The following is a 56,657-nucleotide window of genomic DNA, read 5'->3' on the forward strand; positions in this document are numbered from 1 at the left end:
AGCAGGGCTTCCAGCAGCTGTTGCCGGCCCTCGCCGGCCTTCCCTTCCACCAGTTGCCGCCGGGCCTGGCGCGCCAGCGCCCGCACCCGGGCCGCGTCGGGCTGCAGGACCACGCGCAGCTCGGAGTCGTCGAGCAGGACGGACAGCCAGGTGGTCTCCAGGTCGAGGACCACCAGACGCCCCTCGTCGGCACCCAGGTCCCGCTGGAGCTCGGCCACGGTGGGGGTCAGCGCCCCTTGCTCGGAGCCCGGGACCTGCTCCAGGAGCTGGCGCCCCCGGTAGCTCTGGATGGCGGCGAGCAGGGCGCCGCCCTGCCCCCCCTGCGCCCGCTGCAGCCGGGCCCGCACCCGGATGCGGCCCAGGTAGGCGGGCTTGGCGTAGCCCTGGAAGAAGTACAGGCGCTGTTCCGGCTCCAGCGACTCCCGGACCCGCTCCGACCAGGCGACCACCTCCTCGTAGCCCGCCAGGGCCTGCTCATATTCGCCCGCCAGCTCCGCTTCCCGGGCCTTCGCCAGCCTGAAGCGGTGGCGGGCGCGGATCAGGCCGTCGGCGGCGGCCCGGCGCTCCCCTGCCTCCTGGTAATGGACGTTCAGGCGCGCCAGGCGCTTTTTCGCCCGCTCGTAGCTCGTCCGCCGGTCCTCGGCCCGCCCCAGGTGCAGGGCCGCCTTCCACTGGGCCAGGGCCGCGCGGAACAGGGGCCAGTGCGGAACCGGCTGCTTCTCTCTCTTGGACCAGGACCTGGCTGGGCTAAATTTGGTCCAGCCCGTGCGACCACCCTCGTATTCTTCGTCCAGGAGTTCGTCAACTCCGTAAAGGAAACCACTGGTCCCCAGACTCCTAACGTGATCACCCTGAAACAATGAACCGGGGAGAGGATTTTGGAAGTCAAGCTTGTCTTTTACGCTCAGGACAGCCTCCCGGGCTTCCGCGATTTGGGTGCCAATCCGGCTGTAAAGTTCAGCATCGCCGGCTTTTGCTGTCGCGCGCTGTAATGGGGGCAGCATTTTCAAGGCCGGGACCCAGCAGCATTTGTAGGGCAGGCGGAACTGCCGATCCTGTTGCACCGTCTTCAGGACGAAGCGGGCATCCCGCAGGACCATTTGGCGGGAGCGCCCCTGAGCCGACCCATAGGCGTAGCGCAGCGCCAGTAGATAGGCGGTCCAGGCACGGTCGTCAGGGCTCAGCCCCCCTTCTGGCGAAGCCGGGACGCGGTAGCGTGCATGAATCCGGTCCAGGGCGGCGAGTGCCCGGGGACCGTTGCCCACCCGGGCCGCCTCCGCGGCGAGGCGGAGCTGGTAGTCTCGCCAATACCCGAGAGAACCGGAGCGCATGGCATCCTGGGCCCCATCCTCCAGGACCTTGAACAGGCGCCCGGTCTGCCCAATGCCACCAAAGTAGGCGGACGCCGCGACATACAACGGCTGCGGTGGGAAGACCCTTGAGAGGGACTGATCCTCCTGGGCACGCCAGCGTTCCCTACTAGCCTGATAATGCGCCCACACCTTGTCCGCCAGGCGCGGATGTTCGGGAGGGAGCGAGGAATCCCGGATCAGGAGCTGGAGCTCGAAGGCGTCCTCCGCCACCTCACCCCCAGCCGCGCCAGAATAAAGCTCTGCCCTTTGGCGCACCTCTTTTTTGTCCCGCTTTTTCTCCCATTTTCCCCACTGTCCGTCCCCGGCGGCGCATCCGCTCAATAGGACGGCCAGAAGCGCACCCCCTCCGAACATCCATTTGCCCAACATGAAACTGCTCCTTTATGCCGGAAATGGGCACCGGCCCTTCTTTAACCTTAGGGAGCCTGAACCCCCCGCCCTATAACACCCCATTTACTGTCACCTTCAAATCCTTCTTATTATTTTTGTAGTCAAACGTAACACCATAAAAATCGGTTTTTCTTGGGTCGGAAGGATCAGTACTCCAATTATATCCACCATGAATATAACTATAACCACTTTCTTTCAATTTTTTGTTATGCATTTCCTCTGCAATTCGCAACCGTTCTTTCATCTTATTCTGCCATTTATTATTACCTTCACTACCTCTTATCGATTCCTTAATAGTATTAATCCCTTTTTTCGCCTGTTCTATATGATCTTTTCTTGTTTTCCACTTCCAGCCTCTAGATTCTGGCATGACCGAACTCTCCAGCTTTCTATATAAATCACGAGCTAGACCCCGGGCCGCTTGTGGGCTACCGGTATTTATGGTGAAGGACAAACGCACCCTTTTTTGGAAGCCTCCAGCCCTCACTCCCCTTATCAACATATCCGATCCCACTCCCATACCGGTTCCTTTAAAAATCCCATCTATATTAGCCTGGTGGTAATCTGCGCGCCTATATGATTCCACTGCTTTAATAACATGATCCCGGCTTGTTCCTGGCCTCGCCTTCCATTTCTCCTCTATCTGAGCCAAGTGCTGCCTTTTTTCCTCTGCTGGCAAAGGATCTCCCCGAAGGGTTTCAAAATCCTTCTCGCTAGCTTTTACCACCTCATAGACGGCCTCCGTTACCGGGTCCAACCCCGGAGACGCCGGGAACTGGTAAGGCTTTCCCCCGGAAAGGTGTGCACCCGGAGAGGCACACCCGGAAAAAACCATTACCCCGGATACCACCAAACAACCAGCCAAATTTCGCATTTCCCGCTCCCGCACCTTGATTTTCGTGGTTTTTCGATAAGAACCGAATCACCTATCCACCTGGACGGTTGCCGTCCCAGGCTGTCTTGTATGGGGACAATAGCGGGGGGGGACATTCGGCTTCATCACCCAAATGGGGTACGCGCCGGAAATTGATAAGAGTTTTGGAGACTGAGTCCAGACGGGAGCAGGCGTACATAACAACCGAGGGAAGAAGCCCATCCATGCTGGAATGGGGCATCAAAAGTACATGCTCCACGAACTATCTAGTTTTGGTAGGGGGACGCGGGCACCTAGAATTAACTAATTTAGCCTTGCTATCTAACTGATCGAGTGGATAACGGCTAGCTGTGCATTATCAGGGGATCGGGTTTGTCAGGAAGGAATACGAAAAGTAAGGATTTATGTGGGTCCCACGGGAGGCAGATTACCTGGCACAGGATCCGGGGATGCCATGAGCCCCGTCCGACCTTTCTCTAAGGTTCGATCTTGGTGCTCAAACGTTCCAGGAAGCGGCCCAGCCATTCGGAATGCCCGGGCCAGACGGGCGAGGTAACCAGGTTGCCGTCCACCACAGCCTTTTCGGGGGTAATGTCCACCCACTCCCCGCGGGCGGTCTGTATGTCCGGACCGATGTCGGGATATGCGGTCAGCTTCCGTCCCTGCAGAATCCCGGCGGTTACCAGAATCTGGATACCATGGCATATGGCGGCCACGGGGTTGTCGGCCTCGAAGAAATGGCGGGTAAGATCCAACACCTCGCCATTGAGGCGCAGGTATTCAGTGGCCCGACCACCGGAGACCACCAAGGCATCGTGGTCCTCCCCTCGCACCTCTTTGAAGGCGCGTTCAAGGCGAAATTGTGACCGGACTTCTCGCTGTGGGTCTGGCCGCCTTCGAAATCGTGCACTGCGACGCAAACGGCCTCACCGAATTTCTTTCCCGGGCAGACGGCATGGATCGTATGGCCGACCATGCTCAAGGCCTGGAAGGGCACCATGATCTCGTAGTTCTCACCGTAGTCACCCCCAGCTGCAGGTTCCGCTTGGCCACCATGATCACCCTCCTGGCTTGCCAAAAGGTCTTCCTTCCCTGCTAGCCAGAGGGGAAGGGGATGGCCAATTGAATGTTCCACCCACCCGGAGCGGAAAGAAAAGGCCCCGGCCTTGGGGCCGGGGCCTTAAAAACGAACAGAGCCGAAGAGAATTATCCCTTCTTTGCGTCCAGCTTCTCCTTGACGATCTGGTTCACCTGCTGGGGGTTGGCCTTGCCGCCGGTCTTCTTCATCACCTGGCCGACGAAGAAGCCGAGCACCTTGTCCTTGCCGTCGAGGTACTGCTGGACCTGGCCCTCGTTCTCGCCGATCACCTCGTCCACCACCCCTTCGATGGCGGAGGTGTCGGTGATCTGCTTGAGACCCTCGCGCTCGATGATGGTGTCGGGATCGGCGCCTTCCGCGTACATGGGCTCGAAGACCTGCTTGGCGATCTTGCCGGAGATGGTCTCGTCCTCGATGCGCTGGATCAGCAGCCCCAGGTTCTCGGCGGAAATGGGGGACTCGGTGATCTCCGTGCCGTCCTTGTTCAGCGCGCCGAGCAGCTCAACCATGGTCCAGTTGGCGGCCAGCTTGGCATCCGCCCCGGTGGCCACCACCCGCTCGTAGTAGCTGGCGAGCTCGCGGCTGGTGGTGAGCACCGAGGCATCGTAGTCCTTCAAGCCGAACTCGCTCATGAAGCGCTCGCGCTTGGCGTCGGGCAGCTCGGGCAGGGCCTCGCGCGCCTCGCTCACCAGGGTCTCCGGAACGTCGAGGGGCAGCAGATCCGGACACGGGAAGTACCGGTAGTCGTTGGCCTCTTCCTTGGTCCGCATGGAGCGGGTCTCGCCCTTGTCGGCGTCCCACAGCCGCGTCTCCTGGACGATATGGCCGCCGTCCTCAAGGACCTCCTGCTGGCGGCCCATCTCGTAGAGGATGGCGCGCTCCACGTTGCGGAAGGAGTTGAGGTTCTTCAGCTCGGCGCGGGTGCCGAACTCCTCGGCACCCTTGGGCCGGATGGAGACATTGGCGTCGCAGCGGAAGGAGCCTTCCTGCATGTTGCCGTCGCAGATCTCCAGATAGCGCACGATGGAGTGCAGCTTCTTGAGGTAAGCCACGGCCTCCTGCGGCGAGCGCATGTCCGGTTCAGAAACGATCTCGATGAGCGGGGTGCCGGTGCGGTTGAGGTCGATGGCGGTGACGCCCTCGCCGAAGCCCTCGTGCAGGGACTTTCCCGCGTCCTCCTCCATGTGGATGCGGGTAATGCCCACCATCTTGGGCTCGCCGTCCTCGGGCTCGGTGCGCAGCCGGCCATGCTCGATGATGGGCAGCTCGTACTGCGAGGTCTGGTAGCCCTTGGGAAGGTCCGGGTAGAAGTAGTTCTTTCGCGCGAACACGGACCGCGGCCGCACCTCGGCCTCCACCGCCAGACCCATCATCACCGCCATGCGCACCGCCTCGCGGTTGAGCACGGGCAGGGTGCCCGGCATCCCGAGGCAGACGGGACAGGTCTGGGTGTTGGCCTCCGCCCCGTATTGGGTCGAGCAGCCGCAGAACAGCTTGGACTTGGTTGAAAGCTGCGCGTGGACCTCGAGTCCGATGACCGGTTCGAATTCCATGTTTGGTGCCTGCTCCGATTTCGGGGCCAGTGTTCTGTCCCGGAGATGCTGGGTTAAAGGAGCCGGGTTGGCCGAGGGGCGGGCAAGGCCTCCAGGCTCCAAGGGGTCCCTGGCCTTCGGCCATCCCTTCAGTCGCCCTCCGGCCTAGCCCGCCCCTCGGCTTAGTGCCCTATCACCCGGTTTTCCGCAACAGGACGCTAGAAGCCCTCGGGGATCCGGGTGTGCCAGTCGGTGGCCTGCTGGTACTGGTGCGCGGCGTTCAGCAGCAGGTCCTCCCGGAAGAAGTTCGCCATCATGTGCATGCCCACCGGCAGCCCGCCCTCAGAGAATCCGCACGGGAAAGAGATCCCGGGCACCCCGGCCAGGTTGGCGGCGGTGGTGTAGAGGTCCGAGAGGTACATGGCGATGGGATCGGTGGCCTTCTCGCCGATGCCGAAGGCGGCCGTGGGGCTGGTGGGCCCGGCGATCAGGTCCACCTCCTCGAAGGCCTTGGCGAAATCGTCTCGGATGCGCGTGCGCACCTTCTGGGCCTTGAGGTAGTAGGCGTCGTAGTAGCCCGCCGAGAGCACGAAGGTGCCCACCATGATGCGCCGCTGCACCTCGGCGCCGAAGCCCTCGGCGCGGGTGGACTGGTACATGTCGATGAGGTTCTCCGGCTCCGCGGTGCGGTGGGTGTAGCGCACCCCGTCGAACCGCGCCAGGTTGGAGCTGGCCTCCGCGGCGGAGATCACCTGGTAGGTGGGGATGGAGTACGGATAGTGCGGCAGGTGGATCTCGCGGACCTCGGCGCCGAGCGCCCGATACTGGTCCAGCGCCGCCTTCACCGCACGCTCCACGTCCGGGGCCAAGCCCTCGGTGAAGAACTCCGCCGGTACGCCGATGACCTTTCCCGAAAAATCGGCTTCCAGACCACCCACGTAGTCGTTCACGGGCCGGTCCACGCTGGTGGAATCGCGCTCGTCGAAGCCCGCCATGGCGGTGAGCATGTGCGCGCAGTCCTCGGCGGTGAGCGCCATGGGACCGGGCTGGTCGAGGCTGGAGGCGAAGGCCACCAGGCCGTAGCGGGAGCAGCGGCCATAGGTGGGCTTCAGGCCGGTGATGCCGCACAGCCCCGCCGGCTGGCGGATGGAGCCGCCGGTATCGGTACCGGTGGCACCGGCGCACAGCCGCGCCGCCACGGAGGCCCCGGAGCCGCCGGAAGAACCGCCGGGCACCGCATCCGTGCTCCACGGGTTGCGCACGGGACCGAAATAGCTGGTCTCGTTGGACGAGCCCATGGCGAGCTCGTCCAGGTTGGTCTTGCCCAGCACCACGGCGCCGGCCTCGCCGAGGCGCTCCACCACCGTGGCGTCGAAGGGCGACTGGTAGCTCTCCAGCATCCGCGACGCGCAGGTGGTGCGGCCCTCGACGGTGGCCAGCAGGTCCTTGTGGGCGATAGGCACCCCTTCCAGGGGTCGCGCCTCGCCGGCGGCAATGCGCCGGTCGGCGGCATCGGCGGCGGCCAGGGCGGCATCCCGGAAGGACTGCGTAAAGCTGTTCAGGCGCGGGTCCAGCTCCTCGATGCGATCGAGATAGGCCTGGGTGACCTCGCGGGAGGAGAATTCCTTGTTCCGCAGGCCCTGCCGGATCCGGCTCAGGGTCAGTTCGCGAACCACGACAACCCCTTCAAGTAATTGTTCTGCGTGCGGCCGCGCCCGAAACGGCGCGGCATACGGCGGGAGGCGGCGCAGCTATTCCACCGAGCGCGGGACCCGGTAGTAGCCTTCCACCACGTCGGGAGCGCTCTTCTGCAGCTCGCCCCGATCCCAGTCACTGGTGACCTCGTCGCCGCGCAGCGGCTGGGAGAGGTCCAGCGGGTGGGCGAGCGGGGTCACATCCGCGGTGTCCACCTGCTCGATCTGGTCGATCAGGTCCAGGACACGGGAGAGGTCCTCGGCCACGTCCGCGGCCTGCTCAGGGTCTAGGCGGAGCCGGGCGAGGTGGGCGACTTGTTCGGCGGTATCCCGATCCAGGGCCATCCGTGCGTCTCCTGCATTGAAAGCAGCGAAGCTACCATACCCCCTACCAGCCCTCAAGTTAGGGGCGCGGGCTCCGCAAAAAGTTTCATTCCCGCGCTCAAGTCCCGCCCTCCCGCCACGATAAGTGCTTCAGAGCCTTCGGCAAATTGCGCGCATCCGAGCGGAAAATCCGGCGCCATGCCTCGAAGGGGTGTCGTAAGGGTGGTAGCATGAGCGCCACTTCGGTGCCGGGAAATCCAAATTGCCGATGTCCCCGGGCGCTGCTAACCTACGTCGCCACGTTAGTCAGTATTTACTTATGCTACCGACCGGTTACCCGCTCCGAGGAACCGAACGGAGGATGGAACGCGGATGATTGTCGATCGCCTCATGGGGGCCTTCTCCAGTGACCTCGCCGTGGATTTGGGCACGGCCAACACTCTGATCTTTGTCCGTGGTAAAGGAATCGCGCTTTCCGAACCTTCCGTGGTGGCCATCCGCGAAGGCGAGCGTGGCATGAAGCGGATTCAGGCCGTGGGCAACGAGGCCAAGGAAATGCTCGGCCGCACCCCGGGCAACATCACGGCCATCCGGCCCATGCGGGACGGAGTCATCGCCGACTTCCAGGTCACAGAGGCGATGCTCAAGCACTTCATCCGCAAGGCCCACAACAACCGCATCATGCGGCCCAGTCCCCGCATCATCGTTTCCGTTCCCTATGGTTCCACGCCCGTGGAGCGACGCGCCATCCGGGAATCCGCCGAGAGCGCCGGCGCCCGCCAGGTCTTCCTCATCGAGGAGCCCATGGCGGCGGCGATCGGCGCCGGTCTGCCCATCGGAGAAGCGCGGGGCTCCATGGTGGTGGACATCGGCGGTGGCACCACCGAAGTAGCCATCATCTCCCTCGGCGGCATCGTCTATTCGCAGAGCGTGCGCATGGGCGGCGACAAGATGGATGACGCCATCGTCGGCTACATCCGACGCAAGTACAACGTCATCATCGGCGAGAGCACCGCGGAGCGGATCAAGATCGAGATCGGCAGCGCGGCCCGGGTGGCGGAGTCGGACAACCGTGAGATGAGCATCAAGGGACGCGACCTAGCCCGGGGCATACCCACCACCTTGAACCTGACCACCAACGAGATCCTCGAGGCCCTCGAAGAACCGCTCAACAGCATCGTCGAGGGCGTGAAGGTGGCCCTTGAGCAGGCGCCTCCCGAGCTAGCCGGCGACATCGCCGAGCGTGGCCTGGTGCTCACCGGCGGCGGCGCCCTGATTCACGCCATGGACAAGCGGCTCATGGACGAGTCGGACCTGCCCGTGGTCGTGGCGGAGAACCCGCTGAACTGCGTGGCGCTCGGCGGCGGCAGAGCCCTGGAAGAGATCGACACGTTCCGGGACGTCTTCGCCCGCGAATAGCAGGATGCTGAAAAACACCGTCCGGAGGGCTGCCCGAGCGTACTCCGGTGCCCGCACCGCAGCCAGCCGTCGCGTGGGTTTTCAACAGCCTGATCAGGTCTCCGGTCCGTCCGGGACGCGCCAGTCCGGTCTCGGCTTTGCCTGGCCCGGTAACACAGGTCGCAGATGGGATTTCATACCGCAACCCGTCAATCCAAACCTGGAGTGGCCGCCATCATCCTGGCGGCCCTATCGATCCTCCTCATGGGCGCCGACAGCCGGTTCGCCTGGACCGAGAACATCCGCAGCGCCCTGCTTTCGACCATATATCCCGTCCAGCGGGTGGTGAGCGCACCCATCCTGCTCTCCCAGGCTTTCTCCGAGGAGGTGCGGAGCCACTTCCGGGTACACCATCAGAATGAGCGCCTGCAGGACCGGCTGCGCCACCTCCGGGTGGAGAACCAGGAGCTGGAGGCCCTTCGCCGCGAGAACGACCGCCTTCGGCAGCTCCTCAACGAGGCGCAGCGCCTGGAGCGCTCCGTGAGTGCGGTGCAGATCGTCGCCGAGAGCCCCGACCCCTTCCACCATACCCTGACCATCAGCCGGGGGGAGCTGAACGGGGTCTACTCGGGACAGCCGGTCATCAGCGCCGAGGGTGTGGTGGGCCAGATCAGCGCGCTGGCACCCATTACCGCCCAGGTCATCCTGTTGACGGATCCCAACAGCGGCATCCCGGTTCTCGTCCGGGATTCCCGGGTGCGGGGCATCCTGGCGGGCACGGGCAGCAAGGACCGCCTGGAGCTGCGCTACGTCCCCACCAGCGCACAGGTGGAGGCCGGTGACGAGCTGGTCACCTCGGGCCTGGGGGGCGTATTCCCCAAGGGGCTGCAGGCGGCGCGTGTGGTGGAGGTGGTGCGCGATCCCCATTCGCCGTTCGCGGAGATAACCGCCCGTCCGGCGGTCCCCGTGTCCCGGCTGGAGGATGTGCTGCTGCTCGAGGAGGGCAAACCGGGGCCCGAGAAACAGGAAGAGGAACAGGTACAGGCGAAGGCACAGGAAAGGGCGGCGCCTTGAACCTAGGCGGACATTTGGTCGTAGCCACTAGTATCGCCGTGGCGCTGGGCCTGGGCGGACTCCCGCTCGCCCAGCCCATCACGTACCTCTGGCCGGACTGGGTGCTGCTCACCATCAGCTACTGGGGGCTGGCCGCCCCCCACCGTTACGGCCTGGGGATGGCCTTCATTGCAGGCCTGTTCCAGGACGTATCCACCGCCACCCTGCTGGGCCTGCACGCCCTGATCTACGTCTTCTCCCTGTACCTGATCATCGAGAACCACCTCCGGATCCGGCTGCTGCACCTCTGGGGGCAGACCCTGGTGGTCTTTTTTCTCGCCCTGTTCAGCGTACTGCTCCAGCTCTGGGTGGAGGGCACCACCCGGGATCTGGGGGCCAACCTGTGGTCGCTGGTCTCCGCGGTGACCACCGGCCTGTTCTGGTCCCCGGTGTTCCTCTTCCTGCGCAGCCTCCGGCAGCGCTTCTCCATCGCCTGACCGCCCATGCGCCGCTCTTCCTCTCCCTTCGGTCGCCGCGGATCAGGCGGTTCCCAGCTTTCTTCGCGCATGGGCCAGTTCGCCCACTTCGAGCGCCGCACTCGCTTGGTGGGCCTGGGACTGCTCGGCCTCGGCCTCATCCTCATGGGCCGACTGTTCTACCTCCAGATCGAGCAGTTCTTCCACTACCGGACCCTGGCCGACGAGAACCGCATCACCGTGCGCCCGGTTCCCCCGCCGCGCGGGCTCATCTACGACCGCCGCGGACGCCTGCTGGTGGAGAACGAGCCCGCCTTTGCCCTGGAACTGTACCCCGAGCACGTGGACGACACCTCCAAGGTGCTCGACCGTCTGGTGGAGGTGCTGCCCTCGGCTGCGGTCCAGCGGGACCGCATGGCGCAGCGCCTGAAGGAGAGCCCACCCTATCTGCCCGCCATCCTGATCGAGGGGCTGAATACGGAGCAGGTGGCCAAGTTCGCCTCGCACCAGCACCGATTCCCGAGCATCCGCATCCGCGCCCGCTCCCAGCGCAATTACCTGAGGGGCCCCCTCACCGCCCATGTCCTTGGCTACCTGGCGCAGCCCGACAAGAGCGACTTCCGCAAGTTCGACGCCGACCTGTATCCCCCGGGTACCCGGGTGGGAAAGATGGGGCTGGAGCGCGAATACGAAGAGATCCTGCACGGCGCCCCGGGATTCCGCGAGGTGGAGACGGACGCCTTCGGCCGGGTGGTCCGGGAGATTTCCACGGAGCGCCCCGAGCCCGGCAAAAACCTGATCCTCACCCTGGACGAGGACCTGCAGAAGGCGACCCATGAGGCCCTGGCCCCCCACCCCGAGGCCTCGGCGGTGGCCCTGAATCCGGAGACTGGGGGCATCCTGGCCATGGCCAGCCGCCCCACCTTCAATCCTAACGAGTTCATTGGCGGGCTCAGCGACAACACGTGGCAACAGCTCCGACAGGATCCCAACGAGCCCCTGGTGAACCGCGTCACGCAGGGCCTTTACCCCCCCGCGTCCACCATCAAGCCGGTGCTGGCCATGGCGGGACTGGTCGACGGCGCCATCAAGACCTCCACGGAGTTCTCCTGCAACGGGACATTCAATGTAGGCCAGGACGAGCACACCTTCCACTGTTGGAAGAGCTGGGGACACGGCCCAATGACCGTGGACCAGGCGGTGGTGGAATCCTGCGACGTGTACTTCTACAAGCTCGCCCACCGCATGGGCATCGAGCCCATCCACAAGGCGCTCAAGGCCTTCGGCCTGGGCAACCGGACCGGCATCGACCTCCCCAGCGAGCGCAAGGGCCTCAATCCGGGCCCGGTCTGGAAGCGACGCATGCAGGGGGAGATCTGGTACCCCGGTGAGACGGTGATGACCGCCATCGGGCAGGGCTACATGGAGGCCACGCCGCTTCAGCTCGGCGTAATGGCGGCGGCCGTGGCCAATGGCGGCTTTCGGGTCGAGCCGCACCTGGTGCACGGCGTCCAGGACCCGGTCTCCGGCAAGGTGGACTACCGGGAGCACGATCGGGCCGCCATCGGGCTGGTGAAAGAGGAGTCCCTGGCGGTGATCCGCGACGCCATGCGGCGGGTGGTAGGCTCCGTTCACGGCACCGCCCATTCCATCGCCGGCGGCTGGATCCCGGTGGCCGGAAAGACCGGAACCGCCCAGGTGGTCCGGATCGACCGCGACAAGGAGGAGCAGCTCGACCCGAAGGAGAAGGAGCGCCGGCTCCGGGACCACGCGCTGTTCGTGGCCTTCGCCCCCGTGGAGGATCCGCAGATCGCCGTGGCCGTGGTGGTGGAGCACGGCATCAGCGGCGGCAAGACGGCGGGCAAGGTGGCACGCAAGATGATCGACAGCTACTTCGGCAAGGGATCCTGATGGCCTTCCTCAGTCCGGACAGCATCTGGCGCCGCTTCGACTGGCCCTATTTCCTGCCCATCCTGGGGCTGGCCACCGTCAGCCTGATCGTCCTCTACAGCGCCGGCGAGCAGGATCCGGGGCTGGTGATCGGCCAGGCGCTGCGGTTCGGCGTCGCCTTCCTGGTCTTCTTCCTGGTGGCCGCCATTCCGCCGCGTCTGCTTTCCCTGCTGGCCCCCTATTTCTACGTGGGCGTCCTCCTCCTGCTGGTGCTGGTGCCCTTCGTCGGCACCACGGGTATGGGCGCGCAGCGGTGGATCGTGGTGGGGCCGCTCACTCTGCAGCCCTCGGAGCTGGCCAAGCTCGTCCTGCCCATGACCCTGGCGGCCTTCCTGAGCCACCAGGACTACCCGCCCAGCCCCGGGGTTCTGATCAGCAGCCTGGTGCTCATCGCCCTCCCCACGGGCCTGATCATGATCCAGCCCGATCTGGGCACCTCCGTGCTCATCGCCGCCTCGGGCCTGGTAATCCTCTTCCTGGCGGGCACGCCATGGTGGTTCTTCGCCAGCCTGGGGACCCTCGCGCTGGCGGCCATGGTTCCCGCCTGGCACATGCTCCACGATTACCAGCGCCAGCGGCTCCTGGGCTTCCTCAACCCCGAAGCCGACCCCTACGGGGCGGGCTACCACATAACCCAGAGCAAGATTGCCATCGGCTCCGGCGGGCTCACGGGCAAGGGATGGCTGAACGGCACTCAGGCGCAGCTGGACTTTCTCCCCGAGCGGCATACCGATTTCATCTTCGCCGTACTGTCCGAGGAATTCGGACTGATCGGCGGACTGGTCCTCCTGACCCTGTATCTGGTCCTCACGCTGCGGGGACTGGTGATCGCCTTCCGCAGCCGGGAGATGTACAACCGGCTGGTGGCGGCCGGCATTTCCACCATGTTTTTCTTCTACGTCGTCATCAACATCGGCATGACCAGCGGCCTGCTCCCGGTGGTGGGGGTGCCCCTGCCGCTGGTGAGCTACGGGGGCTCCTCCCTGGTGGCCCTGCTGGCGGGCCTTGGACTGGTGATGGGCATCAGCATGCGGCGCGGACGATGATGACCGTGCACGGGCGTGGTACCATTCCGGCCGACACGAGGAATGTCGCCACTTGTCCACGACCCGGATACGGACCGCTCGCGCCCCGAACATGGCCGCATTTTCTACGACGCCTGTCCCTGCTGACTCGCGCACCTGCGACCGTCACGGCCTGGGTACCCCCCTCCTGGGAGCGGTTCTCGCCTTTCTGGTCACCGGGTGCGCCACCCATTCCGGAGGAAAAGGTCCGGACATGGACGCCGGCGTCCCCGCCGACCGAAGCGGCAGCCACAAGACGACGCCCTACAAGGTGGGCGGCACTTGGTACCACCCGCTCAAGACCGCCCGGGGATACAACGAGGTGGGCCTGGCGTCCTGGTACGGCAGCAAATTCCACGGACGCCCTACCGCCAACGGCGAGGTCTTCAACATGCACCTCCCCACGGCGGCTCACCGCAGGCTTCCGCTGCCCACTATCGCCCGGGTCACCAATCTGGAGAACGGCCGCTCCACACAGGTCCGGATCAACGACCGCGGTCCCTTCGTGGATACGCACGAGCGGATCATCGACCTCTCCTACGGCGCGGCCCAGCGTCTGGGCATGGACGAAAAGGGCCTGGCGCGTGTCCGGATCGAGGCCCTGCGGGGCCCCGACGTTTCCGGACAGGCGAAACGCCAGGACCGGCCTTCAGCGAAGCCCGGCGCCCGGGACCTCTACCTGCAGGTGGGAGCCTTCCGGAAGGAGCAGAACGCCTCCCAGCTCAAGCAGCGCCTGCGCGACCTGGACCTGGACCGGGTGGTCATCACCACGGGGCACAGCGAGGGCAGCCGGATCTTCCGGGTCCGCATGGGGCCCTTGTCCGGGGTGGCCCGCGCCGACCAGCTGGCCCAGGAGCTCCGGAGCGCGGGATTTCCCACCGGACAGCTGGTTCATGAATAGGCGGCGCCTCGCCTCCTCCACTCGTCGGATACCTGCACCAGGACGGGACGCAACGTGCGCATGAAGAATCCTCCATTCCTCCTCCTCCGGCCCATGATCCTGCTTCTTGCCCTCCTCCTGGCGGCGCCGGTCTCCGGCGCCCCGGTTCCCAGCCCTCCGGAGGTGGATGGCCATTCCGCCTTCCTGATGGATTACCATTCCGGCCGGGTGCTGGCCGACCAGGAGGGGGACAAGCCCTGGCCGCCGGCGAGCCTCGCCAAGCTCATGACCCTCTACACCGCCTTCACGGCGCTGGAGGAAGGCAGCGTCGCCCTCGACGACACGGTCCGGGTCAGCGAAAAGGCCTGGCGCACCAAGGGCTCCCGCATGTTCCTCGAGGTAGGCGACGAGGTGCCGCTGAAGCGGATCCTCAAGGGGATCATCGTGGAGAGCGGCAACGATGCGTGCGTGGCCCTCGCGGAGCATGTAGCCGGCTCGGAGGAAGCATTCGTCCAGCTCATGAATATGCATGGCCGGGAGCTGGGCATGGAGAACACCCAGTTCGCCAACGCCACCGGTCTGCCGGCGGAGGGGATGAAGACCACGGCCCGCGACATGGCCCACCTGGCCGCGGCCCTGATCCGGGAATTCTCCGGACACTACGACCTGTTCTCCATCCGCAAGATGACCTACAACGAGATCACCCAGTACAACCGCAACCGCCTCATGTGGTGGGACGACTCGGTGGACGGCATGAAGACCGGGCACACCGAGGACGCCGGCTACGCGCTGGTGGCCTCCGCCAAGCGGGAGGGCATGCGGCTGATATCGGTGGTGATGGGCACCGGCAGCGAGCGGGCGCGGGCGGAGGAATCCCAGACCCTGCTGAATTACGGCTTCCGGTTCTACCGCACCTATAAGCTGTACAATGCCGGCGAGTCCTTGCACGAAGTCCGGGTCTGGAAGGGCGCCGCGGATCACGTGGGGGTCAGCCTGCCGAAGGACCTCTACCTCACCCTGCCGCGCGGGCAGCGGGACCGTCTGGAGGTCACCCTGAACTTCGGCGGCCCCCTAATGGCGCCGGTGCCCGAGGGCACGGAGGTGGGGCAGCTAGTGGCCAAGCTGGAGGACCGCACCGTAACCACGCGCCCCCTGACCACCCTGCAGGAGATCCCGGAGGGAGGATTCTTCGGGCGGCTCATCGACTCCTTCCGGGTCTGGCTCACGGAGTAAGCGCTTTGCCCGATTCCACGTCCATCGCCTATGTCAATGGGGCGTTCCTGCCCCTCGGGGAGGCCCGGGTCTCCATTCTGGACCGCGGCTTCCAGTTCGCCGACGGGGTCTACGAAGTGATCCCGGTGTACGGTGGCAGGCCGTTCCGGCTGGACGCCCATCTGCGCCGCCTCGAGCGATCCCTGAACGAAATCCGCATGTCCCCCCCCATGGACCGGGAAGCCCTGGGGGAACGGATACGGGAGCTCATCACCCGCAACGGCGGCAGCGACTGCCAGCAGGTCTACCTCCAGGTGACCCGCGGGGAGGCGCCGCGGAACCATCCCTTTCCGCGGGAGGTCCATCCTACCGTGGTGATGACTTGCTCCCCGGTGCCCCCCGTTCCCGCGGAGTGGGTGCAGGACGGGGTCTCGGTCATCACCGCCGAGGACATCCGTTGGGCGCGCTGCGACATCAAATCCATCGCCCTGCTGCCCAACGTCATGATGCGCCAGAAGGCGGCCGACGCGGGCGCCTACGAGGCCCTCTGGGTCCACGAGGGGGCGGTGCAGGAGGGAGCGGCCTCCAACGTTTTCGCCGTGTACGGCGGCCAGGCGGTCACCCCGCCCGATGGCCCCCGGGTCCTCCCCGGCATCACCCGCGACGTGGTCCTGGAGCTCGCCGAGGAGCGGGGCCTTCCCGTGAGCACTGGATCCATCGCCGCCTCCGACCTGGCCCGCGCGGAGGAGATCTGGCTCACTTCCAGTACCAAGGAAGTGCTGCCGGTAACCCGCCTGGACGGCGAGCCCGTGGGCGACGGCCGCCCCGGTCCCCTGTTCCGGTCCGTGCTCGACGCCTATCGAGCCCGGATCGGGGAGCTGCGCGCCCGCGCCGAGGAGGAACAGCCATGAGCGACCAATGCCCCCTGGGGGATGCCAGGGTAGAATATCCCATTCCCTATACGGTCAAGGCCTTCGGACCGAACCAGAACGGATTCCCGGAGCGCGTACGAATGCTGGTGGAGCAGCACACGCCCCTAAACGAGCACGCGCTGCACACCCGCGAGAGCCGCAATGGCCGGTACATCAGCGTTTCCTGCGCCTTCGAGGCCGAGAGCCGGGAGCAGCTGGATGCCATCTATGCCGATCTCCAGTCCGATCCCGACGTCCTCGCCGCCCTCTGAGACCGAAGGCAGCCCCCGGGTCCACGAGCTCGGTCTGCGGGACTACTCGTCCGTCTGGGCGGCCATGCAGGCCTTCACCGCCGAGCGGGATGCGGCGACGCCCGACGAGCTGTGGCTCGTCGAGCATCCCCCGGTGTTCACCCAGGGACGCAACGGGAAGCCGGAGCACCTGCTCCACGTCACCGGCATTCCGGTGGTGGAAACCGACCGCGGCGGCCAGGTCACCTACCACGGGCCGGGGCAGTGCGTGGCCTATCCCCTTCTGGACCTTCGCCGCCGCGGCTGGGGAATCCGCACTTACGTGGCGGCCCTGGAGCAGGCGGTGATCGATTTCCTCGCCGGGTTCGGGCTGGCGGGCACACGCCGGGAAGGCGCCCCGGGCATCTACCTGGACCGGCCCGGTCAGCCCAAGATCGCCTCCATCGGGCTCCGGGTGCGGGGCGGCTGCACCTATCACGGCGTGAGCCTGAACCTGACCAATGACCTCGGCCCCTTCGCTATGATCAATCCGTGCGGCTACGCCGGAATGGCCGTCACCCGGCTGGCCGATCATGTACCCGATCTGGACGCCGACGCCGCCCGGCAGGCCTTCACGGCGGCGTTGCAGCACACTTTCCGTCTTTCCCAGGAGCCCCTTCATGGCTGATACCCGCCGGGATCCCGCAGCCGCCCGCGAAGAGGAGGAGGTCCGCCAGCCTCATCCCGGCAAGGGCGAATACAAGATGCGCAAGGCGCGCTTCGATCGGGACCAGCCGGACCTGGGGCGCAAGCCCGGATGGCTCCGGGTGCGCTCCCCTTCCGACCCGCGCGTGCACGAGATCAAGCAGATCCTCCGCAGCCACGAGCTGCATACGGTCTGCGAGGAGGCCTCCTGCCCGAACCTCGGTGAATGCTTCGGGGGCGGAACCGCCACCTTCATGATCCTGGGCGAGGTCTGTACCCGGCGCTGCTCCTTCTGCGACGTGGCCACCGGCCGCCCGGCGCCGCCGGACCCGCTGGAGCCGGCCCACCTGGCCTCCGCGGTGGCGGACATGGGACTGGAGTTCGCCGTGATCACCTCGGTGGATCGCGACGATCTGACCGACGGCGGCGCCGGCCAGTTCGCCGAGGTCATCCGCCTGCTGCGGGAGCAGTGCCCGGATACCGGCGTCGAGATCCTCACCCCCGACTTCCGGGGCTGCGAGGAGGAGGCTCTCACCCGCCTGGCCGACCACCCGCCCAACGTCTTCAACCACAACGTGGAAACGGTCCCGGAGCTGTATTATACGGTGCGGCCCAGCGCCGACTATCAGCGCTCCCTGCGCCTGCTTCGCCGCTTCCGCGACGTGGTTCCCGACGTACCCACCAAATCCGGGCTCATGCTGGGCCTCGGCGAGGAGCTCGACCAGGTGCGCCGCGTCATGGCCGATCTGCGCGCCCACGGCGTGGATATCCTCACCCTGGGGCAGTACCTGGCGCCGAGCGGCCACCACCATCCGGTGCGGGCCTACATCCATCCCGATACTTTCGCCCAGTTGAAGGAAGAAGCCCTGGGCCTGGGCTTTCTCAGCGTCAACGCCGGACCCCTGGTCCGATCCTCCTACCACGCCGGGGATTATATTCCCCCGCGCCCCTCGCCGATTCCAGATTGACAGGCAGCGGTCGCCGGCTGATAGGCTAAAGTTTTTATCTATTTAACCGCCCAACGGGGGCCAGCCCGCCCGCGGGCCGAATCGCGCGAAGGAAAGGTTCATGAAAAACCCTAAGTCCGTGCCTGCTCATCGAACTAGCCTCCGGGCGGTGCTGATTGTGCTGTTGACCGGCGCCCTGTTCGTGGGCTCCGCCGCCGCCCAGACGGGGCAATCCGGTGGCGGCGCCGGCGGGTCCGGCATGAACGAAGAGCTGAAAAAGGAAATCCGTCAGGCCCAGCAGCGGGTCCAGGAGCTGCGCCAACGGATCGGCAAGATCCAGCAGCAGGCCCTCCAGAACAATCCCGAGCTGCAGGAGCAGCGGCAGGACCTCAAGGGCCTGCTCAAGGAGAAGATGCAGGCCAAGGGCACCACCCCGGACAAGGATCTCGATCGGATGAAGGAGATCCGTAAGAAGCTGAGCGGCAACAAGGATATGCCCCAGGGTGAGCGCCAGCAGCTCATGCAGGAGTTCCAGAAGAAGGCGCAGGGCTTCCAGAAGGCGCAGAAAGCCGCCATGAAGGACCCCGAGGTCCAGGAAGCGCGCAAGGAATTCCGCGATAACCTCATGACGGCCATGAAGGAAGAAGAGCCCAAGGTGGATCAGCTGCTCCAGGACCTGCAGCAGGCACGCAAGGAATTCCAGCAGATCCTTTCCGACCGCTTCTCCGGACAAGGCACAGGCATGGGCTCCGGACAGGGCATGGGCTCCGGCCCGGCCAAGCAGGGAGAATAGTCCCGCTTCACGGGTCGCGACCCGGTAACGACCGCCCCCGGGCCTTCCCGGGGGCGGTTCTTTGTGCAATCCTCGGGCAGGCCGAACAGCCCGGGAGGCGGAATGCCCCCTCCCGATCCCTTCCCCCCTCTGCGAGCTCCGATGAAGAGGTCTCCGCACCGGTTTCTTTTGGCTCTCCTCTCCTTGTCGGTCCTTCCCGGACAGGCCCTGGCCCAGGAGGCTTCCCGGGAGTCCGTCACCATGGAAGCGGATCGTATTTTTTTGCGTGGGGACCAAGTGGATGCCTGCGGCGACGTCCAGGCGCGCCGGGCCGGTGCCCGCATGGCCGCCGAGCGGATCACCTATCAACAGGACAGCGGCTGGATCGAGCTGGCCGGCGGCATCCGCCTCGAGGAGGACGGGTACGTGGCCACCGCGCCCTCGGCCCGCCTCAACCAGGAAACCGAGCTCGGAGAGATCGAGTCGCCCCGGCTGCACCTGCTCGACAGCGACGCCTGGATTCTGGGGGAGCATCTGGAGCGCTACGCCCCCGATCGATTCCGGCTGGACAGCGCCCTGTACACGGCCTGCTCCCCGGATAGTCCCCCATGGGCCCTGCAGTCCGGCACCATCTACGTGAACCAGGAAACCAGCTTCGCCCATCACTGGAACAGCCGCTTCGAGGTTTGGGGCCTGCCGGTCTTCTATACACCCTATTTCGGCCACTACACGGACGACGAGCGCCATACCGGCTTCCTGTTCCCCGCCATCGAGCTCTCCGGGGAGCGCGGAACCGACATCACCGTCCCCTTCTACTGGAATATCGCCCCGCAGCTGGACGCCACCATCGGCGCCCGCAACATGACCGCCCACGGCTTCATGCCCCAGCTCGAGATCCGGCACCTCGGCCCGCGGGTGGAGACGCGGTTCTACGGGGAGTACCTCGCCGATGACGAGGAGACCGGGAACGACCGCTATTACTTCACGGCCGAGCAGGCGGGGCTCCTGCCCGGCCGGATCAACTACCTGCTGGATGCGGAGCGGGTCAGCGACCCCGAGTACATCTCCCTGTTCGGGAAAAACCTGGAGCGCGGCTCCAGCCGCTATCTGACCTCGGTGCTATCCCTATCCCGCAGCTGGGGGGGCTATCGCGCCAACGCCGATTTCACCTATCTGCAGAACCTCCAGGACTTCAACGCTGCGGATACCCTGCAGGAGCTGCCCCGCCTGACCTTCGAGGGGGACCAGCCGCTTTTCCCCCGAAGCCCCGGCTACCTGGAGCTGGACGGGGAATACGTCCATTTCTATCGACAGGAAGGCGAGAAGTACCACCGGACCTTCGTGGACCCCACGCTCAGCTACCAGATGGAATCGCGGTTCGGCAGCCTGGAGCCGAGGGCGGGGGTCCACTTCACGGGCTATCGGCGGGTGCCCGACTCGGAATCCGCGGAGACCCGCAATCTGACCCGCACCCTCCCCCATTTCAGCCTCAAGGCGGACAGCCAGGTCTACCGCATCTGGCAGCAGGAGGGCTGGGCGCTGCGGCACGCCATCGAGCCGGAGCTGTTCTACCTCTATATCCCCTACGAGAACCAGGACGACCTCCCGGTCCTGGACACGAAGGATACGGCGCTGCGGTTCGGCGACCTGTTCGAGATGAACCGCTTCTCGGGCATCGACCGCATCAACGACGCCAACCGGCTCACCACCGCGCTGACCAACAGCCTGGACGCGAAATGGGACCAGGAGCGCTGGGAGGCGGCCGTGCTGCGGCTCGGACAGATCCACTACTTCGGGGACCGCCGGGTCACGATCAGTCCCGACGTGGAGCCGGAGACCCGGAGCTATTCCAACTACTTCGCCGAGATCGGGATCCAGCCCATCCCGGAAATCTCCCTGGATGGAGCACTGGAGTACAATCCCGAGCGTCCGGCCTTCGCCCTGAACCAATTGGACTATTTCCAGTCTCAATTGACAGCGAGGCACCCGGCCGGTCATCGGTTCAGCGCTCGCTATCTGCTCCGCACCTCCTTCGAGGACGGCGCCTCGGTTCCTTCGACGGAGGAATACCGGGCCTCCGCCCGGGTGAATCTCGGGCCCGCCTGGGACGCCTTCGGTAGATACCGGTATTCCGTGCGCTTCCAAGAACCATTGGTACAGGAATTGGGGGTGGACTATCATGCAGGGTGCTGGGGGATACGGCTTGCCTACCAGGACCGTCTCCTGCGCCGCGGCGGCCCGAGCAACTATGACACCACCATCTACATGACTTTCCGGTTGCGGACCCTTGGGGCCTTCGAGTTCGGCACCGACCCGGATGATTTCTAGCGATCGCCTCGCGGAGCACGAGGATTCCGCCGCGGGTTCGGGACCATGCCGCGCCGGCTGGCCGGAGCGATGCCCCTTTCACACCCGAGCCGATGGCCGAAAGCGCCGATTCGCCGAAAGCCCGCTGCAATACGTCCAGGAGCGAAACCCGTTGTTAGCCAATTCAGCCCCCCCCCATTTCGGACTCCCCCGGCGTACCAGATTCTTGCTCCTGATCCTCCTCCTGGGAACGGTGTCCGCCCTTCCCCTGCCGGCCTCCGCCGCCCAGCTGGTGGACCGGATCGTGGCGGTGGTCAACGACGACGTGATTACCGCCACGGAGCTGGACCAAGCCCTGCAGCAGTCCATTCAGCGGCTCCGCCAGCGCATGGGCCGCGAGAATCTGCCGTCGCGCGACGTGCTGCGGCGCCAGCTACTGGACCGCATGATCATCGACCGCATCCAGCTGCAGCGCGCCCGGGAGCGGGGCTTCCAGGTCTCTCCCCAGGAAGTGGATGACGCCATTTCCCGGATCGCCGGCCAGAACAACCTGTCCCCGTCCCGCTTCCGCCAGGCACTGCGCCAGCGCGGCGTGGATTACGGGGAATACCGGGAGCGCATCAAGGAGCAGATCCTGCGCAGCCGGCTGCGGGACCAAGCGGTACGCTCCAAGGTGCATGTCACCAAGGAGGAGGTGCGCAGCTACCTGGCCAGACAGGGCAAGGGCGGCGAGGGAAGCTACGAGTACAAGCTCCAGCACATCCTGGTGACGGTGCCCGAAGAGGCCTCCCCGCAGAAGACCGACCGGCTGCAGAACAAAACCGAAAAGCTGTTGGAGCGGATCAACGCTGGCGAGCAGTTCGGCAAGGTGGCCGCCGCCGAGTCGGACGGACAGAACGCCCTGGAAGGCGGGGAGCTGGGCTGGTTCAAGCCCGGCGAGCTGCCCGCGCCGGTGCTGGCCGAGCTGGAGGCGGTTGATCCCGGTCACCTCTCCCGGGTGGTCCGCACTCCGAGCGGCTTCCACATCTTCAAGGTCACCGACCGCCGTCCCATGAAATCCGCCCAGGAAACCCAGGTAAAGGCGCGCCATATCCTGCTGCGCACCGACTCCGGGCGCAGCGAATCCGAGGCGCGAAGCCTGGCCAACGAGCTGCTTCGGCAGGTCCGCAGTGGCGCCGCATCGTTCCCGGAGCTGGCCAGCCAGTTCTCGGACGGCCCCTCGGCCAAGCAGGGCGGCTCCCTCGGCTGGATCAGCCACGGCGAGATGGTGCAGCCCTTCGAGGAGCTCGTGTTCTCCCTGGACCCGGGCAGCTACGGCGGCCCCGTCCAGACCCAGTTCGGCATCCATATCGTCCAGGTGGTCGAGGAGCGCCAGAAGGCCATCGACCCCGAGGACAGCAAGAAATCGGCCCGCAACGCCCTGCGCACCCGCAAGACCCGTGAGCGCACGGACCAATGGCTCCGCCAGCTCCGGGCCCAGGCCTACGTAGACATCCGGCTGGATGAACAACAGGCCAAAACGGCCAACTAAACAGAAACGGAGAAGAAGGCTCGCCGCCAGGAAAGCCAAGCACGCAAAGGGAAACGGCAAAAGCATTATCGAGTGTGGGGAATGCGGCCTATGATGCGGTTTTCATGGGCACCAGACCGCACAATCCGCGGACACCCTAATTTCTTGTCTTCTTTTCCTTCGCGGTCTCGGCGTCCTTGGCGGTTCAATAACACCTATGCGACTAGACCTCTTCCTCAAGACCACCCGTCTGATCAAGCGCCGTCCCCTGGCGAAGGAGGCCGCAGAGGCCGGCTGCATCACGCGCAACGGCCGCGTCGCCAAGGCCGGCGACGAGATCAAGGCCGGTGACCGCCTCGTCATCGACCTCGCCAACCGGCACGTTGAGGTGGAAGTCCTCGACGAGCCGCCCAAGCAGGTCCGCAAGGACGAGGTGGACCGGTATATCCGCATTCTTTCCGCCGGAGAGGGGGAATCCGCGACATGACTAGCCTTCCTTTGGCTGTAACCCCCGGCGAGCCCGCCGGAATCGGGCCCGACCTGGTCCTGCAGACCGCCGCCGACGCCGCCTGGCCCGGCGGGCTCGTGGCGTTCGCCGACCCCGAGGCGCTGGCCCGCCGGGCAAGGGAGCTGGGGGTGATGGTCACCCTGCATGAATGGGCGCCCGGGGCGCCCCTACCCAGCTCGGGCCTGCCGGTGTATCCAGTCCCCCTCGCGCAGCCAGCAGAGGCGGGCCGGCCCGACGGGGCCAATGCCGCCGCCACTCTGGCGGCCCTGGACCGTGCGGTGGAGGCCGTCCTGGCGGGCCACTGCATGGGCCTGGTAACCGGCCCCCTGAGCAAGGCCGTGATCAGCGACGGGACTTCCCGGCCCTTCTCCGGTCACACGGAGTATCTGGCCGAGCGCGCCGGCGCCACGGGGCATCCGGTCATGATGCTCATCGGCGGCAACCTGCGGGTGGCCCTGGTCACCACCCATCTTCCGCTGCGCGCCGTTCCCGACGCCATCACGGGCGACAAGGTAATCCGGGTGGTGCGCACCACCGCGGAGGCGCTGATCGAGGACTTCGCCATCCCGGAGCCGCGGATCCTGGTCACCGGGCTGAACCCCCACGCCGGCGAGGGAGGCCACCTCGGCCATGAGGAACAGCAGATCATCGAGCCGGCCCTGGAGCGCATCCGCCAGGAGCTCGGCGACCGGGCGCACGTGGAGGGTCCGGTGCCCGGGGATACCGCCTTCACCCCGCGCTGCCTGCGCGAGGCTGACACGGTGATCTGCATGTACCATGACCAGGGCCTGGCGCCCCTGAAGCAGCAGGCCTTCGGTGGCGCGGTGAACGTCTCCCTGGGCCTGCCCTTCGTCCGCACCTCCGTGGATCACGGCACGGCCTTCGATCTGGCGGCCAGCGGCAACGCGGGCGGAGGCAGCTTCCGCGAGGCCATCGCCCTGGCGCGCACCCTGGCGGCCAACCGCGCCCGGGCCACGGTCTGAAACGGCAAGACACCGAAGCGCCAAGGGCACCAAGAACGACAAAACGGCCTTTTCGCGGATATCCTGGCGATAAGGAAATTCCACAAAAGGCCTTCCAACCGCCGACCCGCATTACCCCTGGATCGGACTTTGTGCCTTTTGTTTTTTCTTGGCGCCCTTGGCGGCCAAAGACCTTTCGCCCCGGACCTGGCATGCAAAAGCACCGCCCCCGCAAGCGCTTCGGCCAGAATTTCCTGCATGACGGGAACATCGCCGGAAAGATAGTCGCAGCCCTGGACCCGGGCGCGGACGACCGCGTGGTGGAGATCGGCCCCGGCCAGGGCGCCCTCACCCGGCTGCTGCTGGCGCAGCTGGACCGCCTGGACGCCATCGAGCTGGATCGGGACCTCATCCCGGGCCTGGCAGGGCTCCCCGGAGCGGAGCGCCTCCATGTCCACGAGGCCGACGCCCTGGACTTCGACTTCGCCGGCCTGGCGGCGGAGCGCGGCGGGCCCTTGCGCGTGGCGGGCAACCTCCCGTACAACATATCCACGCCGCTGCTTTTCCACCTCCTGGCCCATCCGGACGCCATCCGGGACATGTTCTTCATGCTGCAGAGGGAGGTTGTCGACCGTCTGGCGGCGGCGCCGGGAACGAAAACCTACGGGCGCCTCTCCGTCATGGCCCAGGTGGACTGCGCGGTTACCCCTTTATTTCGGGTGCCACCGGGTGCATTCTATCCCGTACCGCAGGTGGAATCGGCGGTTGTGCACCTCCGCCTGCGGCCGGGGAACGCCCCTCGGGATCGAGCCCGGTTTGAGGAAGTGGTGGCTCGCGCCTTCCAGGCCCGGCGCAAGACCCTGCGTAACGCGCTCCGCGGCCTGTGCGACCCCTCCTGCCTTGAAGCAGCGGCCATTGATCCCCATATACGGGCGGAAATGCTGACGGTGGATGACTTCATTCGCCTGGCCGACCAGGCCGCCGGCGCGGGTGGCCCGGAAGCGACAGCGGAATCTTGAACCGACCCCATGGTCCAAACGAAGGGCTCCTTGATGCAGGTAGGGAGTTAAGCGATGAGCACCGAGGACCCCTTGACCCATAACCCGGTCGAGCCCGAGGAAGAGGTAGAGGTCCGCCGACCCTCCCTTTACAAGGTGCTCCTCCTCAATGACGATTTCACCCCGATGGAATTCGTGGTGGAAGTGCTGCAACGATTCTTCGGCAAGGACCGCGAGACGGCCACCCGGATCATGTTGCAGGTGCACCATCACGGGAAGGGTGTCTGCGGGGTTTACCCCTACGACATCGCCGAGACCAAAGTGAATCAGGTGGTGGATTACGCCCGCAGTAACGAGCATCCCCTCCAGTGCACGATGGAAAAGGAATAGGCTGCGATGATAAGCGACGAGCTCGAATTTACGCTCAACCGAGCTTTCCAGGAGGCACACAAACGCGGCCACGAGCTAATGACCGTGGAGCATCTCCTGTATGCGCTGCTGGAGAACCCCTCCGCGGCGGAGCTTCTGCGTGCCTGTGCCGTAGAGATCCCGGCACTGGAGCGCAAGCTCGACCAGTTCCTGGATGAGTCCGTCCCCTCGGGGAGCGGCAATCCGGCGGAAACCCGGCCCACCAACGGCTTCCAGCGGGTGATTCAGCGCGCTGTGCACCACGCCCAGAGCGCCGGCCTCCGCGAGGTCACCGGCAACCGGGTACTGGTAGCCATCTTCTCCGAAAAGGACAGCTTCGCGGCCTATTTTCTGCAGCAGGCCGGGCTCACGCGGATGGACGCCGTGAACTACATCAGCCACGGCATTACCAAGACCAAGAGCAGCGAGTCCGAGTCCGAGGAGAGCCAGAGCAGCGAGGAGGGCGACGAGAAGTCCCGCGGCGGCAGCCCGCTGGAGCGCTTCGCCACCAACCTCAACGAGAAGGCGAGCGCCGGCAAGATCGACCCCGTCATCGGCCGCGAATCGGAAATCGCCCGCACCAGCCAGATCCTATGCCGCCGGCGCAAGAACAACCCGCTGTTCGTGGGCGAGCCCGGCGTGGGCAAGACCGCCATCGCCGAGGGCCTGGCCCTCAAGATCACCGAGGGCGAGGTGCCGGTGCTGCTCGAGGACGCGGTGGTCTACGCCCTTGACATCGGCGCCCTGCTGGCCGGCACCAAGTACCGCGGCGACTTCGAGGAGCGGCTCAAGGCGGTGCTCAAGGCGCTCAAGAAGCAGCCTCACGCCATCCTGTTCATCGACGAGATCCACACCGTGATCGGCGCGGGCGCGGCGAGCGGGGGCACCATGGATGCCTCCAACCTGCTCAAGCCGGCACTGGCCTCCGGTGAGCTCAAGTGCATCGGCTCCACCACCTACGAGGAATACCGCAACTACTTCGAGAAGGACCGGGCCCTGTCCCGACGCTTCCAGAAGATCGACGTGGAGGAGCCCTCCGTCGACGAGACCATCTCCATCCTGGAGGGACTCAAGGGGCGGTACGAGAAGCACCACCAGGTGCGCTACACCAAGCCGGCCCTGCACGAGGCCGCCGAGCTGTCGCACCGCTACCTGCACGGCCGGTACCTCCCCGACAAGGCCATCGACCTTATCGACGAGGTGGGGGCGGCCATGCGGCTGCGGCCCAAGACCAAGCAGCGCAAGACCGTGGGTCCCAAGGACGTGGAGGAGGTGCTTGCCAAGATGGCCCGGATCCCCTCCAAGAGCGTCTCCCGGGACGATCGCGAGGCCCTGAAGAACCTGGACCGCGACCTCAAGCTGGCGGTGTTCGGCCAGGACGAGGCCATCAGCCAGGTCTCCACGGCAATCAAGCTTTCCCGGTCCGGGCTGCGCGAGCCCGAGAAGCCCATCGGCTCCTTCCTGTTCGCCGGTCCCACCGGCGTGGGCAAGACCGAGGTGAGTCGCCAGCTCGCGGCCACCATGGGTCTGGAGCTGATCCGCTTCGACATGAGCGAGTACATGGAGGCGCATACCGTCTCCCGGCTCATCGGCGCGCCTCCGGGCTACGTGGGCTTCGACCAGGGCGGGCTGCTCACCGAGGCGGTGAACCGCAACCCGCACTCCGTGGTGCTGCTCGACGAGATCGAGAAGGCCCATCCGGACCTGTACAACGTCCTGCTGCAGATCATGGACTACGGCAAGCTCACCGATAACAACGGCCGCCAAGCGGACTTCCGCAACGTGGTGCTGATCATGACCACCAATGCGGGCGCCGAGGCCATGAGCAAGAAGTCCGTGGGCTTCATCGAGTCCTCCACCGAGAGCGCCGGCTCGGATGCCATCCACCGCACCTTCTCGCCGGAGTTCCGCAACCGGCTCGACGCCACGGTGTTCTTCCAGCCGCTCGCCCGCGAGGTCATCGCCCAGGTGGTGGACAAGTTCGTCAGCCAGCTCGAGCAGCAGCTGTCCGAGCAGGGCGTGGAGATCGAGGTGGACGAGGCGGCCCGCGACTGGCTGGCCGAGCGGGGCTACGATCCCTCCATGGGTGCCCGCCCCATGGGCCGGGTCATCCAGGAGCAGATCAAGAAGCCCCTGGCCGACGAGCTGCTGTTCGGCAAGCTGGCCAACGGCGGCAAGGTCACCGTCGGCCTGGAAGGGGACACGCTTACCTTCTCCTTCCCCGAAACGCACGAGCCCACCGAGCCGATCGAGGCTTAAGGCAGCCAACGTTACTGGGGCGGGTCCGGGAATTCCGGGCCCGCCTTTTTTCCGTCCGGCAACCCCTGTTTCCAGAGGGAGGGACCCGTGTACCTCCTGGATGCCAACGATCCCTTCCCAACCTTCCCCGATCCCCAATACGCGGCGAGTCCCGAAGGCATCGTGGCCATCGGGGGGGACCTGGGCGTAGCGCGTCTCCTCCAGGCCTACCGCCAGGGCATCTTTCCCTGGTACAACGAATACGAGCCGATCCTCTGGTGGAGCCCCGATCCCCGTCTCGTGCTCTACCCGGAATGGCTGCACGTGGGTCGCAGCCTCCGCAAGTCCATGCGCCGGAGTCCACTCACCCTGACCTTCGACCAGGATTTCGCGGGGGTACTACAAGGGTGCGCGGAACCGCGGGGAACCACCCCGGAGACGGCGGGGACCTGGCTGAGCCCGGAGATGATCGCGGCCTACGAGCGGCTATACGCCCACGGGCTGGCCCACTCGACCGAGGCGTGGGACCCGGAAGGGCGGCTGGTGGGGGGGCTCTACGGTGTTGCGCTGGGGCGGGCCTTCTTCGGCGAATCCATGTTCACCCGGGTCAGCGACGCCTCCAAGGTCGCCTTCGTCCATACCATTCGCGCCCTGGGGGAGGCCGGCTACCGGCTCATCGACTGCCAAGTCTATTCCGACCATCTGGCGCAATTCGGCGCCCGCGAGGTGGCGCGCTCCCGCTTTCTCGCCGAGCTCGACCGCGCCCTGGCAGGCCCGGAGCCCGCGGGGCCCTGGCCGGAGCCCCGGCGAAAGGCCCCGATTTCCTCCGCGCGGCCCTGAAACGGCACGGGGCGGAGCGGCTTCCGCGCAAGCTCAGCGACAGGCCCCCGGCTTGTCCTGACCGGCCGCCCGGTGCAGTGCGGTTAGACGGGCGGTTACCGAGCCGATGGCGATCTCCGACTCCATGCGCACGGGGATATGACGCCGGTCGTCGGTGAACCAGACCCAGAGCTTGCCCTTCCGGGAGAAGACCCCATCCGTCTTGAGGCGGGGCCGCACCTTGACGGTGGGCGTGTCCTCTCCGAAAACCGTATCCAGACGCTCCCGGCCCACCACGTCCACCACCAGGTCATAGCTTTGCTCGTCGTCGAACACGGGAATGCGGATCTTCTGACCGTCCTCCAGGGCCCGCCTACGGGTGGCGTACAGGGCCGTTAGCACGTCGACGGTAGCGGACTCCACCGGGAAATAGTCGGTCTTTCCGGTGCGCAGGTCCTTGGTATGCACGAGCCCACCGTCGCCGAAGCGGAGGGCCTTCTTTTCCCGGTCATCGCCCTCCCGGCGAATGATCCGATAGGAATGGGCCCGCAGTCCGTCCCCCGTGAGCCGCGTACGGGCCAGGATCTTGTCCCGAACCTTGTGGAATACGTCCAGAGCCTGATTCGTGCAGGCCTTGATCTTGAACCGGGCCCGATCCGGCTCCGGCTGGCGGGCCTGTATGACGGCCCGCCCCGCGGGCACCACGGTCCAGGCCACCTTGAAGTGCAGGCGCTCGAAGCGGCCGTTCCAGCCGTAATTGGACTCGTCGGCCACCATCCCGCAACCGGGATAGACAATGGCACCCAGCAGGAAGGCGGCTGTGCAAAGGGGTCGAGAAAAAACCGTATATATTTTATGGTTGATTGGCCACGGCTTCCCGCCTACCCCGCGCCTCAGGTCTGGGATCGCGCCCATGGAAAATATCCCCCCTCCGTTGAAAGAACCCTATATGCCCCATACGTCCGTTCAAGACCGCACCTCCCGAATCCCCGATCTGATCCGGAACTTTCGGCTGGAGGACCTGCTGACCACCCGGCATCACTCCCGCGATTTCACCTTCTACCGCTCGGATTACCTGCTGGTGCGCGTCAAGCTGCTGGCACTGCTGTTCGGCATCGCCACCCCCCTGTGGCTGCCCGTGGATATGTGGCTGCTGCCCGCGCAAAATCTCACGGAGATGACCTGGCTGCGCGCCATCACGGGCATCCTGTTCCTGCTCCTGGCCTTCCTCGGCACCCCACGCCGCAGCCTGGGCCGGGCCCGGGGGGCCCTGTTCGCCCTGATCGCGATTCCTGCCGTCTTCTATCTGGGCTCCCGGATCATACTGGGTCCCGAGGAAATGCAGGGTGCCCTGGTAGGGTATACGTTCCTGCCCTTTGTCCTCATCGGCGGGGGGGCGCTGTTTCCCCTGACATTCGCCGAAAGCGCCGTCATGATGGCGGTGGTCTACCTGGCGGTATTCACCACCGGCTGGTTCTTCGAGACCTGGATGACCCTCCCCTTCCTGGGGACCGTGTGGCTCATGGCGCTGCTCTCGGGAATCGCCCTGTGGGCACAATCGGCACAGCTGCACATGCTCCTGGGGCTATACCGCCAAGCCACCCGGGATCCCCTCACCGGCATGTTCAATCGGCGGGCCCTGTTCCAGCAGGCGCGGGCGGAGCTTGCGCGCGCCCGCCGGCACGACCGGCCGGTTTCCATGCTGCTCCTGGACATCGACCGGTTCAAACGCATCAATGACCAGCAGGGCCACCCGGTTGGAGACGCCGTACTGCGCCACCTGGCAGGCATCCTGCAGCGGGAGACGCGAACCGAGGACCTGCTCGGGCGTTACGGCGGCGAAGAGTTCATGGTACTCGCCACGGATTCGGATGCTGCGGGAGCGGCGGCCCTAGCCGAACGGATACGCGCCGCCGTGGCCCGGGATCCGGCGCCGGCGCCGGAAGGTCCGCTGACCTACACGGTCAGCATCGGGGTGGGCACGGGCCTCGCGGGAGACTCCCTGGAGGACTTACTGAAACGGGCCGACGAGGCGCTGCTGGAGGCCAAGGAGTGCGGCCGGGACCGGGTGGTCTCCCAAGCCACCCCGGGGAGCATGCTCGAAACGGCCTCCCTTTGAGCCGGCAGGCTTTCCCCGCCCGCGGGGAACGGTTAGCCTAGACCATTCACGGATTTGCGGAATCTTCGGAGCGGGAGCGTGGCAAGCGGAGCGGAACAGGCCCCCCTGAATTTCTCACAGCGGGCTGCAGCCCTGATCAGCCTGGGCGCCCTGCTGGTGGGGGCGTACTGGGTTCTGCGGCCTTTCATCGTTCCCATCCTGTGGGCGGCCATCCTGGTCTACGCCACCTCCCCCCTCTATCGGCAGCTGGCGAAGCGTTTCCCCAACCGGCCGATCATCAACAGTCTGGTGATGACCCTGGGCATGATCCTGCTGCTGTTCGGTCCGGTGGTGCTCATCAGCCTTTCCCTGGCCGCCGAGTCCGCCACCGCCATGCAGGCCCTGAAGAACTTCTCCGAGCAGAACCACACGCCCCTGCTGGAATTCCTCGTGGGCATCCCCCTGGTGGGGCCGACGGTGGCCGCCAAGCTCCAGACCCTGATCCATAACCCCGAAGTCCTCCAGGAGAACCTGCTCCAATGGGCCCAGCGGTCCACGGGCATGATCCGGGAATGGGCCGGCGAGATCGCCAAGAACATCGTAAAGCTGGGCATAGCCCTGCTCACGGTGTTCTTCCTCTATCTGCACGGCGACGCGCTGGTGGAGCAGACCCGCCGCGCCGGGGTGCGCATCGGCTTCGACCGGCTCTGGGGCTACCTGCCGGCGGTGACGCAGACCCTCAACGCGGTGCTTTTCGGCCTCATCCTCACCGCCCTGGCACAAGGACTCCTGGCGGGGATCGCCTACGCGGTGGTGGGCCTGCCGGTCCCCGCCTTGCTGGGAACCGCCACCGCCCTGCTGGCGCTGATTCCCTTCGGCGCCCCTATTGTCTGGGTTCCGGCGAGCGTTCTCCTGGTCGGGCAGGGCCACTGGGTGGCGGGCATCGGGCTGCTGCTGTGGGGGATGCTGGTGGTGAGCTGGGTGGACAACCTGGTCCGGCCCATGGTTATTTCCGCCTCCACCCGGATTCCGTTCCTGCTGGTGTTCTTCGGGGTAATCGGTGGAGGCCTGGCCTTCGGGCTCATCGGCCTGTTCATCGGCCCCATCATCCTGTCCGTATTGATGACCGTATGGCGAGAATGGACCGAAGCCCCCCAATGACCTTCCGCGCGCTCGCCGGACTCCTCCTCCTCCTGATGGCGGCCTTCTGGGCCGCTCCGGCGCGGTCGGCACCGGAGATCCAGGGGGTCTACAGCCTCAAGCTCGGCCAGACCCGGGACGAGGCCAAACGGGCCCTGTCCGAGGACGAGCACTTTCGTCGCATTGCCGCCCGCTTTTTCCAGGGCTTTCCGCTCTACGAGGTGACCCTGGGCGGCTACCAGCTCTACGTCCACCCGCGTTTCCAGGACGGGAAACTGGTGGAGATCGCCCTGCAATTCCGCGATCAGGCCTCGCCCAATGACGTGGGCCCGGTGATCCACGACCAGCTGCGGTTCGCTCTCGACACCCTGCAAACACGCTTCGGCGAGCCGGACCGGACCTTTCTGGAGATCGAAGAAATCGGGCCACGGGACTTCGAGAACGACGAGCGGGTGGTGACCCATCAATGGTCCCGGAAAAACCGGGTGGCCCAGCTTCTGCTCTGGCAGGAGGGCTTCACCTACGGCGCCGAGATCGTGCTCGCCGAGGAGCACGCCCGCGAGCCGCAGCGCTCCCCCGCCGAGGCCTTCTAGGAGCCACCGGCCTCCCGCCGCGCCCCTCGCCGTGGTCCCCCTACCCGGAGGCGGTCATGCCCCTACCGGCAACCATCCTTTGCGGCACCCTGCTACGACGGGTCTGGCGCTTCGTGGCCCTGTTCGCCCTGCCCCTGCTTGCCGGAGTCGCCAGCTCGGAGCCCCAGACCTCGCGGGCCCCGGAATTCCCCGACCGGCTGCCCTGGCTCAATGTGGAGCACCCCCTGACCCTGCAGGACCTGCGCGGGAAGGTGGTGCTCCTCGATTTCTGGGCCTACGGCTGCATCAACTGCCTCTACGTGCTCGCCGATATCGAGCGCCTGAAGGCGGAATACGGCGACAAACCCTGAAGGATCCGCGGCCCGGAAGCTCGATCTGGAGGCCATGCAGGTGGCCACCCTGATCGGTGAAGGCCTGTTCACCTTCGGCGACCGGGACGGGCCCTTCCCCGTGGCAGGCCTCCAGCACGTGCTGGGAATCGCCCCCTGGCGCCCGGACCTCCTGGCCATCGCGGACACCTACAACCACCGGATCATGCGCTACGACCCGGAGGCACGGACCCTTGAGCCCTGGCCGCTGCGCCGCTAAGGGTGCACCCTCGGTTACGTACGGGAACTATGTCGCGAGGTTCGGGGTTTTCCCTTATAGTAAGCGCTAACTTGTTACCGAGACGGGTCCTTCCATGCTGCCCCCCAATCCCGACCGGGAGGGCACCGTGGGGCGCCCGCCAGGAGGTTACCGATGCGCTGGCTGTTCGGCATCCTGTTGCTGACCTTTTCCCTGCCGAGCGGAGCCTACATCGCCGATAGCGAACCGCTCGAGCCCCGGCCCGCCTCTCAGGAGAAGCCCTGTAAGGCCCTGGGGAACCTCTACAAGCACATCGCCCAGTACCGGGACGAGGGCCGGGTCCCGCTGGCCACCCTGCTCAAGCTGGGCATGGACACGGTGGTGGGCATCATGGTCACGGACGTCATACGCACCGTCTACCGGGCCGAGCGGATCCCGCCGGAGACCTGGCCGTCCACGGTTATGGCCACCTGCAGGGGTCAGGACCGCGCAGGCACCCGGCAGGCAGAGCGGTAGGCCCCTTGCCGCCTCAGGGTGTTAGTGTGGCCCCGAGGTTTTCCAGGACCCGACGTCCGGTCCGGAAATCCCGGCTCCGGACGATGGCCACCCGGCCGTTGGCCGGACGGCCGTCGGCGTCCAGGTCCATGGCCACGCTGACTCCTCCCTCGGCCAGATCCTGCGCCCGGCTGAGCTCCAGCCCCAGCCGTTCGCCCCGCCGGGTAAACAGGGAAAAGAGGAAACCGCCGGGCGGCGGTCCCGGATCCCGCCAGACCCCCTCATCCGCCAGTGCCACCCAGGCAGGGACGAAGCCCGGGCCGTAGAAGTCGAAGAAGCCGTTGGAGCCGCGCAGATGGGCTTCGATGATGGTGGCCCCGATCAGCTCGAAGTTGCAGATCCCCGTATACCCGGGTAGGTTGGCGGCCACCCACTCGGACAGGACCCGCTCGTTCTCCGGTCGCGGCACGCCGATCTGCCAGTAGACCGGGCGGCCGTCCACCCACTCGTCCCCGGCGACGGTGTGCGCGAACCACAGCACCTCCCCCTCCCGCACCAGGCAGTCCGTGCTGCTCTGCTCCCCTTCCAGGTACCGGCACCAAAAGGTGCCCGGGGCATGCGCCATGCTACCCGCCTGGACCTTGTGCGCGCCGACGGCCATGCCGGCCAGGTTGGTGATGGGCCGCACGAATACCGGCTCCGTAGGCTTCAGGCCCATCTCAGGTGGCTCCACGCCGGCCGGGGCGGCGACCAGCCCCTGCGACAGGGCCAGATCTAGCTTGTTATAGAGCCAGCGGTGCGCCGGATTGAGGCGCCAGGCCGCCTCGTCGCTCACGCCGAGATCCGCCAACGGCTCGGCGGCCTCGAAAATGAAGCGGCGCTCCGGCGCAACCCCGTGGAAAGGCATCCTTCATTCCCCCATTGCGTACGGTTCCGCAGCTTCCCCGAGCGCCAGGGCGCACAGCCCGGACTTGAAGGGCGGGAAGCCACTGATGGGGTCGAGGTGGAGGTGGTCGGTGAGCTGGTTCACGTCCGCCTTGGACCAGCCGTGGAAGCAATGCACGACACCCGGCTTCACCGCATCCGTCACCTCGGCCGTGAACGTGACGGCCCCGCGCGGCGTGCGCACCACCACATCCGCGCCGTCCCGAATGCCCTGCGCATCGGCATCCCAGGGATGGATCTGCGCCCGCGGCACGGGATCCTTTGCGGCCAGCCCGGGAAAGCGCTGCTGCTGGGAGTGGGTGTAGTACTTGCTTCGGCCGCCGCTGGTGAGGACGAAGGGGTAGTCCTCCGCCAGCGCGGGACTGGCCAAGGGGCTCTCCGCCGGCTCGCGGTAGACCGGCAGGCCATCATAGCCCGCCCCGCGCAGCTCTTGGGAGTCGAATTCGATGCGGCCGCTCGCAGTGGGAAAGCCCCGCAGCTCGTAGAGCCGCTCGCCTGCGAAGCCTTCCTCTTCGAGCACATCGGAGAAGACCATGGCCCCGTCCGGGTCCTCGTAGGCCCGCCGGCGCACCTCCTCGGTCAGCCCCTCCGCCGCCTCCGCCCAGGAAGCGGCCAGGTCGCCGTGCCAGAACCGCTCCGGCATGCCCAGCCGGACGCCCAGATCCAAGGCGATCCGGGCATCGGGCCGCGCCTCGCCGCGCGGCGCCAGAACCGCCTGACGGTACCGGACCTCGCCCCGGAACTGACAGCCGGGATACGCCACCAGCGCCTCCCGCTCCAGGTTGGTGGCCGCCGGCAGGACGATATCCGCCCGCTTCGCGGTCTCGGTCAGGAAGAAATCAGAACAGGCGAAGAAATCCAGGGCCTCCAGGGCCGCCAGCATGCGCCGACTGTTGGGCCACATGGAGGCGTTGATACCGATGGCGAAGAGTGCCTGGATGGGCTGGGGCTGCCCGGTAAGGATAGCGTCGGGGAGCAGCATGCTCTGCCCCGCCGGCCAGTACCGGGTCCAGACGGGGAACCGCTCTTCGCCGAGGCGCGGCGGCAGCTCCCCGATGGTCTCCCGGAACAGGTCGATGGGCTTGGGCCGCACCTTGTCCAGGAAGAAGCGGTTGCCGCCGGGTATGTCCAGATTACCGGTTACGGCGGGCAGCAGGACGATGGCCCGGTGATTCTGGAAGCCGTTGCTGTGCTGCACGGTAGCGGTAGGCGACAGGGCGATCTGTGCCGGACCGGAGGTGGCGTAGAGCTCCGCCGCCCGGCGGATGGCGTCGGCATCCACCCCACAGATGCGGGATACGTGCTCCGGCGAAAAGGCTCGGGCGTAATCCCTGAGGCTGTTCCAGCCCAGGGCCCAGCGCTTGAGGAAGGCCTCGTCCGCCCAGCCGTTCTCGAAGATCACGTTGTGAAAGGCCAGGGCCAGGGCGCCGTCGGTGCCGGGGCGGATCTGCAGGTGGATGTCGGCGGCCTCGGCGGTCTCGGTGCGCCGGGGGTCCACCACCACCATGGCGCGCCCCGCCTTGGACCGGGCCGCGTGGTGGTCCTCGAAAGGCACCACCGAAGCGGGCGGATTGGTGGACCACACCAGCAGGCAGCGGGTTTCCTCCGCCTCCAGGAGGCTGGCCGACTTGAGGCGGTAGCCGAGGGTCAGCTTCTCCGCCGCCAGCGTGGCCGAGAAGCAGCACCCCGACTCGGTGAGGTAGTTGGGCGAGCCGAAGGCGTGGGCCAGGCGCTGGAGCTGGGGACGGGCTTCCTTGGTGTAGCCGGCGAAGAAGGCCGCCTGCTCGGCGCCGTGCGTCTCCCGGATTTCCGAGAGGCGTCCGGCAATGGTGTCCAGGGCCTCGTCCCAGGAGATACGCTCGAAGCGGCCGCTGCCCTTGGGGCCCACCCGCTTGAGCGGATGGAGCAGCCGCTCCGGATGGTATTCCCGCTCCAGCTGAGCCGTGCCGCGGGGACAGTTCGGTCCCTTCAGGTCCACGGCCTGCCCCGCCCGGTTCAGGGCCACGTCGAAGGCGCAGTTGGCGTCGCATTCGTAGCAGGTGGTGCGCTTCCAGGTGGTTCCTTCCGCCCCCATGCATGCCCTTTCATTTATGCCGATATGCCCCTTATCGGGGGTCGTTGCCGAATTCCCGAGCCAAAAAAGCGAATATTCTGGCATATCCATCCGGGACGGACCGAAGAAAAGGCACGCGCGGTTCGCATTCGGGCGCCGTTCTCACCCCCGGTCCGGTTCACGGAGCCAAAGGCGCCGGCCGAACCAGAGGCCGAACAGGGGACCGACCGCCAGGGGAAGCAGCAGGAGGGCCGGGGGAAGCAGAAAACGTGCGGCGGCCAGGAGGCTCAGGCTGGCAATAGTGACGGCGAAGCCGATGGAGTTGGCGAGGGTCAGGGCCGACCCCACGAGCTCCCGGGGCGCGTAGCGGGCATTCAGCGCGGAGAACTGCGGCGAGTCCCCGGCCACGGTCACGCCCCAGACCAACAGGAAAGCGACCAGGACGCCGGCCGGCGCGCCGAACAGCAGGGGCGACGCCAGACAGCACAGGCCGGATACGGAGAGCTGGCCCAGGGCCACCGGTCCGCTGCCCAGCCGTGCCGCCACGGCACCGCCCCCGGCACAGCCCAGCGCCCCTGCGGCGATGACACCGAAGCTCGCCAGCCCTACCGCTTGTCCCGGCAGGCCGTGCGCCGCCAGCCAGACCGGCACGAAGGCCCAGAAGGCATACAGCTCCCACATGTGCCCGAAGTAGCCGAGCACCGCGGCGCGGAACCCGGGGTGCCGGAATGCCCGCAGCACCCCGCCGAATCGCACCGGCCCGCCCCGGGCGGTATGGGGCCCCTCCGGGACCCGCCACACCAGCAGCCCGCCGGCGGTAGCCGCCAGGGAGGAAACGAGCAGCACCATCCGCCAGTCCCAGCTCCCGCCCAGGGCACCGACCAGATGGGGCGCCGCGGTGCCCAGCACCAGGGCCGCCACCAGGAACCCCAGGGCCCGCCCCAGCCCGCCCCGGTACCAGCCGGCGGCGATCTTCATGCCTAGCGGATAGACCCCGGCCAGGAAGAATCCGGTGAGGAACCGCGCCGCGAGCACGGCCTCCAGCATGCCCGGGAAGCCCGCTACGGAAAGGTTGGAAGCGGCGGCGGCCAGCGCCGACCCCAGGAACACGTTGGCCGGATGGAAGCGGTCAGCCACACCCAGGAGGGCGAAAACCAGGGTTCCGCTGATGAAGCCGAGCTGCACCGCCGTGGTCACCAGGCCCTCGCCACCCTCCATGCCCCAGCGGCTCTGCAGCTCGGGCATGACCGCGTTGGCGGCGAACCACACGGAGGTGGCCAGCACCTGGCCGAGGACGATGGCGGGAAGCACCCAGGGGGGCACCTCCACGTCGGCGGAGGCCTCCGGCCGACGCTGCGCGGAGGAATCTGCTTCGGGCATGCTGCGCTCCGTTCCGCATCGGGGTCGTTTCCGGTTCCGGAATGATACCCTCTGCTCCTCCCCGAGGAGACGGAGCGAGGCGTGTCCCACTATGACGTGATCATCATCGGCGCCGGCGCCGCCGGGCTCATGTGCGCCGCCACCGCCGGCCAGCGCGGCCGGCGGGTACTGGTTGTTGACCACGCCAACAAGGTGGGCAAGAAGATTCTCATGTCCGGAGGCGGCCGCTGCAACTTCACCAACCTCCACACCGGCCCCGAGCATTTCCGCTCCGCCAACCCCCATTTCATGAAATCGGCCCTGGCCCGCTACACCCAGTGGGACTTCATCGCCCTGGTGGAACGGCACGGCATCCCCTACCACGAGAAGAAGGACGGCCAGCTCTTCTGCGACCGCAAGGCCAGGGATATCGTCGGCTTGCTGCTGGCGGAATGCCGGGAAGGGGGCGTGGAGGTCCGGACCAAGTGCCCGGTGACGAATCTGGAGGTGGACGCACCGCACCGGATCACCACCGGCCTGGGCCCATTCACCTGCGACGCTCTGGTGATCGCCACCGGGGGCCTGTCCATTCCCCGCATGGGGGCCACGGGCTTCGGCCTGGAGCTTGCGGAGCGATTGGGCCTGCGGGTCCTGCCCACCCGGGCCGCGCTGGTGCCCTTCACCCTGCCCGACAAGCTGCTCGGGAAGCTCGCGGACCTGGCCGGGATCTCGGTGGCCGTGGAAGCGCGCTGCGGCGGCGCGAGCTTCCGGGAGGCGGCCCTGTTCACCCACCGCGGACTCTCCGGACCCGCCATGCTCCAGGCCTCCACCTACTGGGAGCCCGGCGAAGCAGTTACCCTCGATCTCCTCCCCGGGCTGGACCTGCGGGAAACCGTGGAGGCCGCCCGCCGCAACCATCCCCATCTCCACCTCAAGAACCTCCTCGGCGACTTTCTCCCCAAACGGGTGGCGCAGCGCTGGTGCGCGCACTGGGTCCCGGACAAGCCCCTGGCCCGGCTCAGCGAATCGGACCTGGAGAAGGCCGAGGAGCGGCTGCACCGGTGGACCTTCAAGCCATCGGGCACGGAGGGCTACGCGACGGCCGAGGTCACCCTCCGCGGCGTGGACACGGCCGAGCTGTCCTCCAAGACCCTGGAGACCAAGCGCCATCCCGGTCTGTACTTCATCGGAGAGGTGGTGGACGTCACCGGCCACCTGGGTGGACACAACTTCCAGTGGGCCTGGGCCTCCGGCCACGCGGCGGGGACAGCAGTCTAGCCGGGGAAGCCCGGAACAGCGACGAATTGTTAACGAGAACAATTCCCGTTTATAATTACTCGTCGCGCCCCCCCACGGTCCCCGATCGGACCGTGCCGGCCGCCCTTTCTCCCGACCGCTACGGATGCCGTCCTATGCGCTTGAATCGTCGCCTGTGGCTCCTGGTCCATGGCTGGCTTTCCCTGCCGATCTGGCTGCTTTTCTGCTTTATCTGCCTCACCGGCACGCTGGCGGTGATGAGCCACGAGATCACCTGGCTGGCCAATCCCGAGGCCCGGGCCCTCAACCCCGGCGACGCGCCGGCGAAGCCCATTCCGGAGCTGGTGGAAGCGGTCCGGCGGGAAGTGCCCGATGCGGAGATCGCCCGGGTGATGACCCTCGAGCCCTACCTGATCACCGCGATCAAGTTCAGCAGCCCCGACAGCCCGCACAACCTGGCCTACGTGAACCAATACACCGGGGCGGTCCAGGAGCTCGGCTCGGGGATCACCTTCATCGAATTCATGCGCTCCCTGCACGGCTGGCTGCTTTTCCCCTGGCAGAACAGCTACAGCATCGGCTATTACCTGGTGGGGGCCATGTCCCTGGTAGTCCTGGGCGCTTTGATCACCGGTCCGGTGATCTACAAACGCTTCTGGCGCGCCCTGACCCAGCCCAGGGTCCGGACCGACCGGGGCAGCCGCGCATTTCTCGGCGATCTGCACCGCCTCGGCGGGGTGTGGTCGCTCTGGTTCCTGCTGGTGATGGGGCTGACGGGGCTGTGGTACCTGACCCAGGGAATCCTGTGGCACAACGGCATCTCGGCGTGGGAGCGCCCCGAGCCGGTGGCGCTGGCTGACGTGCCGAAGACCGACCACCAGCCTCCTGAGCACATTTCCGTCGCCCGGGCCCTCGCCGCGGCCCGGCAGGCGCATCCCGGGATCGAGCCCACCTGGGTCGCGTTCCCGGAGCACAACCGGGGGCATTTCGACGTCGCGGGCTCCGGCCCCGGTTTCCTCTACGATGACTTCGCCTATCGCGCCTTCATCAGCCCGTGGACCGGTACGGTGGCGCAGAGCCGTCAGCCGGCCGGGATGGGACCGATGCAGACCATCGCCCACATCGCGGACCCGCTGCATTACGGCACCCTGGGCGGTCTCTGGACGAAGATCGTCTGGTTCGTGTTCGGCCTGCTGCTCACCGGCATGTCCATCACCGGCTTCCTGATCTGGACCAGGCGGACGGCGGTAGCGACGCGCGACGTGTCCAAGGACCGGACCCGGCGTGGCAGCGAGGCCGGGCCGACAGCTTCCATGGACCTGGAGGACGCCCGCACATGACCAAGCACCGGCAACCCGCGCGCTGGAAGTACCTCATCAACGGCCTGGTACTGCTCGCCCCGGTATGGTTCCTGTATGACAGGTTGACCCCCGCCCCCCTCCCGGCGCCCTGGCCGGAGCACCGGGCGGGTCCAGTGACCGCCGCGCCGCGGCCCCTGGATGACGGTCCCCCCCATCGCCACGACGGCATGTTCGTTAAGGACTTCAGGGTGCGTCTGTGCGAGGGCTGCGCGGCACGGATCCGTAGCGCCCATCTGCGCGCGGCCCCGGCCCCGCCCACGATTCCGGCGGACGCCGCCGGTGTCCTGCACGGTCACGGCGCCGCCCGGCACGTCCACGCCCCCTACCCGCCGCAGCCGGGCGCCGACGACCGCCTCTGGCTGACCGTCCAGACCTGGGACGGCGAGGTCCATCACGCGTCCTGGCCTTTGCCCGAACGGCCCTAGCGGCCCATCCTTCGGATGCCTCCCATCTGTCACCATCGGGCCTTGCCCCACCTCACGGACCTCTCCGGAAAACCCTGAAAAGAATTCCCGCCACGGCGCGCAAAAGCGCCCTAAGAGATGTTCTCCGCGAAACCGGTCAACCGCGGTAAGACTTCCTGATCAGAAGCGTGGTCCAGTCCCGATCACCCTGGAGGGACCGCCGGACGATCCCGGCCCGGATCGCTGGTCTTGCTCGGGGTCGCGGCCACCTTTCTGGTGGCGGCTCCGGGCCACGCGCAAACCGCCCAAGAAACGCAGGATCCCGCTGACGCGCAGGAGACCGGGAACAGCGGCGAAACGAGCAAATCGATCCCCCTGAAGCCGGTGGACGTAACCGGTGCGCCCGGCTCCTGGGGACCGGAAGACGGCTATGTGGCCCCCGGCAGCTCGGTGGGGACCAAGATGGACACTCCGCTCATTGAGACACGGCAATCGGCGACGGTCATCACCCGGGAGCAGATGGACGACCGCGGCGACGACGGCCTCACCGAATCCCTGGAATACGCGCCGGGGGTATACATCTCGGACCAGGCCTCGCAGGCCGTCATCGATTCCTACAACGTCAACATCCGCGGCTTCTCCGGGCAGAACGCGGTTTTCCGCGACGGACCCCAGGTCCAGGCCGGTATGCCGTACGATACGCCGGTGGAACTGTTCGGCGTGGAGCGGGTGGAGGTGCTTCGGGGACCCTCCTCCGTACTCTACGGCAAGGGACAGCCCGGCGGCGTTATCAACCTGGTCACCAAACGGCCAACCGACGAACCGCTGTATCGGGTGGGCGCCGAATACGGCTCCTACGACCACAAGCAGGCAACCACAGACATCAGCGACAGCCTGACCGGCGATGGAACGCTGCGCTATCGCCTGACCGCCCTTTGGCAGGAGTCGGACAGCCATATCGACTACGTCAACAACGACCGCATCTACGTGGCTTCGGCCCTGACCTGGGCGCCCACCGCAGACACCTCGCTGACCCTGTTGACCAGCTACCAGAAGAACGGGACGCGCTACCCCTGGCGGGCCTTCCCGCGCGCCGCCACCAAGGGCTCCACCACACACGGCTCGGTCCCGGACAACCGCTACATCGGCGAGCCCGACTTCGACGGATACGACTCGGAAGAGTATTCGGTGGGCTACATTTTGGAGCACAGCTTCGGAGAACGGTGGACTTTCCGCCAGAACGCCCGGTACCGCAATGTCGAGTACGACATCAAGGACACCTTCCGCAATTACTACGCGGCCTATATCAGCGGTCCCAACGACCGCACCATCGAACGTGCCCAGCGAATCCGCTACGACGAGGCCGAAACAACCACCGTGGACAACCGACTGATCTCCGACTGGCGGCTCGGGGTAACCGAGCATACGCTCCTGGCGGGCGTGGACTACAAGACACTGACGTATGACACCCGGGATACCGGCTACAATAATCCGATCTCCGAGCTGGATCTGTACGACCCGGAATACGCCAGCTTCACACGCCCCGACTTCACGTTCGCGAGCGAGACCACCAAGGCCGACCAGACCGGCCTGTCCCTCCAGGACCACATCGAGTGGACGAAGCGCTGGGTAACCACGCTAGGCGCACGGCAGGACTGGGTTTCGGAGAAAACCACCGGCAGCGAACGGGACGACCAGAGCGCACTGTCCCTGCGCGCCGGTGCGATCTATCTCGCCGACGGCGGCTGGGCGCCCTACGCCAGCTATTCCGAGTCCTTCACGCCCCAGTACGGCAGCGACAGCGTTACCGGCGAGGACTACGAGCCAATCACCGCCCACCAGTACGAGATCGGCACCCGCTGGCAGCCGACGGCCTACAACCTCTCCGCTACCGCGGCAGTGTTCGAGATCACCCGCCAGAACGAGCTGGTGACCGATCCGAACAACAGCACGCGGAGCATCCAGGTCGGCGAAACGCGGTCGCGGGGCGTGGAGCTGGGACTCACCGCGGACCTGACCACCAGCTTCCAGGCCATCGCCAGCTATACCTACCAGGATGTGGAAGTAGTGGAAGCCGGGGCCGCCTCGACGGAGGAAGGCAAGCAGCTTCCCGACACGCCCGAGCAACTGGCCAAGCTGTGGCTGGACTACACCTTCCGAGCCGGCCCCCTGGAAGGGCTCGGCTTTGGCGGCGGGGTACGCTACAACGGCAAGTTCTACGGTGACGCGGAGAACACCTTCGAGAATCCGGCCGTAACCAAGGTGGACGCCTCGGTCCGGTACCGGTGGCGGGGGGCGGAGCCCCAGCTCAGCGCCAACAACCTCCTCGACGAGCAGAAGGTCTACTGCAACGGGACCACCCCGACCGCAACCTGCAGCTACGGCATGCCGCGTTACATCAAGGGAAGCGTGACCTACGATTTCTAGCCTGCGAAGCCGGCGTGTCAGGCGCCGGCCCCGCTCCCTTCCGGATGACGGGCAGCCTCTTGCCCCGAGGCCCGCCTCCGCAGCGGCGGGGGATAGGCGACCGGTATGCCGGTCGCCTTTTTCGTCCGCCCTAGAAGGCCCCCAACCGGGAGACGGTGTCGCCGTTGCCGTGGTCCTTCAAGGCCATTACCCGCGAAGCATCCTCGCCCTTCCACTCGAATTTGACGATGCCGCCGGGAACGCGATCCGTTACCCACCAGTGCATGGTGCCGGACTGGCCCGAAGCGCCGGTGCTCAGATGGTCGGCGGTGAAGGTGCCCGCCGGGACGTTCACGTTCTCCACGCCCACCTTCAGGCCCTTGTAGCTCTCCTCGGTGAGCTTCCGGGGGCTGCCCAGGGCCCAGCGGCTGGCCTCCTGCTCGGTGATCGGGACCTCCCGGGGCTGCTCGCCGGGCCATTGGACCTTGAGCCGCCGGATCCCGCGCACGCCGTCCCCCCGCGGCGCGCTGAGCAGGGCCTCCATGACGACCTCGTCGCCGTCACCGGTATGGGTGACCACGCGCCACCACTCCCGGCCGTCGTCGAGGCGTTTTAGCAGGCTCTTCTTGAACCACTGCCCCTGCTCCCCGTATCCCCGGGCCTGCCAGCGGATATAGTCCCCGGGCTCGAATTCGGCCACCGCCATCTGGTAACCGCCCAGATGGAAGACGGCCTGGAAAACCCCCATGGTGTAGCCGTGCAGGGCCGCGGGCGGCGGGGTCGCGCCGGCGGTCCCGCCGCCCCCGGTGCTCCGCTTGCCGGTCATGCCGTGGACGGCGGCGTCCGTCGCCTTGTCCACGGCGGTGTGCACGGCATCCACCGCCGAGCAGGCGGTCAAGAAGAGACAGGCCGCGCCGCCGGTACCCGCCATGAGCTTGGTTTTCCGCATATCGCTTTTCCCCTTTCGCCCGTTATATGTCCTGGTAGCCCGTAGACTGTCCCCGCGGGGACGGACCAAGTATAGGACACCCCCTATTCCCCTGGAAGGGAAAGGGTTTCATTGGGCAGCATACGCGGGAATGCGACAGAAACGGGAGAAAGGGTAATGGCGGAATCGGAGCGCTACCGGCGCGGGCGGGAGAAGCTGGAGGAGATCCACGGCGAGCACGGCAGGGAGGTGGTGCAGGCCCTGGAGGACGTGGCTCCGGAGCTGGCGCGCTACATCTTCGAGTTCGCCTTCGGGGACATCTACCGACGCGAGGGACTGCACCTCCGGGACCGTCAGATCGCCACCATCGCGGCACTCACCGCACAGGGCAATGCGCAGCCCCAGCTCAAGGCCCACATCCGCGGCGGGCTGAACGTCGGCCTGACCCGATCCGAGATCATGGAGGTCATCGTCCAGATGGCGGTGTACGCCGGCTTCCCGGCCGCCATGAACGGGGCCGCCGCGGCGCGGGAGGCCTTCCGGGAGGCCGACGCCGGAACGGAAGGCTAGGTACCGGCGGCGCCTTCCGTTATTCCGGACCCTCCCCCTTCTCGCGCCGCTCCGCCGCCCGCTGCTCATCGAGCGCGGCCCGGCGGCTGGTGTCCTCATTCCAGTTCCTGCGCCGCTCATCGAGCCGCTGCAGGGCCGAACCGCGGCCATAGAGGATCACGCTGCGCCGGGCCGGATGCGGGTCGCGAAATCGGGCACGCTCAGGAAGGCGCCCTCCCGGCACTCCAAGGCCTGCACCAGAAGGCCCTCGTCGCGCAAGCGCAGCTCCCCCAGGGGCCGCTCGACGAGCCAGTCACCCGGCTGGACGTTGAGCTCGCTCACCATGTACTCCCCGCCCAGATGCAGCAGGCCGGAACGTCCGCGACCCGGGTGACCAGAAACGACAGGGCCAGGATGAGGGAGAGGATGGAGAGCATGACGGACTGTTCCTCGGGGGCCGCCGCGGCACCGCTTCAGGCGGGCTTCCCGAGCAGCAGGGCGGGCAGCCCGTGGAGGGAGGTAAGCTCGTGGTGGGCCTCCACGAGCTCCTCGGGCCAGGGCGCGCCGTCGCGGTTGACCCAGACGGCTTGGGCGCCGAAGTCCCGCGCGGCCTGGACGTCGCGCACCGGATCGTCGCCGACATGCAGCAGGTTCGAGGCGGGCACGCCCAGCTCCCGGCAGACCGCCCGGAACATGGCCGGATCCGGCTTCTGGGCGCCCACGTCGGCGGCGGACAAGGCCAGGTCGAAGATCCCCGCGAGCGGGGTGCGGCTAATATCCGCGTTGCCGTTGGTAACCGCAACCAGGGGGTAGTGGGCACCCAGGCGCTCCAGCACCTCGGGCACCTCCTCGAAGGGGGTCACCCGGTTGCGCTCCGCCAGAAAGACCTCCATGGCCGCCTCGGTCACCTCGGGCGGGTATCCCGCCCGCTCCACGTGCCAGTGCAGGGCGGCAGCCCGCAGCGCCGTTAGATCGGCGGCCAGGTCCGGCCGGTCATCGGCCATCCGCACCCGGACGGCCCGCATGGCCGCCACGTCGAACTCCGCGGTGATCCGCGGGTAATGCCGGTCAAGCCAGCCGTGCAGCGCGCTTTCCGCCCGGGCGATGACCTCCCGGCAGGGCCAGAGGGTTTCATCGAGGTCGAAGGAGAGGATCCTTGCTGGGTGGTACATGGCTTCCCTATTCGATACGAACCGGCTCCGGATCGGGGCATTCCAGGCCATCCCGCTCCGCGCGGCGGCGCAGGCCATCGCTGACGGCCTGGAGAACCCGGATGCGGGCGTAGCGCTTATCGTTGGCGGGGATCACCGTCCAGGGAGCCCACTCGCTGTACGTTTGGGCGAACATGTCCTCGACCGCGGCCATGTAGGCGTCCCAGTTCTCGCGGTTGCGCCAGTCGTCCTCGCTCATTTTCCAGGCCTTCAGCGGGTCGGCCAGGCGCCGGTTGAAGCGGCGGAGCTGCTCGTCCGGATCGATGTGCAGCCAGCATTTCACCAGGACCACCCCCGAATCCGCCAGGGTCCGCTCGAAGTCGTTGATCTCCCGGTAGCCTCGCTCCCATACCGCCGGCTCCTCCAGCCCTTCCACACGCTCCACCAGCACCCTTCCGTACCAGGAGCGGTCGAAGACCGCCATCTCCCCCGGCAGGGGGACCTTGGTCCAGAAGCGGTAGAGATGGTGGCGGGCTTTTTCCTGGCGCTCGGGGGGCCCGACGCGGTACACCCGATAGGCACGCGGGTCCATGGAGTGCGCCATACGCCGGATGGCGCCGCCCTTTCCGGCGGCATCCATACCCTCCAGGGCCACCATGGCCCGCAGCCCCTCCCGCATTACCGATTGCTGGAGGCGGATCAAGTCGATCTGCAGGGCCTTCAGGTGACGCTTGTAGTCATCCTTGGCCAGATGGCGGCTCAGGTCCAGGTCCTCGAGCATGGTGCGCCGGTTCCTCCGTTCGGGCTCCGGCGCGGCGCCGGAACAGTCTCTTGGAAAAGCGGCCGGCTCCCGGGTTCCGCCGACCGGTCGCCGCCCTGTACCGCATCCTGCCCATCGTGGTTTAACAGGAAGGAACGGGCCATCAATTTCCTGCGGGTGCGCGATGACGAAATGGCTGCTGAAGAATCCCCATTCCGGCTCGGCGGAACGGATCGAGGCCCTCGGGCCCACCATCGAGCGAGCGGGCATCCGAGTCCTCTCCCCGGAGACCCCCGCCGAGCTGCACCGCATCCTGCGGGAGGCGCGCCTGGACTGCGAGCGCCTCCTCATCGCCGGCGGCGACGGCACCGTGCATCGGGTGGTCAACGCCATGCGGGGCGACTTCCAGCGCCCGCCGCTGGCCCTCATTCCCCTGGGCACGGGCAACGACCTGGCCCGCACCCTCGGCATCCCCTTCGATCCGGCGGAGGCCCTGGAGCTGGCCTGCACGGGAGCGCCCCGGCCGCTGGACCTGCTGCAGGTGGATACCGGCGGCGAGCCGCTGTTCTGCGTCAATGTCTGCGCCGGGGGCTTCAGCGGCGACGTCACGGAAGCCGTGGGGAACCGGACCAAGCAGGCCTGGGGACCGCTGGCCTATCTTCGGGGAGCCGCCGACAGCGTGGCCGATATGCCGGGCTACGAGGTCACCCTCCGCTACACCTCGGGCTCCGAGGAACGGCTCACGGTACTGAACCTGATCATCGCCAACGGCCGGACCGCGGGGGCGGGATCACCGTGGCGCCCACAGCCGACCCGCGGGACGGCCTGCTGGAGGCGGTGGCCGTGAAACAGGCCCCGGGCCCCACCCTCATTCCCGTGGTCCTCAAGCTGCTGGCCGGGGACTACACGGAGAGCGAGCTGGTCAGCGCCCAGAGCACCCCCACCGTGGAGGTCACCTGCGGCCACGACTTCCTGTTAAGCCTGGACGGTGAGCTTCACCGCATGCGGGAGGCGCGCTTCGCGGTGGTTCCGGGCGCCCTCCGCTTCGTCGCCGCTGAGCCCTGACCGCAAGCTCCGACTTCTATCCGTTCCACGGCTCCATTAGAATGGCCGCCGTCCTTGTCCGCAGAGGCCGCTATGACCATCTGGATCGACGCCGACGGCTGCCCAAACGCCATCCGCGAGATCACCCTGCGCGCCAGCCGCCGCACGGAAACGCCGGTAGTGCTGGTGGCCAACCGCGACCTGCCCGAGCCCAAGGCGCCCCGGGCCTCGACGGTTCGCGTGAGTGCCGGGGCCGACGTGGCGGACAATTACATCGCGCAGAACATGGCGTCCGGCGATCTGGTGGTCACCGCCGACCTCCCGCTGGCCGCGGAGGTGGTGGAGAACGGGGGAACCGCCCTTTCCCCGCGCGGCGAGCACTACACCGCCGAGAGCGTCCGCCAGCAGCTCTCCATGCGGGACTTCATGGAGCAGATGCGGGGCGCCGGCCTGGCCGGCGGCGGCCCGTCGCCGCAGAGCGACCGGGACCGGCAGGCCTTTGCCAACGCCCTGGACCGCTGGCTGGCCCGTCAGGGCCACCAGTAGGCCCCTGCCGCCTCACCCCGCCTCCCGCTTCTCCAGCTCCTCCCAGCGCCCGTAGGCGGCGTCCAGCTCCGCCTGGGCGGCGGCCAGCGCCTCGTTGAGGCCGTCCACGTCCACCTCCGGATCCTGATAGATGCCCGGGTCACCGAGTCGCTCGGTGAGGGTTCCGATGCGCTCCTCCAGCTCCTCGATGCGATCGGGGAGCTCGTTCAGCTCTTTGCGCTCCCAGTTGCTCAGCCGCTTGCGTCCTTCTGCCGGCGGCGCTTTCGCTTCTTCCCCGGCGTGGCCCGCCGCCGGATCCTTGCGCGGCTTGCCGCCTCCGGCGGGCTTCTCCCGCGGCTGCCGCTCCAGGTACTCGGAGTAGCCGCCGATGAACTCCTCCACGGCACCGTCTCCGGAGAGCACCAAAAGGCTGGTGACCACGTTGTCCAGAAAGGCCCGGTCGTGGGAGACGATCAGCACGGTGCCCGCGTAGTTGGCCACCAGGTCCTCGAGCAGCTCCAGGGTCTCGATATCCAGGTCGTTGGTTGGCTCGTCCATGACCAGGACGTTGGAGTCCGTGGCGAACAACCGGGCCAGGAGGAGCCGGTTGCGCTCGCCGCCGGAGAGCCGGGTAATGGGCGCCCGCGCCCGGTCGGGGGTGAACAGGAAATCCTGGAGGTAGCCGATGACGTGCCGGCGGCTGCCGTTGATGGTCACGTACTCGCCGCCGTCGGTGACATTGTCGGCGGCGGTGGCGTCCTCGTCGAGCTGGGCCCGCTGCTGGTCGAAGTAGGCCACCTGCAGGTTGGCCCCGGTCTCCACCGTGCCCGACTGCGGCTCCAGCTCGCCGAGGAGCAGCCGGATCAGGGTGGTCTTGCCCGAGCCGTTGGGCCCCACGATGCCGATGCGGTCGCCGCGGCCGATGATAGTGGAGAAATCCTGGACGATGGGCCGGTCGCCGTAGTCGAAAGTGAGGCCTTCCGCCTCCACTACCCGCTTGCCGGTCTTCTCGGCCCGGGAGGCCTCCATGCGCGCCGTGCCCTGCTGCTCGCGGCGTTGGGCGCGCTGCTTGCGCATCTCCTGGAGCTGCCGCACCCGTCCCATATTGCGCTTGCGACGGGCCTTGATGCCCTGGCGGATCCAGGCCTCCTCCTCCGCCAGCTTCTTGTCGAAGCGGGCCTGCTCCTGGGCCTCGGCGTTCAGGCGCTCCTCCCGCCGACGCAGGTAATTGTCGTAGTCCCCGGGCCAGCTCGTAAGCCCGCCGCGGTCGATCTCCACGATGCGCGTGGCCAGGGCGCGCAGGAAGCTGCGGTCATGGGTGACGAACACCAGCGCCCCACCGAACCCCTTCAGGAAGTCCTGAAGCCAGGTGATGTTGTCGATGTCCAGATGGTTGGTGGGCTCGTCGAGCAGCAGCAGGTCGGGCCGCCGCACCAGGGCCTGGCCCAGCAGCACCCGTCGCTTCATGCCCCCGGAGAGCGTGGCGAAGTCGGCGTCCTCGGGCAGGTTCAGCCGGGTGATCACCTCGCTGATCCGGGAATTGACGTCCCAGCCGCTCTCCTCGTCAATGCGCGCCTGGACCCGGCCCAGGGCCTCGGCGTCCTCGGCGGTCTCCAGGCTCTGGCTGAGGCGATGGAACTCGGCCAGCAGCTCGCCGATGTGTCCGAGCGCATGGGAAACCACGTCGTACACCGTGCCGCCCGTGCCGGTGGGCACCTCCTGGGTAAGCTTGGCCACCCGCAGGCCGGGCTGGGGCCGCACCTCGCCTTCCTCGGGCTCCACCTCGCCGGCCAGCACCCTGAGCAGCGTGGACTTCCCCGCGCCGTTGCGGCCCACAATGCAGATGCGCTCCCCGGCCTCCACGGACAGCTCCGCGTCCTCCAGCAGGGGATGCGGACCACCGACGTTGATCTCGACGTTGCTCAGGGTAATCAGGGCCATTCAGGGAATCCGTTGCCGATCTGAGAAGTGAAGGGGACATTTCCGCCCGCGGCGGTGCCCGGAGCCAGGAATGGTAACCACCATGCCCGGGCCGATCCCATAGGGGATCGGCCCTTTTCGGGTACCACCGGTATGAGACCGATCCCGCGCCGGGAAGGTCCGAGGCGCCCCCCCCCACGAGCCGCGCTGGGCCACCTCAGAAGCGGAGCGCGCCGCCTTAGCGGAGCGCGCCGCCTTCGGTGTTGATGATGCTGACCTGATCATTCAGGGTCCAGTAATCATAAAGCACCCCGAGCAGAAAGACGCCCCCGGTGAGCAGGTACAGCAGTCCGGTCACCCATTTTTCCAGGTAGAACCGGTGTACTCCGAATACCCCCAGGAAGGTCAGCAGGATCCAGGCAATATTGTAGTTCTTGGCGCCCTCCCGGAAGCGCAGGTCCGCACTGCGGTCCATGGCAGGAATGAGAAACAGGTCCACGATCCAGCCGATGAAGAACAGACCCAGGGTGAAGAAGTACAGAGTCCCGGTTACCGGCTTGCCGAAGTAGAAGCGATGGGCGCCCATGAATCCGAAGATCCAGAGGACATAGCCCATCAGCTTGTTGTGGGTGTTCATGAATTTCCCCTGTATGACAAGGCGCAGAGCACGCAGGGAGCGGATTTCCTTCCATGCCGGCCAATTACCGACGGACAACGCGAAAAAACACCGGCCCGAAAGAAGGCCCGGAGCCCCTAAAGCGACCATTTAAGACGTGTAACCCCCTAGGATAAAGGCATTTTCAACATATTTTCCAGCCCCGGAGCTGGGCCCGGACTGCCGTCCGGTTTTCGGGAAATTTGCGAGCGGGCATTTCGTAAACTTTACATCGCACGGACGCGGGCTTCGGCAATCGCCCGTGCCGGAGATTCCATATAAATATTTGAAAATAAACAGTTTTCGGTCATTCCCCCATTGCCTGTGGCGGCGGCAAGTCAAAGCCGGAGGACGGGGATTTTTTTTACATTTCGACCCGCCTGCGCCCGGAGCAACTGCCTGTCCGCGGCCGACGCTACTTTCGCCGCCTGGAAAACCCCTGCATTTTCGGCAAGTTCTACGGAAAGCAAGCCCGGCCGAAGCTCTGGCACCCGATTTGCTATTTTCAAGAATAGCCATGCGGTTCGGAGGCCCGGAGCAAGGGCGCCGACCGGTGAGGACGGACAGACGAGCCCGGTTATTCCGGCAGCAATTCATTCCGAGTGCGGGGAAACTGACATGCGGGTCCTGGTAACCGGCGGAGCGGGCTTCATTGGCTCCGCCCTCGTGCGCCAACTGGTATCGGAGACGCACTGCACCGTCATCAATGTGGACAAGCTGACCTATGCGGGAAACTTCGCCGCCCTCGGCGACACCCGTTTCCATCCGCGGCACATCTTCGAGAGGGCGGATGTCTGCGATTTCCGGGAAATGGAGCGCCTGTTCCGGAAGCATCGTCCCGACGCCGTCATGCATCTGGCGGCGGAATCCCACGTGGACCGCTCCATCCACGGGCCCGGGGATTTCATCAAGACCAATATATTCGGCACCTACGCGCTCCTGGAGGCCGCGCGCACCCACTGGAGCAGCCTCCCTCCCGGACAGCGGGCCCAATTCCGCTTCCATCACATCTCCACCGACGAGGTGTACGGGGAGCTGGCTCCGGAGGACCCCGCATTCAGTGAAGACACCGCCTATGCCCCGAGCTCGCCCTATTCCGCCACCAAGGCCTCCAGCGACCACCTCGTCCGGGCCTGGCAGCGCACCTACGGGCTGCCGGTACTGCTCACCAACTGCTCCAACAACTACGGTCCCTTCCAGTACCCGGAAAAGCTCATCCCCCTCGTAATCCGCAACGCCCTGCTCGGAGAGCCCCTGCCCATATACGGCAGCGGCGATCAGGTCCGGGACTGGCTGTACGTGGAGGATCACGCCCGCGCGCTCCGGCATGTGCTCGCAGAGGGCCGGATTGGCCGCACCTACAACATCAGCGGACGGAGCGAGCGAACCAACCTCGAGGTGGTGAATGCCTTGTGCGGCCTCCTGAACCGGCTGGCCCCGCATCCGGAATACGCCTATGAGCGCCTGATCCGCTTCGTGCCCGACCGGCCGGGACATGACCGGCGTTACGCCATAGACGACTCACGCCTCTCCGGCGAGCTGGGCTGGACGCCCAGGGAGAGCTTCCAGAGCGGATTGGAGAAGACCGTCCGCTGGTACCTGGAGAATTGGACGTGGCTGGACGAGGTCTGCGCGCGCACCGAATCCGAGGTTACGCGGCTGAAGCCCGTTCGCCAGGGGGCGGCGGGATGAATCCGGCGCCCGCCGGAAGCTGCTCGGGCCGGGATCCGGCGGCTTCCGGCCCCGCCCCGTCCGCCGCTCCGCGGCGCCCTCCCTTATGCCCGAACACCCTGGAGAAGCGCGGAAATGAACCGGAAAGGGATCATCCTCGCCGGTGGCAGCGGAACCCGGCTTTATCCGGTCACACACACGGTTTCCAAGCAGCTCTTGCCCGTTTTCGACAAGCCCATGATCTATTACCCGCTCTGCACCCTGATGATGGCGGGTATCCGCGAGATCCTGATCATCTCGACCCCCCGGCACCTGCCGCTGTTTCGGGACCTGATGGGGGATGGCAGCCAGTGGGGCATCCAGCTTGAATACGCCGTCCAGGAACGCCCCAATGGCCTGGCCGAGGCATTCCTCATAGGCGAGCCCTTCATCGACGGTCACCCGAGCGCCCTGATCCTTGGAGACAACATCTTCCACGGCAACGACCTGCGGCCGCTGATTAGCGGGGCGGCCGCCCGGACCGAGGGCGCCACGGTGCTCGCCTATCCGGTGAGCGATCCCGAACGGTACGGCGTGGTGGCTTTCGACGAGGAAGGACAGGCGGTGAGCCTCGAGGAAAAACCGGAAAGGCCCCGCTCCCGCTACGCGGTGACTGGCCTGTACTTCTACGACTCGGAAGTGAGCCGCAAGGCCCGGGAAATCGAGCCCTCCAGCCGGGGCGAGCTGGAGATCACCGACCTGAACCTCTCCTACATGCGCGAGGGGAAGCTCAACGTGGAGGTCATGGGGCGGGGTACCACCTGGCTCGACACAGGGACTCATGAATCGCTGATGCAGGCGGGGACCTTCATCGAGACCCTCGAGAAGCGGCAGGGCCTCAAGGTTTGCGCCCCGGAAGAGACCGCCTACCGCATGGGCTTCATCGATGCCGGCCAGGTACGTGCCCTCGCCCATACCCTGGCCAAGACCGGCTATGGCCAATACCTCCTCAACATCGCCGAGGACCGGATCTTCTGAAACCCTGATGGGCGCGCCCCGTCCGGGGAAGGGACGGGGCTTCATCGCCCCGCGCGGCACGCATCCAGTACCGGCTTGGCCAGGGATTTCACCTTTTTCCTCCCGAAGTGCCAGGCGCCCTGGGCCAATCCCGCGGGTGTCCGGGAATTGAAGGCACGCATTCCCCACCGTTCCCGGCGATGGCTCATCCATTGCCGCTTGTAGGGCTCATCCCCTTCCAGAAAATCCACCTCCCGGACCATATCCCCGTCGAGGACCCGTTCCATGAGGTGCGCGGTCAGAATAGTACCGGCCGAATAGCCGCTGTAGTCTTCGTCATAGGCGAGCCTGTAGATGGTGGCGACTCCGCCCTGCACGATCCAGAACTGGACGGCGATGGGCGTCTCGCCCAGCCAGGCCACGCCCAGACGCAGCCAGCCCTGCTCCGCGCAGAACCGCGCCCAATCCGCGATTACGTGCAGATTGGGGTCGGGCTGTTTCCAGCTCCGCGCCCAGACCCGCTCGAACGCCCGCACCGCCTCCTCGACGCCTTCCGTGGAATCGTAGATGGCCAGCCGCGCTTCCGGGCTGCGCAAAAACTTCCTGGTCTTCCGCCGTACGGTGTTCTTCAGAACCGAGGGCCTATCCGCCAGGTACTCGTAGAAGGAAAGTCCTTCACAGGGCAGGTACCAATTGCCGAAGCAGTAGAATTCCTGGACCCGCCAGCCTCGGTGCAAGAAGGCGTCCCGCGTGGCCGTATAGGCTTCGGAGGAGGGGTCCATCTTCGCCAGATCCACAACGTCCCAGGACGGCCTGTTCGCCGTCACCGTATCCACGAAGGCCCGGGCAATTTCCTCCATGCTCCCCACGGGTAGGTGCCGGATGGGCCCGAACATCGGGGAATGCGGGTGGGAGAATCCGCTCAGTTGGCGAAGCCACCGATATTCCGCGGACACCATGGGGAACGAGGCGATGGTGCCGAGGGAGTAACCGAGCGCCTGCGCGGAAAAAAGGATGGGCTCGCCTTCCAGATCGACGACTTTGCTGAGGTTCCTGAGCCAGTCCCGGCTCAGGAAAAAGCGCTGGCCGCTCAAGGGCCGGCCATCGCGGTCCGCTTCACGGAGCGCCTCATCCCAGTTGGTGGTGGGGTTGACCCATATCCCGAGGGGACTTCTGGCCCAGCTCCCGCTCCCTGGCGTGAGCTCCTCCCTCGTGGCCGGGAAGCCCTCGCGCGCCTCCGCCATGTCCCTTTTTTCCGAAACGGGATCGGCAGAATCAGGATGAAAAGGCCCCATAAAGTCCTCCTGAAATCTTATGTATTGTTTATTTTTCAGTTTCCGCCCCCCTTCACTTATTTATACAGTCACCGTTTACTTTTTAAAACGATTTTTGTAAGAAATTATTTACAACTATTATTAATGTTTTTACAAAAATAGAAGGGCTAGCCACATATAAGCATGGTTACGCTGTTTGATTGTAAAATTTACTATACATAACTAGGGCGCTTTTAGGCTTAATCGCCAACTTGCTGTAAAATTTACTGACAATAGATCCCGGGGTCTAGGTAGAAAGGTCCACATAAGGCGGGAGATTCCGGGGGAGGTTACGGGGAACCCCTAGGCAAGGCGGGCGACGGAAGGCGTACCAAGAACCGGATACCCTGATGCCGAGTGTCTGTCAGGACCCGAAATCCGGTACATTAGGGCGCGGCAAAACTCTTCAGGCAACGGAAGGAGCCACCGGGGAGCCATGCGCCCAAAGCCCCTAGCCGAATCCTTCAAGTTCTTTTCACGGTTCGCCTCGGACCCGGGAGCCGTGGGAGCCATCGCGCCCAGCTCCCCAGGTCTGGCGCGGGCCATGGTCTCCTGGATCGACTGGACCGCGGTGGACGCGGTGGCGGAATACGGACCCGGAACGGGCCCCTTCACCGCGCAGATCCTGGCGAATCGCATGGAGGGTGCACGGTTTTTCGCCGTGGAGCGGGACCCCGAGCTTGCAGGACGGTTCCGGAGTCACTTCCCCGGGGAGCACCTGCACGTGGATTCGGTGGAGAACATCGCCGCCATTTGCGCGAGCGAGGGGGTGGAACAGCTGGACGCGGTGATCTGCGGTCTGCCCTGGGCCAGCTTTTCGCCGGACCTGCAAGCCCGGCTGCTCGATGAGACCGCCGGCATCCTGCGCAAGGGCGGCTATTTCGCCACCTTCGCCTACCTGAGCGGTTTCGCGGTGCGGGGGGCGCACCGCTTCCAGCGCCTGCTTCCGGAATACTTCTCGCAGGTGGGCCGCAGTCCCGTCGTGTGGCGCAACCTGCCGCCGGCTTTCGTCTACCGTTGCCGACGCTGACCGCCCCCCCGGACCGTCACATCGGGCCCGATCCCGGAAGGGGCTGACGGGTCACGGCCACGGCGACGATATAGCCGAAGACGGCCAGGGCCGCCACCCAGGCCGCGGCCCGCGCCCGCATGCTGCGCCCTCTCCGCAGGGCCACCATTCCCAGGGCGATGTAGACCACGAGCCCGACGAGCTTGGCAGCCAGCCAGGCATGCGCCCAGGGAGCCTGTCCGGTGACATAGGCCAGGAGGATGGCGCTGGCAAGCAGAACCGTGTCATTGGCATGGGGAGCGACACGCACCCAGGGCCGTCGCAGCATGGCACTCTCCCGCAGCATCCAGACGCCCCGCAGGACGAACAGCGAGAAGGTCACGGCTACGGCGGCCAGATGGACGCCCCGGGCCGCCGGGTAGACTTCCGCCGCCGTCACGACGGCCTCCGAACCAACGGGCGGGCATTCTTCGCGGTACCCATTAAGGCACTCCAGTTTCGTGGCACGGTCTCCCGCCCGCCCCGTTCACAGACGTTGCTCCAGCAGGCGCTCGATCCGGTCCAGCCGGGCTATTACGTCCCGGGAAGGCGGCTCCCCGGATCCCGCCGCCGGGGAAACCCCGTCCTGCACGGCCTCCGCGGCCTGCTGGCGATCGTACTGCTCGTGCTCCCGCTGCATCACCTCCAGGATGATGCCGATGACCATATTCAGGAACACGAAGGCGGCCAGGAAGATGAACGTCACGTAGTACAGCCAGCTGAGTGGATAGACGTCCATGGTCTCGTACATGACGTCCGTCCAGTCCTCGAAGGTGGCCACGCGG

56 protein-coding genes and 1 pseudogene (1 of these 57 running past the window's edge) are annotated in these 56,657 nt (G+C 66.4%); 37 read left to right on the forward strand and 20 right to left on the reverse strand.

Going from position 1 to position 56,657, the window contains the following annotated elements; all coding sequences use genetic code 11:
• The 6 genes and pseudogenes from ACERLL_RS14900 to gatC form a co-directional block, all read right to left on the reverse strand.
• The coding region (locus ACERLL_RS14900) for a hypothetical protein (RefSeq protein ID WP_373656896.1) at positions 1–1,583 on the reverse strand (1,583 nt) is incomplete at its 3' end.
• A gap of 229 nt (positions 1,584–1,812) precedes the next feature.
• Positions 1,813–2,637: a hypothetical protein gene (locus ACERLL_RS14905; protein ID WP_373656897.1), complete on the reverse strand. Its 825-nt coding sequence runs from the start codon at positions 2,635–2,637 to the stop codon at positions 1,813–1,815.
• 476 nt (positions 2,638–3,113) lie between these two features.
• Positions 3,114–3,693: pseudogene (locus tag ACERLL_RS14910) on the reverse strand (DJ-1/PfpI family protein).
• 150 nt (positions 3,694–3,843) lie between these two features.
• The gene (gatB, locus tag ACERLL_RS14915) at positions 3,844–5,289 is read right to left on the reverse strand and encodes an Asp-tRNA(Asn)/Glu-tRNA(Gln) amidotransferase subunit GatB (RefSeq protein ID WP_373656898.1); all 1,446 of its coding nucleotides are present in this window, start codon (positions 5,287–5,289) and stop codon (positions 3,844–3,846) included.
• A gap of 197 nt (positions 5,290–5,486) precedes the next feature.
• Positions 5,487–6,944 (reverse strand): Asp-tRNA(Asn)/Glu-tRNA(Gln) amidotransferase subunit GatA, encoded by a 1,458-nt coding sequence (gene gatA, locus ACERLL_RS14920; RefSeq protein WP_373656899.1) that lies wholly within the window; start codon positions 6,942–6,944, stop codon positions 5,487–5,489.
• Positions 6,945–7,019: 75 nt separating this feature from the next.
• A complete protein-coding gene (gatC, locus tag ACERLL_RS14925; RefSeq protein WP_373656900.1) occupies positions 7,020–7,307 on the reverse strand; it encodes an Asp-tRNA(Asn)/Glu-tRNA(Gln) amidotransferase subunit GatC in 288 nt (95 codons plus the stop codon).
• A gap of 351 nt (positions 7,308–7,658) precedes the next feature.
• Here gatC and ACERLL_RS14930 point away from each other — a divergent pair, with 351 nt between their 5' ends.
• From ACERLL_RS14930 to aat, 20 genes are all read left to right on the forward strand, one after another.
• Positions 7,659–8,705, forward strand: coding sequence for a rod shape-determining protein (locus ACERLL_RS14930; protein WP_373656901.1), 1,047 nt, complete (start codon positions 7,659–7,661; stop codon positions 8,703–8,705).
• A 204-nt stretch (positions 8,706–8,909) separates the two neighbouring features.
• Positions 8,910–9,758, forward strand: coding sequence for a rod shape-determining protein MreC (gene mreC, locus ACERLL_RS14935; protein WP_373656902.1), 849 nt, complete (start codon positions 8,910–8,912; stop codon positions 9,756–9,758).
• The gene (mreD, locus tag ACERLL_RS14940; RefSeq protein WP_373656903.1) at positions 9,755–10,234 is read left to right on the forward strand and encodes a rod shape-determining protein MreD; all 480 of its coding nucleotides are present in this window, start codon (positions 9,755–9,757) and stop codon (positions 10,232–10,234) included. The genes mreC and mreD overlap by 4 nt, the downstream gene beginning before the upstream one ends.
• Before the next feature lie 69 nt (positions 10,235–10,303).
• Entirely contained in the window at positions 10,304–12,124 is a 1,821-nt protein-coding gene (mrdA, locus tag ACERLL_RS14945; protein ID WP_373656904.1) for a penicillin-binding protein 2, read from the forward strand.
• Positions 12,124–13,209: a rod shape-determining protein RodA gene (rodA, locus tag ACERLL_RS14950; RefSeq protein ID WP_373656905.1), complete on the forward strand. Its 1,086-nt coding sequence runs from the start codon at positions 12,124–12,126 to the stop codon at positions 13,207–13,209. The genes mrdA and rodA overlap by 1 nt, the downstream gene beginning before the upstream one ends.
• A gap of 232 nt (positions 13,210–13,441) precedes the next feature.
• Complete coding sequence (locus ACERLL_RS14955; protein ID WP_373656906.1) at positions 13,442–14,128, forward strand: septal ring lytic transglycosylase RlpA family protein; 687 nt, start codon at positions 13,442–13,444, stop codon at positions 14,126–14,128.
• Between the two features lie 60 nt (positions 14,129–14,188).
• The gene (locus tag ACERLL_RS14960; RefSeq protein WP_373656907.1) at positions 14,189–15,340 is read left to right on the forward strand and encodes a D-alanyl-D-alanine carboxypeptidase family protein; all 1,152 of its coding nucleotides are present in this window, start codon (positions 14,189–14,191) and stop codon (positions 15,338–15,340) included.
• A gap of 5 nt (positions 15,341–15,345) precedes the next feature.
• Complete coding sequence (locus ACERLL_RS14965) at positions 15,346–16,230, forward strand: D-amino acid aminotransferase (RefSeq protein WP_373656908.1); 885 nt, start codon at positions 15,346–15,348, stop codon at positions 16,228–16,230.
• Entirely contained in the window at positions 16,227–16,502 is a 276-nt protein-coding gene (locus ACERLL_RS14970; RefSeq protein WP_373656909.1) for a YbeD family protein, read from the forward strand. The genes ACERLL_RS14965 and ACERLL_RS14970 overlap by 4 nt, the downstream gene beginning before the upstream one ends.
• A complete protein-coding gene (gene lipB, locus ACERLL_RS14975) occupies positions 16,459–17,148 on the forward strand; it encodes a lipoyl(octanoyl) transferase LipB (RefSeq protein ID WP_373656910.1) in 690 nt (229 codons plus the stop codon). Before ACERLL_RS14970 ends, lipB begins: the two co-directional genes overlap by 44 nt.
• Before the next feature lie 76 nt (positions 17,149–17,224).
• Positions 17,225–18,133, forward strand: coding sequence for a lipoyl synthase (lipA, locus tag ACERLL_RS14980; RefSeq protein ID WP_373657041.1), 909 nt, complete (start codon positions 17,225–17,227; stop codon positions 18,131–18,133).
• A 100-nt stretch (positions 18,134–18,233) separates the two neighbouring features.
• On the forward strand, positions 18,234–18,905 hold the full coding sequence (locus ACERLL_RS14985; protein ID WP_373656911.1) for a hypothetical protein: 672 nt from the start codon (positions 18,234–18,236) through the stop codon (positions 18,903–18,905).
• A gap of 240 nt (positions 18,906–19,145) precedes the next feature.
• Positions 19,146–21,212 (forward strand): LPS-assembly protein LptD, encoded by a 2,067-nt coding sequence (locus ACERLL_RS14990; RefSeq protein WP_373656912.1) that lies wholly within the window; start codon positions 19,146–19,148, stop codon positions 21,210–21,212.
• A gap of 205 nt (positions 21,213–21,417) precedes the next feature.
• Entirely contained in the window at positions 21,418–22,722 is a 1,305-nt protein-coding gene (locus ACERLL_RS14995) for a peptidylprolyl isomerase (protein WP_373656913.1), read from the forward strand.
• A gap of 196 nt (positions 22,723–22,918) precedes the next feature.
• Entirely contained in the window at positions 22,919–23,188 is a 270-nt protein-coding gene (locus ACERLL_RS15000; RefSeq protein WP_373656914.1) for a S4 domain-containing protein, read from the forward strand.
• The gene (gene pdxA / locus ACERLL_RS15005; RefSeq protein ID WP_373656915.1) at positions 23,185–24,192 is read left to right on the forward strand and encodes a 4-hydroxythreonine-4-phosphate dehydrogenase PdxA; all 1,008 of its coding nucleotides are present in this window, start codon (positions 23,185–23,187) and stop codon (positions 24,190–24,192) included. The genes ACERLL_RS15000 and pdxA overlap by 4 nt, the downstream gene beginning before the upstream one ends.
• A gap of 191 nt (positions 24,193–24,383) precedes the next feature.
• Complete coding sequence (gene rsmA, locus ACERLL_RS15010) at positions 24,384–25,190, forward strand: 16S rRNA (adenine(1518)-N(6)/adenine(1519)-N(6))-dimethyltransferase RsmA (RefSeq protein ID WP_373656916.1); 807 nt, start codon at positions 24,384–24,386, stop codon at positions 25,188–25,190.
• A gap of 54 nt (positions 25,191–25,244) precedes the next feature.
• Entirely contained in the window at positions 25,245–25,559 is a 315-nt protein-coding gene (clpS, locus tag ACERLL_RS15015) for an ATP-dependent Clp protease adapter ClpS (protein ID WP_373656917.1), read from the forward strand.
• A 6-nt stretch (positions 25,560–25,565) separates the two neighbouring features.
• Complete coding sequence (clpA, locus tag ACERLL_RS15020; RefSeq protein ID WP_373656918.1) at positions 25,566–27,836, forward strand: ATP-dependent Clp protease ATP-binding subunit ClpA; 2,271 nt, start codon at positions 25,566–25,568, stop codon at positions 27,834–27,836.
• Positions 27,837–27,923: 87 nt separating this feature from the next.
• A complete protein-coding gene (gene aat / locus ACERLL_RS15025; protein ID WP_373656919.1) occupies positions 27,924–28,655 on the forward strand; it encodes a leucyl/phenylalanyl-tRNA--protein transferase in 732 nt (243 codons plus the stop codon).
• A gap of 33 nt (positions 28,656–28,688) precedes the next feature.
• On the opposite strand, the gene ACERLL_RS15030 is transcribed toward aat, so the two are convergent.
• Positions 28,689–29,411 (reverse strand): DUF3108 domain-containing protein, encoded by a 723-nt coding sequence (locus tag ACERLL_RS15030; protein ID WP_373656920.1) that lies wholly within the window; start codon positions 29,409–29,411, stop codon positions 28,689–28,691.
• 172 nt (positions 29,412–29,583) lie between these two features.
• Here ACERLL_RS15030 and ACERLL_RS15035 point away from each other — a divergent pair, with 172 nt between their 5' ends.
• The 6 genes from ACERLL_RS15035 to ACERLL_RS15060 all read left to right on the forward strand — a co-directional run bounded on the left by ACERLL_RS15035 (position 29,584) and on the right by ACERLL_RS15060 (position 33,548).
• A complete protein-coding gene (locus ACERLL_RS15035) occupies positions 29,584–30,753 on the forward strand; it encodes a GGDEF domain-containing protein (RefSeq protein ID WP_373656921.1) in 1,170 nt (389 codons plus the stop codon).
• A 78-nt stretch (positions 30,754–30,831) separates the two neighbouring features.
• Complete coding sequence (locus ACERLL_RS15040) at positions 30,832–31,893, forward strand: AI-2E family transporter (RefSeq protein WP_373656922.1); 1,062 nt, start codon at positions 30,832–30,834, stop codon at positions 31,891–31,893.
• Complete coding sequence (locus ACERLL_RS15045) at positions 31,890–32,465, forward strand: hypothetical protein (RefSeq protein ID WP_373656923.1); 576 nt, start codon at positions 31,890–31,892, stop codon at positions 32,463–32,465. Before ACERLL_RS15040 ends, ACERLL_RS15045 begins: the two co-directional genes overlap by 4 nt.
• 56 nt (positions 32,466–32,521) lie before the next feature.
• Positions 32,522–32,815 carry a thioredoxin domain-containing protein gene (locus ACERLL_RS15050; protein WP_373656924.1) on the forward strand — a complete coding sequence of 98 codons (294 nt, stop codon included), beginning with the start codon at positions 32,522–32,524 and terminating at the stop codon, positions 32,813–32,815.
• A gap of 34 nt (positions 32,816–32,849) precedes the next feature.
• Positions 32,850–33,053, forward strand: a complete 204-nt coding sequence (locus tag ACERLL_RS15055) for a hypothetical protein (protein ID WP_373656925.1) — start codon at positions 32,850–32,852, stop codon at positions 33,051–33,053.
• A gap of 153 nt (positions 33,054–33,206) precedes the next feature.
• The gene (locus ACERLL_RS15060; RefSeq protein ID WP_373656926.1) at positions 33,207–33,548 is read left to right on the forward strand and encodes a hypothetical protein; all 342 of its coding nucleotides are present in this window, start codon (positions 33,207–33,209) and stop codon (positions 33,546–33,548) included.
• A 13-nt stretch (positions 33,549–33,561) separates the two neighbouring features.
• On the opposite strand, the gene ACERLL_RS15065 is transcribed toward ACERLL_RS15060, so the two are convergent.
• The 3 genes from ACERLL_RS15065 to ACERLL_RS15075 all read right to left on the reverse strand — a co-directional run bounded on the left by ACERLL_RS15065 (position 33,562) and on the right by ACERLL_RS15075 (position 37,905).
• On the reverse strand, positions 33,562–34,434 hold the full coding sequence (locus ACERLL_RS15065) for a hypothetical protein (RefSeq protein WP_373656927.1): 873 nt from the start codon (positions 34,432–34,434) through the stop codon (positions 33,562–33,564).
• Positions 34,435–34,437: 3 nt separating this feature from the next.
• Positions 34,438–36,546 carry a molybdopterin-containing oxidoreductase family protein gene (locus tag ACERLL_RS15070; protein WP_373656928.1) on the reverse strand — a complete coding sequence of 703 codons (2,109 nt, stop codon included), beginning with the start codon at positions 36,544–36,546 and terminating at the stop codon, positions 34,438–34,440.
• A gap of 141 nt (positions 36,547–36,687) precedes the next feature.
• Entirely contained in the window at positions 36,688–37,905 is a 1,218-nt protein-coding gene (locus ACERLL_RS15075) for an MFS transporter (RefSeq protein ID WP_373656929.1), read from the reverse strand.
• An 81-nt stretch (positions 37,906–37,986) separates the two neighbouring features.
• Here ACERLL_RS15075 and ACERLL_RS15080 point away from each other — a divergent pair, with 81 nt between their 5' ends.
• From ACERLL_RS15080 to ACERLL_RS15095, 4 genes are all read left to right on the forward strand, one after another.
• Entirely contained in the window at positions 37,987–39,162 is a 1,176-nt protein-coding gene (locus ACERLL_RS15080; protein WP_373656930.1) for a BaiN/RdsA family NAD(P)/FAD-dependent oxidoreductase, read from the forward strand.
• 134 nt (positions 39,163–39,296) lie between these two features.
• Entirely contained in the window at positions 39,297–40,481 is a 1,185-nt protein-coding gene (locus tag ACERLL_RS15085) for a PepSY-associated TM helix domain-containing protein (RefSeq protein ID WP_373656931.1), read from the forward strand.
• Entirely contained in the window at positions 40,478–40,927 is a 450-nt protein-coding gene (locus ACERLL_RS15090) for a hypothetical protein (protein WP_373656932.1), read from the forward strand. The genes ACERLL_RS15085 and ACERLL_RS15090 overlap by 4 nt, the downstream gene beginning before the upstream one ends.
• Positions 40,928–41,155: 228 nt before the next feature.
• Positions 41,156–43,333, forward strand: coding sequence for a TonB-dependent siderophore receptor (locus ACERLL_RS15095; protein ID WP_373656933.1), 2,178 nt, complete (start codon positions 41,156–41,158; stop codon positions 43,331–43,333).
• Between the two features lie 130 nt (positions 43,334–43,463).
• Here ACERLL_RS15095 and ACERLL_RS15100 read toward each other — a convergent pair whose 3' ends face one another.
• Positions 43,464–44,261, reverse strand: coding sequence for a hypothetical protein (locus tag ACERLL_RS15100; RefSeq protein WP_373656934.1), 798 nt, complete (start codon positions 44,259–44,261; stop codon positions 43,464–43,466).
• A gap of 156 nt (positions 44,262–44,417) precedes the next feature.
• Here ACERLL_RS15100 and ACERLL_RS15105 point away from each other — a divergent pair, with 156 nt between their 5' ends.
• Positions 44,418–44,810, forward strand: coding sequence for a carboxymuconolactone decarboxylase family protein (locus tag ACERLL_RS15105; protein WP_373656935.1), 393 nt, complete (start codon positions 44,418–44,420; stop codon positions 44,808–44,810).
• A gap of 19 nt (positions 44,811–44,829) precedes the next feature.
• Here ACERLL_RS15105 and ACERLL_RS15110 read toward each other — a convergent pair whose 3' ends face one another.
• The 4 genes from ACERLL_RS15110 to ACERLL_RS15125 all read right to left on the reverse strand — a co-directional run bounded on the left by ACERLL_RS15110 (position 44,830) and on the right by ACERLL_RS15125 (position 46,721).
• The gene (locus ACERLL_RS15110; protein ID WP_373656936.1) at positions 44,830–44,970 is read right to left on the reverse strand and encodes a hypothetical protein; all 141 of its coding nucleotides are present in this window, start codon (positions 44,968–44,970) and stop codon (positions 44,830–44,832) included.
• Complete coding sequence (locus ACERLL_RS15115; RefSeq protein WP_373656937.1) at positions 44,967–45,131, reverse strand: hypothetical protein; 165 nt, start codon at positions 45,129–45,131, stop codon at positions 44,967–44,969. Before ACERLL_RS15115 ends, ACERLL_RS15110 begins: the two co-directional genes overlap by 4 nt.
• Before the next feature lie 131 nt (positions 45,132–45,262).
• Positions 45,263–45,961, reverse strand: a complete 699-nt coding sequence (locus ACERLL_RS15120; RefSeq protein WP_373656938.1) for an HAD family hydrolase — start codon at positions 45,959–45,961, stop codon at positions 45,263–45,265.
• 7 nt (positions 45,962–45,968) lie between these two features.
• Positions 45,969–46,721 (reverse strand): polyphosphate kinase 2 family protein, encoded by a 753-nt coding sequence (locus ACERLL_RS15125; protein WP_373656939.1) that lies wholly within the window; start codon positions 46,719–46,721, stop codon positions 45,969–45,971.
• Positions 46,722–46,884: 163 nt separating this feature from the next.
• On the opposite strand from ACERLL_RS15125, the gene ACERLL_RS15130 reads away from it, so the two are divergent.
• The 3 genes from ACERLL_RS15130 to ACERLL_RS15140 all read left to right on the forward strand — a co-directional run bounded on the left by ACERLL_RS15130 (position 46,885) and on the right by ACERLL_RS15140 (position 48,290).
• Positions 46,885–47,547, forward strand: coding sequence for a diacylglycerol/lipid kinase family protein (locus tag ACERLL_RS15130; protein WP_373656940.1), 663 nt, complete (start codon positions 46,885–46,887; stop codon positions 47,545–47,547).
• The gene (locus ACERLL_RS15135) at positions 47,538–47,765 is read left to right on the forward strand and encodes a diacylglycerol kinase family protein (RefSeq protein WP_373657042.1); all 228 of its coding nucleotides are present in this window, start codon (positions 47,538–47,540) and stop codon (positions 47,763–47,765) included. The genes ACERLL_RS15130 and ACERLL_RS15135 overlap by 10 nt, the downstream gene beginning before the upstream one ends.
• A gap of 72 nt (positions 47,766–47,837) precedes the next feature.
• Positions 47,838–48,290, forward strand: coding sequence for a YaiI/YqxD family protein (locus ACERLL_RS15140; RefSeq protein ID WP_373656941.1), 453 nt, complete (start codon positions 47,838–47,840; stop codon positions 48,288–48,290).
• 12 nt (positions 48,291–48,302) lie between these two features.
• Here ACERLL_RS15140 and ACERLL_RS15145 read toward each other — a convergent pair whose 3' ends face one another.
• On the reverse strand, positions 48,303–50,210 hold the full coding sequence (locus tag ACERLL_RS15145) for an ATP-binding cassette domain-containing protein (RefSeq protein WP_373656942.1): 1,908 nt from the start codon (positions 50,208–50,210) through the stop codon (positions 48,303–48,305).
• A gap of 217 nt (positions 50,211–50,427) precedes the next feature.
• Entirely contained in the window at positions 50,428–50,826 is a 399-nt protein-coding gene (locus ACERLL_RS15150; protein WP_373656943.1) for an NINE protein, read from the reverse strand.
• Between the two features lie 636 nt (positions 50,827–51,462).
• Between ACERLL_RS15150 and rfbB the strand changes: the two genes are divergently transcribed.
• A complete protein-coding gene (gene rfbB / locus ACERLL_RS15155; protein ID WP_373656944.1) occupies positions 51,463–52,536 on the forward strand; it encodes a dTDP-glucose 4,6-dehydratase in 1,074 nt (357 codons plus the stop codon).
• Between the two features lie 114 nt (positions 52,537–52,650).
• Positions 52,651–53,532, forward strand: a complete 882-nt coding sequence (rfbA, locus tag ACERLL_RS15160; RefSeq protein ID WP_373656945.1) for a glucose-1-phosphate thymidylyltransferase RfbA — start codon at positions 52,651–52,653, stop codon at positions 53,530–53,532.
• A 41-nt stretch (positions 53,533–53,573) separates the two neighbouring features.
• Here the strand turns inward: rfbA and ACERLL_RS15165 are convergent, their stop codons facing one another.
• The gene (locus ACERLL_RS15165) at positions 53,574–54,755 is read right to left on the reverse strand and encodes a GNAT family N-acetyltransferase (RefSeq protein WP_373656946.1); all 1,182 of its coding nucleotides are present in this window, start codon (positions 54,753–54,755) and stop codon (positions 53,574–53,576) included.
• Between the two features lie 505 nt (positions 54,756–55,260).
• Here ACERLL_RS15165 and ACERLL_RS15170 point away from each other — a divergent pair.
• On the forward strand, positions 55,261–55,854 hold the full coding sequence (locus ACERLL_RS15170) for a class I SAM-dependent methyltransferase (protein ID WP_373656947.1): 594 nt from the start codon (positions 55,261–55,263) through the stop codon (positions 55,852–55,854).
• A gap of 16 nt (positions 55,855–55,870) precedes the next feature.
• Here the strand turns inward: ACERLL_RS15170 and ACERLL_RS15175 are convergent, their stop codons facing one another.
• Positions 55,871–56,272 carry a SirB2 family protein gene (locus tag ACERLL_RS15175; protein ID WP_373656948.1) on the reverse strand — a complete coding sequence of 134 codons (402 nt, stop codon included), beginning with the start codon at positions 56,270–56,272 and terminating at the stop codon, positions 55,871–55,873.
• A gap of 87 nt (positions 56,273–56,359) precedes the next feature.
• Positions 56,360–56,657, reverse strand: partial view of an ion transporter gene (locus ACERLL_RS15180; protein WP_373656949.1) — the 3' portion only. The gene runs 530 nt beyond the window's last position; only the last 298 of its 828 coding nucleotides appear in the window; its start codon lies off the right edge, out of view; its stop codon occupies positions 56,360–56,362.

Origin of the sequence: Thiohalorhabdus sp. Cl-TMA (genome assembly GCF_041821045.1) — a bacterium.
Classification (GTDB): domain Bacteria; phylum Pseudomonadota; class Gammaproteobacteria; order Thiohalorhabdales; family Thiohalorhabdaceae; genus Thiohalorhabdus; species Thiohalorhabdus methylotropha.

Coding starts and splice junctions, on each gene's coding strand:
- ACERLL_RS14905 (WP_373656897.1), bottom strand. CDS start 2,637: ATGCGAAATTTGGCTGGTTGTTTGGTGGTATCCGGGGTAATGGTTTTT.
- gatB (WP_373656898.1), bottom strand. CDS start 5,289: ATGGAATTCGAACCGGTCATCGGACTCGAGGTCCACGCGCAGCTTTCA.
- gatC (WP_373656900.1), bottom strand. CDS start 7,307: ATGGCCCTGGATCGGGATACCGCCGAACAAGTCGCCCACCTCGCCCGG.
- ACERLL_RS14930 (WP_373656901.1), top strand. CDS start 7,659: ATGATTGTCGATCGCCTCATGGGGGCCTTCTCCAGTGACCTCGCCGTG.
- mrdA (WP_373656904.1), top strand. CDS start 10,304: ATGGGCCAGTTCGCCCACTTCGAGCGCCGCACTCGCTTGGTGGGCCTG.
- rodA (WP_373656905.1), top strand. CDS start 12,124: ATGGCCTTCCTCAGTCCGGACAGCATCTGGCGCCGCTTCGACTGGCCC.
- ACERLL_RS14955 (WP_373656906.1), top strand. CDS start 13,442: ATGGACGCCGGCGTCCCCGCCGACCGAAGCGGCAGCCACAAGACGACG.
- ACERLL_RS14960 (WP_373656907.1), top strand. CDS start 14,189: ATGAAGAATCCTCCATTCCTCCTCCTCCGGCCCATGATCCTGCTTCTT.
- ACERLL_RS14970 (WP_373656909.1), top strand. CDS start 16,227: ATGAGCGACCAATGCCCCCTGGGGGATGCCAGGGTAGAATATCCCATT.
- lipB (WP_373656910.1), top strand. CDS start 16,459: ATGCCGATCTCCAGTCCGATCCCGACGTCCTCGCCGCCCTCTGAGACC.
- lipA (WP_373657041.1), top strand. CDS start 17,225: ATGCGCAAGGCGCGCTTCGATCGGGACCAGCCGGACCTGGGGCGCAAG.
- ACERLL_RS14985 (WP_373656911.1), top strand. CDS start 18,234: ATGAAAAACCCTAAGTCCGTGCCTGCTCATCGAACTAGCCTCCGGGCG.
- ACERLL_RS14990 (WP_373656912.1), top strand. CDS start 19,146: ATGGAAGCGGATCGTATTTTTTTGCGTGGGGACCAAGTGGATGCCTGC.
- ACERLL_RS15000 (WP_373656914.1), top strand. CDS start 22,919: ATGCGACTAGACCTCTTCCTCAAGACCACCCGTCTGATCAAGCGCCGT.
- pdxA (WP_373656915.1), top strand. CDS start 23,185: ATGACTAGCCTTCCTTTGGCTGTAACCCCCGGCGAGCCCGCCGGAATC.
- rsmA (WP_373656916.1), top strand. CDS start 24,384: ATGCAAAAGCACCGCCCCCGCAAGCGCTTCGGCCAGAATTTCCTGCAT.
- clpS (WP_373656917.1), top strand. CDS start 25,245: ATGAGCACCGAGGACCCCTTGACCCATAACCCGGTCGAGCCCGAGGAA.
- clpA (WP_373656918.1), top strand. CDS start 25,566: ATGATAAGCGACGAGCTCGAATTTACGCTCAACCGAGCTTTCCAGGAG.
- ACERLL_RS15030 (WP_373656920.1), bottom strand. CDS start 29,411: ATGGTGGCCGACGAGTCCAATTACGGCTGGAACGGCCGCTTCGAGCGC.
- ACERLL_RS15035 (WP_373656921.1), top strand. CDS start 29,584: ATGCCCCATACGTCCGTTCAAGACCGCACCTCCCGAATCCCCGATCTG.
- ACERLL_RS15045 (WP_373656923.1), top strand. CDS start 31,890: ATGACCTTCCGCGCGCTCGCCGGACTCCTCCTCCTCCTGATGGCGGCC.
- ACERLL_RS15050 (WP_373656924.1), top strand. CDS start 32,522: ATGCCCCTACCGGCAACCATCCTTTGCGGCACCCTGCTACGACGGGTC.
- ACERLL_RS15055 (WP_373656925.1), top strand. CDS start 32,850: ATGCAGGTGGCCACCCTGATCGGTGAAGGCCTGTTCACCTTCGGCGAC.
- ACERLL_RS15060 (WP_373656926.1), top strand. CDS start 33,207: ATGCGCTGGCTGTTCGGCATCCTGTTGCTGACCTTTTCCCTGCCGAGC.
- ACERLL_RS15065 (WP_373656927.1), bottom strand. CDS start 34,434: ATGCCTTTCCACGGGGTTGCGCCGGAGCGCCGCTTCATTTTCGAGGCC.
- ACERLL_RS15070 (WP_373656928.1), bottom strand. CDS start 36,546: ATGGGGGCGGAAGGAACCACCTGGAAGCGCACCACCTGCTACGAATGC.
- ACERLL_RS15075 (WP_373656929.1), bottom strand. CDS start 37,905: ATGCCCGAAGCAGATTCCTCCGCGCAGCGTCGGCCGGAGGCCTCCGCC.
- ACERLL_RS15085 (WP_373656931.1), top strand. CDS start 39,297: ATGCGCTTGAATCGTCGCCTGTGGCTCCTGGTCCATGGCTGGCTTTCC.
- ACERLL_RS15090 (WP_373656932.1), top strand. CDS start 40,478: ATGACCAAGCACCGGCAACCCGCGCGCTGGAAGTACCTCATCAACGGC.
- ACERLL_RS15100 (WP_373656934.1), bottom strand. CDS start 44,261: ATGCGGAAAACCAAGCTCATGGCGGGTACCGGCGGCGCGGCCTGTCTC.
- ACERLL_RS15105 (WP_373656935.1), top strand. CDS start 44,418: ATGGCGGAATCGGAGCGCTACCGGCGCGGGCGGGAGAAGCTGGAGGAG.
- ACERLL_RS15120 (WP_373656938.1), bottom strand. CDS start 45,961: ATGTACCACCCAGCAAGGATCCTCTCCTTCGACCTCGATGAAACCCTC.
- ACERLL_RS15125 (WP_373656939.1), bottom strand. CDS start 46,721: ATGCTCGAGGACCTGGACCTGAGCCGCCATCTGGCCAAGGATGACTAC.
- ACERLL_RS15130 (WP_373656940.1), top strand. CDS start 46,885: ATGACGAAATGGCTGCTGAAGAATCCCCATTCCGGCTCGGCGGAACGG.
- ACERLL_RS15140 (WP_373656941.1), top strand. CDS start 47,838: ATGACCATCTGGATCGACGCCGACGGCTGCCCAAACGCCATCCGCGAG.
- ACERLL_RS15145 (WP_373656942.1), bottom strand. CDS start 50,210: ATGGCCCTGATTACCCTGAGCAACGTCGAGATCAACGTCGGTGGTCCG.
- ACERLL_RS15150 (WP_373656943.1), bottom strand. CDS start 50,826: ATGAACACCCACAACAAGCTGATGGGCTATGTCCTCTGGATCTTCGGA.
- rfbB (WP_373656944.1), top strand. CDS start 51,463: ATGCGGGTCCTGGTAACCGGCGGAGCGGGCTTCATTGGCTCCGCCCTC.
- rfbA (WP_373656945.1), top strand. CDS start 52,651: ATGAACCGGAAAGGGATCATCCTCGCCGGTGGCAGCGGAACCCGGCTT.
- ACERLL_RS15165 (WP_373656946.1), bottom strand. CDS start 54,755: ATGGCGGAGGCGCGCGAGGGCTTCCCGGCCACGAGGGAGGAGCTCACG.
- ACERLL_RS15170 (WP_373656947.1), top strand. CDS start 55,261: ATGCGCCCAAAGCCCCTAGCCGAATCCTTCAAGTTCTTTTCACGGTTC.